At 72.5% G+C, this 56,440-nt stretch carries 54 protein-coding genes, 1 tRNA gene and 1 pseudogene (2 of these 56 cut by a window edge); 38 read left to right on the forward strand and 18 right to left on the reverse strand.

What is annotated here, in order from left to right; genetic code table 11:
- From ACQ1X7_RS18375 to era, 10 genes are all read left to right on the forward strand, one after another.
- A protein-coding gene (locus ACQ1X7_RS18375; protein ID WP_432479685.1) for a PhoH family protein crosses the window boundary here: on the forward strand, window positions 1-849 show its 3' portion. The gene continues 192 nt to the left of window position 1, outside the view; the window shows 849 of its 1,041 coding nt (coding positions 193-1,041); its start codon lies off the left edge, out of view; its stop codon occupies window positions 847-849.
- Window positions 846-1,295: an rRNA maturation RNase YbeY gene (ybeY, locus tag ACQ1X7_RS18380; RefSeq protein ID WP_432479686.1), complete on the forward strand. Its 450-nt coding sequence runs from the start codon at window positions 846-848 to the stop codon at window positions 1,293-1,295. The genes ACQ1X7_RS18375 and ybeY overlap by 4 nt, the downstream gene beginning before the upstream one ends.
- Window positions 1,292-2,596, forward strand: a complete 1,305-nt coding sequence (locus ACQ1X7_RS18385) for a hemolysin family protein (protein WP_432479687.1) — start codon at window positions 1,292-1,294, stop codon at window positions 2,594-2,596. The genes ybeY and ACQ1X7_RS18385 overlap by 4 nt, the downstream gene beginning before the upstream one ends.
- On the forward strand, window positions 2,589-2,930 hold the full coding sequence (locus ACQ1X7_RS18390; protein WP_432479688.1) for a cytidine deaminase: 342 nt from the start codon (window positions 2,589-2,591) through the stop codon (window positions 2,928-2,930). Before ACQ1X7_RS18385 ends, ACQ1X7_RS18390 begins: the two co-directional genes overlap by 8 nt.
- 210 nt (window positions 2,931-3,140) lie before the next feature.
- Entirely contained in the window at window positions 3,141-4,553 is a 1,413-nt protein-coding gene (locus ACQ1X7_RS18395; protein ID WP_432479689.1) for a helix-turn-helix domain-containing protein, read from the forward strand.
- 622 nt (window positions 4,554-5,175) lie between these two features.
- On the forward strand, window positions 5,176-6,450 hold the full coding sequence (locus ACQ1X7_RS18400; RefSeq protein ID WP_432479690.1) for a hypothetical protein: 1,275 nt from the start codon (window positions 5,176-5,178) through the stop codon (window positions 6,448-6,450).
- 10 nt (window positions 6,451-6,460) lie between these two features.
- Window positions 6,461-7,816, forward strand: coding sequence for an FAD-binding oxidoreductase (locus ACQ1X7_RS18405; protein ID WP_432479691.1), 1,356 nt, complete (start codon window positions 6,461-6,463; stop codon window positions 7,814-7,816).
- Complete coding sequence (locus tag ACQ1X7_RS18410) at window positions 7,813-9,105, forward strand: class I SAM-dependent methyltransferase (protein ID WP_432479692.1); 1,293 nt, start codon at window positions 7,813-7,815, stop codon at window positions 9,103-9,105. The genes ACQ1X7_RS18405 and ACQ1X7_RS18410 overlap by 4 nt, the downstream gene beginning before the upstream one ends.
- Before the next feature lie 13 nt (window positions 9,106-9,118).
- Window positions 9,119-9,892 (forward strand): siderophore-interacting protein, encoded by a 774-nt coding sequence (locus ACQ1X7_RS18415; RefSeq protein ID WP_432479693.1) that lies wholly within the window; start codon window positions 9,119-9,121, stop codon window positions 9,890-9,892.
- On the forward strand, window positions 9,889-10,812 hold the full coding sequence (gene era, locus ACQ1X7_RS18420) for a GTPase Era (protein ID WP_432479694.1): 924 nt from the start codon (window positions 9,889-9,891) through the stop codon (window positions 10,810-10,812). Before ACQ1X7_RS18415 ends, era begins: the two co-directional genes overlap by 4 nt.
- Window positions 10,813-10,834: 22 nt before the next feature.
- On the opposite strand, the gene ACQ1X7_RS18425 is transcribed toward era, so the two are convergent.
- From ACQ1X7_RS18425 to ACQ1X7_RS18435, 3 genes are read right to left on the reverse strand one after another with little or no spacing between them, the layout of a single operon-like run.
- Complete coding sequence (locus ACQ1X7_RS18425; protein WP_432479695.1) at window positions 10,835-11,692, reverse strand: septum formation family protein; 858 nt, start codon at window positions 11,690-11,692, stop codon at window positions 10,835-10,837.
- On the reverse strand, window positions 11,689-12,483 hold the full coding sequence (locus ACQ1X7_RS18430) for a septum formation family protein (RefSeq protein WP_432479696.1): 795 nt from the start codon (window positions 12,481-12,483) through the stop codon (window positions 11,689-11,691). Before ACQ1X7_RS18430 ends, ACQ1X7_RS18425 begins: the two co-directional genes overlap by 4 nt.
- 10 nt (window positions 12,484-12,493) lie before the next feature.
- On the reverse strand, window positions 12,494-12,979 hold the full coding sequence (locus ACQ1X7_RS18435) for a flavodoxin family protein (RefSeq protein WP_432479697.1): 486 nt from the start codon (window positions 12,977-12,979) through the stop codon (window positions 12,494-12,496).
- Window positions 12,980-13,082: 103 nt separating this feature from the next.
- Here ACQ1X7_RS18435 and ACQ1X7_RS18440 point away from each other — a divergent pair, with 103 nt between their 5' ends.
- The 6 genes from ACQ1X7_RS18440 to ACQ1X7_RS18465 all read left to right on the forward strand — a co-directional run bounded on the left by ACQ1X7_RS18440 (window position 13,083) and on the right by ACQ1X7_RS18465 (window position 19,103).
- The gene (locus ACQ1X7_RS18440) at window positions 13,083-13,574 is read left to right on the forward strand and encodes a fimbrillin family protein (RefSeq protein ID WP_432479698.1); all 492 of its coding nucleotides are present in this window, start codon (window positions 13,083-13,085) and stop codon (window positions 13,572-13,574) included.
- 177 nt (window positions 13,575-13,751) lie between these two features.
- Window positions 13,752-15,515 (forward strand): 2-isopropylmalate synthase, encoded by a 1,764-nt coding sequence (gene leuA / locus ACQ1X7_RS18445; protein WP_432479699.1) that lies wholly within the window; start codon window positions 13,752-13,754, stop codon window positions 15,513-15,515.
- A 321-nt stretch (window positions 15,516-15,836) separates the two neighbouring features.
- Complete coding sequence (gene frdA, locus ACQ1X7_RS18450; protein WP_432479700.1) at window positions 15,837-17,591, forward strand: fumarate reductase (quinol) flavoprotein subunit; 1,755 nt, start codon at window positions 15,837-15,839, stop codon at window positions 17,589-17,591.
- Window positions 17,588-18,358, forward strand: coding sequence for a succinate dehydrogenase/fumarate reductase iron-sulfur subunit (locus tag ACQ1X7_RS18455; protein ID WP_432479701.1), 771 nt, complete (start codon window positions 17,588-17,590; stop codon window positions 18,356-18,358). Before frdA ends, ACQ1X7_RS18455 begins: the two co-directional genes overlap by 4 nt.
- Entirely contained in the window at window positions 18,355-18,759 is a 405-nt protein-coding gene (locus ACQ1X7_RS18460) for a fumarate reductase subunit C (RefSeq protein ID WP_432479702.1), read from the forward strand. Before ACQ1X7_RS18455 ends, ACQ1X7_RS18460 begins: the two co-directional genes overlap by 4 nt.
- Window positions 18,756-19,103, forward strand: coding sequence for a fumarate reductase subunit FrdD (locus tag ACQ1X7_RS18465; protein WP_432479703.1), 348 nt, complete (start codon window positions 18,756-18,758; stop codon window positions 19,101-19,103). The genes ACQ1X7_RS18460 and ACQ1X7_RS18465 overlap by 4 nt, the downstream gene beginning before the upstream one ends.
- An 18-nt stretch (window positions 19,104-19,121) precedes the next feature.
- Here the strand turns inward: ACQ1X7_RS18465 and ACQ1X7_RS18470 are convergent, their stop codons facing one another.
- Window positions 19,122-21,899 (reverse strand): ATP-binding protein, encoded by a 2,778-nt coding sequence (locus tag ACQ1X7_RS18470; protein ID WP_432479704.1) that lies wholly within the window; start codon window positions 21,897-21,899, stop codon window positions 19,122-19,124.
- A gap of 70 nt (window positions 21,900-21,969) precedes the next feature.
- Between ACQ1X7_RS18470 and ACQ1X7_RS18475 the strand changes: the two genes are divergently transcribed.
- From ACQ1X7_RS18475 to ACQ1X7_RS18485, 3 genes are all read left to right on the forward strand, one after another.
- On the forward strand, window positions 21,970-22,854 hold the full coding sequence (locus ACQ1X7_RS18475) for an alpha/beta fold hydrolase (RefSeq protein ID WP_432479705.1): 885 nt from the start codon (window positions 21,970-21,972) through the stop codon (window positions 22,852-22,854).
- Window positions 22,855-22,873: 19 nt separating this feature from the next.
- Window positions 22,874-23,602, forward strand: coding sequence for a DNA repair protein RecO (gene recO / locus ACQ1X7_RS18480; RefSeq protein ID WP_432479706.1), 729 nt, complete (start codon window positions 22,874-22,876; stop codon window positions 23,600-23,602).
- Between the two features lie 208 nt (window positions 23,603-23,810).
- Window positions 23,811-24,767, forward strand: coding sequence for a hypothetical protein (locus ACQ1X7_RS18485; RefSeq protein ID WP_432479707.1), 957 nt, complete (start codon window positions 23,811-23,813; stop codon window positions 24,765-24,767).
- An 89-nt stretch (window positions 24,768-24,856) separates the two neighbouring features.
- Here the strand turns inward: ACQ1X7_RS18485 and ACQ1X7_RS18490 are convergent, their stop codons facing one another.
- A complete protein-coding gene (locus ACQ1X7_RS18490) occupies window positions 24,857-25,621 on the reverse strand; it encodes an isoprenyl transferase (protein WP_432479708.1) in 765 nt (254 codons plus the stop codon).
- Between the two features lie 113 nt (window positions 25,622-25,734).
- Between ACQ1X7_RS18490 and ACQ1X7_RS18495 the strand changes: the two genes are divergently transcribed.
- Window positions 25,735-27,408, forward strand: a complete 1,674-nt coding sequence (locus ACQ1X7_RS18495) for a sensor histidine kinase (protein ID WP_432479709.1) — start codon at window positions 25,735-25,737, stop codon at window positions 27,406-27,408.
- Window positions 27,409-27,428: 20 nt separating this feature from the next.
- Here the strand turns inward: ACQ1X7_RS18495 and ACQ1X7_RS18500 are convergent, their stop codons facing one another.
- The 4 genes from ACQ1X7_RS18500 to ACQ1X7_RS18515 are packed head-to-tail and all read right to left on the reverse strand — an operon-like array spanning window position 27,429 to window position 30,379.
- Entirely contained in the window at window positions 27,429-27,818 is a 390-nt protein-coding gene (locus tag ACQ1X7_RS18500) for a Fur family transcriptional regulator (RefSeq protein ID WP_432479710.1), read from the reverse strand.
- Window positions 27,811-28,665: a metal ABC transporter permease gene (locus ACQ1X7_RS18505; protein WP_432479711.1), complete on the reverse strand. Its 855-nt coding sequence runs from the start codon at window positions 28,663-28,665 to the stop codon at window positions 27,811-27,813. Before ACQ1X7_RS18505 ends, ACQ1X7_RS18500 begins: the two co-directional genes overlap by 8 nt.
- On the reverse strand, window positions 28,662-29,435 hold the full coding sequence (locus ACQ1X7_RS18510; RefSeq protein WP_432479712.1) for a metal ABC transporter ATP-binding protein: 774 nt from the start codon (window positions 29,433-29,435) through the stop codon (window positions 28,662-28,664). The genes ACQ1X7_RS18505 and ACQ1X7_RS18510 overlap by 4 nt, the downstream gene beginning before the upstream one ends.
- A complete protein-coding gene (locus tag ACQ1X7_RS18515; RefSeq protein WP_432479713.1) occupies window positions 29,432-30,379 on the reverse strand; it encodes a metal ABC transporter substrate-binding protein in 948 nt (315 codons plus the stop codon). Before ACQ1X7_RS18515 ends, ACQ1X7_RS18510 begins: the two co-directional genes overlap by 4 nt.
- Before the next feature lie 61 nt (window positions 30,380-30,440).
- Between ACQ1X7_RS18515 and ACQ1X7_RS18520 the strand changes: the two genes are divergently transcribed.
- From ACQ1X7_RS18520 to ACQ1X7_RS18545, 6 genes are all read left to right on the forward strand, one after another.
- The gene (locus ACQ1X7_RS18520; RefSeq protein ID WP_432479714.1) at window positions 30,441-30,761 is read left to right on the forward strand and encodes an antibiotic biosynthesis monooxygenase family protein; all 321 of its coding nucleotides are present in this window, start codon (window positions 30,441-30,443) and stop codon (window positions 30,759-30,761) included.
- Between the two features lie 65 nt (window positions 30,762-30,826).
- Entirely contained in the window at window positions 30,827-32,227 is a 1,401-nt protein-coding gene (locus ACQ1X7_RS18525; RefSeq protein ID WP_432479749.1) for a glycine--tRNA ligase, read from the forward strand.
- A 25-nt stretch (window positions 32,228-32,252) separates the two neighbouring features.
- Window positions 32,253-32,969 (forward strand): hypothetical protein, encoded by a 717-nt coding sequence (locus ACQ1X7_RS18530; RefSeq protein WP_432479715.1) that lies wholly within the window; start codon window positions 32,253-32,255, stop codon window positions 32,967-32,969.
- A gap of 47 nt (window positions 32,970-33,016) precedes the next feature.
- The gene (gene dusB / locus ACQ1X7_RS18535; RefSeq protein WP_432479716.1) at window positions 33,017-34,171 is read left to right on the forward strand and encodes a tRNA dihydrouridine synthase DusB; all 1,155 of its coding nucleotides are present in this window, start codon (window positions 33,017-33,019) and stop codon (window positions 34,169-34,171) included.
- A gap of 159 nt (window positions 34,172-34,330) precedes the next feature.
- Window positions 34,331-35,239, forward strand: a complete 909-nt coding sequence (locus ACQ1X7_RS18540; protein WP_432479717.1) for a hypothetical protein — start codon at window positions 34,331-34,333, stop codon at window positions 35,237-35,239.
- Window positions 35,240-35,388: 149 nt separating this feature from the next.
- Window positions 35,389-36,654 (forward strand): deoxyguanosinetriphosphate triphosphohydrolase, encoded by a 1,266-nt coding sequence (locus ACQ1X7_RS18545; protein ID WP_432479718.1) that lies wholly within the window; start codon window positions 35,389-35,391, stop codon window positions 36,652-36,654.
- A gap of 18 nt (window positions 36,655-36,672) precedes the next feature.
- Here ACQ1X7_RS18545 and ACQ1X7_RS18550 read toward each other — a convergent pair whose 3' ends face one another.
- The 4 genes from ACQ1X7_RS18550 to ACQ1X7_RS18565 are packed head-to-tail and all read right to left on the reverse strand — an operon-like array spanning window position 36,673 to window position 38,760.
- On the reverse strand, window positions 36,673-36,990 hold the full coding sequence (locus ACQ1X7_RS18550; RefSeq protein ID WP_432479719.1) for a hypothetical protein: 318 nt from the start codon (window positions 36,988-36,990) through the stop codon (window positions 36,673-36,675).
- Window positions 36,987-38,090 (reverse strand): YihY/virulence factor BrkB family protein, encoded by a 1,104-nt coding sequence (locus ACQ1X7_RS18555; RefSeq protein WP_432479720.1) that lies wholly within the window; start codon window positions 38,088-38,090, stop codon window positions 36,987-36,989. Before ACQ1X7_RS18555 ends, ACQ1X7_RS18550 begins: the two co-directional genes overlap by 4 nt.
- Window positions 38,087-38,344 carry a DUF3618 domain-containing protein gene (locus tag ACQ1X7_RS18560; RefSeq protein WP_432479721.1) on the reverse strand — a complete coding sequence of 86 codons (258 nt, stop codon included), beginning with the start codon at window positions 38,342-38,344 and terminating at the stop codon, window positions 38,087-38,089. Before ACQ1X7_RS18560 ends, ACQ1X7_RS18555 begins: the two co-directional genes overlap by 4 nt.
- The gene (locus ACQ1X7_RS18565; RefSeq protein ID WP_432479722.1) at window positions 38,341-38,760 is read right to left on the reverse strand and encodes a phage holin family protein; all 420 of its coding nucleotides are present in this window, start codon (window positions 38,758-38,760) and stop codon (window positions 38,341-38,343) included. Before ACQ1X7_RS18565 ends, ACQ1X7_RS18560 begins: the two co-directional genes overlap by 4 nt.
- A gap of 109 nt (window positions 38,761-38,869) precedes the next feature.
- Between ACQ1X7_RS18565 and ACQ1X7_RS18570 the strand changes: the two are divergent.
- From ACQ1X7_RS18570 to ACQ1X7_RS18595, 6 genes and pseudogenes are all read left to right on the forward strand, one after another.
- A pseudogene (locus ACQ1X7_RS18570) lies at window positions 38,870-39,055 on the forward strand (CHC2 zinc finger domain-containing protein); the annotation flags it as partial.
- Between the two features lie 417 nt (window positions 39,056-39,472).
- Window positions 39,473-41,689 carry a DNA primase gene (gene dnaG, locus ACQ1X7_RS18575; RefSeq protein WP_432479750.1) on the forward strand — a complete coding sequence of 739 codons (2,217 nt, stop codon included), beginning with the start codon at window positions 39,473-39,475 and terminating at the stop codon, window positions 41,687-41,689.
- Complete coding sequence (locus ACQ1X7_RS18580) at window positions 41,686-42,189, forward strand: hypothetical protein (RefSeq protein WP_432479723.1); 504 nt, start codon at window positions 41,686-41,688, stop codon at window positions 42,187-42,189. Before dnaG ends, ACQ1X7_RS18580 begins: the two co-directional genes overlap by 4 nt.
- Before the next feature lie 45 nt (window positions 42,190-42,234).
- Window positions 42,235-42,310 (forward strand) — tRNA-Asn (locus tag ACQ1X7_RS18585).
- A 66-nt stretch (window positions 42,311-42,376) separates the two neighbouring features.
- Window positions 42,377-43,858: a fused MFS/spermidine synthase gene (locus ACQ1X7_RS18590; RefSeq protein WP_432479724.1), complete on the forward strand. Its 1,482-nt coding sequence runs from the start codon at window positions 42,377-42,379 to the stop codon at window positions 43,856-43,858.
- A 165-nt stretch (window positions 43,859-44,023) separates the two neighbouring features.
- On the forward strand, window positions 44,024-44,191 hold the full coding sequence (locus ACQ1X7_RS18595) for a hypothetical protein (protein WP_432479725.1): 168 nt from the start codon (window positions 44,024-44,026) through the stop codon (window positions 44,189-44,191).
- A 1-nt stretch (window position 44,192) separates the two neighbouring features.
- On the opposite strand, the gene ACQ1X7_RS18600 is transcribed toward ACQ1X7_RS18595, so the two are convergent.
- The 5 genes from ACQ1X7_RS18600 to ACQ1X7_RS18620 are packed head-to-tail and all read right to left on the reverse strand — an operon-like array spanning window position 44,193 to window position 49,845.
- Window positions 44,193-44,933, reverse strand: a complete 741-nt coding sequence (locus tag ACQ1X7_RS18600) for a PIG-L deacetylase family protein (protein WP_432479726.1) — start codon at window positions 44,931-44,933, stop codon at window positions 44,193-44,195.
- 23 nt (window positions 44,934-44,956) lie between these two features.
- Entirely contained in the window at window positions 44,957-45,226 is a 270-nt protein-coding gene (locus ACQ1X7_RS18605) for a hypothetical protein (protein WP_432479727.1), read from the reverse strand.
- Window positions 45,154-47,598: a glycogen debranching protein gene (locus tag ACQ1X7_RS18610; RefSeq protein WP_432479728.1), complete on the reverse strand. Its 2,445-nt coding sequence runs from the start codon at window positions 47,596-47,598 to the stop codon at window positions 45,154-45,156. The genes ACQ1X7_RS18605 and ACQ1X7_RS18610 overlap by 73 nt, the downstream gene beginning before the upstream one ends.
- Window positions 47,599-47,650: 52 nt before the next feature.
- Window positions 47,651-48,424: a FadR/GntR family transcriptional regulator gene (locus tag ACQ1X7_RS18615; protein WP_432479729.1), complete on the reverse strand. Its 774-nt coding sequence runs from the start codon at window positions 48,422-48,424 to the stop codon at window positions 47,651-47,653.
- Complete coding sequence (locus ACQ1X7_RS18620; RefSeq protein WP_432479730.1) at window positions 48,421-49,845, reverse strand: amidase; 1,425 nt, start codon at window positions 49,843-49,845, stop codon at window positions 48,421-48,423. Before ACQ1X7_RS18620 ends, ACQ1X7_RS18615 begins: the two co-directional genes overlap by 4 nt.
- Before the next feature lie 110 nt (window positions 49,846-49,955).
- Between ACQ1X7_RS18620 and ACQ1X7_RS18625 the strand changes: the two genes are divergently transcribed.
- The 6 genes in view from ACQ1X7_RS18625 to ACQ1X7_RS18650 are tightly spaced (at most 15 nt apart) and all read left to right on the forward strand, a layout consistent with a single transcriptional unit that may run on beyond the window.
- On the forward strand, window positions 49,956-51,494 hold the full coding sequence (locus ACQ1X7_RS18625; RefSeq protein ID WP_432479731.1) for an ABC transporter substrate-binding protein: 1,539 nt from the start codon (window positions 49,956-49,958) through the stop codon (window positions 51,492-51,494).
- A 15-nt stretch (window positions 51,495-51,509) separates the two neighbouring features.
- A complete protein-coding gene (locus ACQ1X7_RS18630; RefSeq protein ID WP_432479732.1) occupies window positions 51,510-52,460 on the forward strand; it encodes an ABC transporter permease in 951 nt (316 codons plus the stop codon).
- Window positions 52,457-53,317, forward strand: a complete 861-nt coding sequence (locus ACQ1X7_RS18635; RefSeq protein ID WP_432479733.1) for an ABC transporter permease — start codon at window positions 52,457-52,459, stop codon at window positions 53,315-53,317. The genes ACQ1X7_RS18630 and ACQ1X7_RS18635 overlap by 4 nt, the downstream gene beginning before the upstream one ends.
- Entirely contained in the window at window positions 53,314-54,297 is a 984-nt protein-coding gene (locus ACQ1X7_RS18640; protein ID WP_432479734.1) for an ABC transporter ATP-binding protein, read from the forward strand. The genes ACQ1X7_RS18635 and ACQ1X7_RS18640 overlap by 4 nt, the downstream gene beginning before the upstream one ends.
- Window positions 54,290-55,174, forward strand: a complete 885-nt coding sequence (locus tag ACQ1X7_RS18645) for an ATP-binding cassette domain-containing protein (protein WP_432479735.1) — start codon at window positions 54,290-54,292, stop codon at window positions 55,172-55,174. Before ACQ1X7_RS18640 ends, ACQ1X7_RS18645 begins: the two co-directional genes overlap by 8 nt.
- Window positions 55,171-56,440: the 5' portion of an aldehyde dehydrogenase family protein gene (locus ACQ1X7_RS18650; RefSeq protein ID WP_432479736.1), read on the forward strand. 200 nt of this gene lie beyond the right edge of the window; only the first 1,270 of its 1,470 coding nucleotides appear in the window; it begins with the start codon at window positions 55,171-55,173; its stop codon lies off the right edge, out of view. Before ACQ1X7_RS18645 ends, ACQ1X7_RS18650 begins: the two co-directional genes overlap by 4 nt.

The raw sequence follows: 56,440 nt of genomic DNA on the forward strand, positions 1-56,440 counted from the left end.
CAGGGCGAGCCGGGCGAGATCGCGCTCGCCGAGCGGCTGCTCGACGAGCTGGTGACGATCCTCCGCACGGGTCAGGGGCTCTCGACCGAGACCGTCGAGCGGGTGCTGGCCATGCTCCGGGCGGAGACCACCGAGCGTCCTGCCGACGTGCTGTCGCTCAACATCCTCTCCAACCGCGGCCGCTCGATCCGCCCGAAGACCCTCAACCAGAAGCGCTACGTCGACTCCATCGACAAGCACACCATCACCTTCGGCATCGGGCCGGCCGGGACGGGCAAGACCTATCTCGCGATGGCCAAGGCCGTGCAGGCGTTGCAGGGCAAGGACGTCAACCGGATCATCCTCACCCGCCCGGCGGTCGAGGCCGGCGAGCGGCTCGGGTTCCTGCCCGGGACCCTCAGCGAGAAGATCGACCCCTACCTGCGCCCGCTGTACGACGCGCTGCACGACATGATCGACCCCGAGTCGATCCCCAAGCTGCTCGCAGCCGGCACCATCGAGGTCGCGCCCCTGGCCTACATGCGGGGCCGGACCCTCAACGACGCGTTCGTGATCCTCGACGAGGCGCAGAACACCACGCCGGAGCAGATGAAGATGTTCCTGACGCGGCTCGGCTTCGGCTCCAAGATCGTGGTGACCGGCGACGTGACCCAGATCGACCTGCCCGGCGCCACCCGCTCCGGGCTCAAGGTCGTCCAGGAGATCCTGACCGGTGTCGAGGACGTCGTGTTCAACATGCTCACCAGCCACGACGTCGTCCGCCACAAGCTGGTCGGGCGGATCGTCGCGGCGTACGACGACTGGGACGCCAAGCGCCCGCCGGTGACCGACCGGGGGTCGCGACCGTGAGCATCGAGGTCCTGGACGAGTCCGGGACCGGGCTCGACGTCCAGCGCCTCGCCTCCCTCTCCCGGTTCGTGATGGACCGGATGCGCGTCCACCCGCTGGCCGAGCTGTGCATCAAGGCGGTCGACGAGGCCACCATCGCCGAGCTCAACGAGCAGTGGATGGAGAAGGAGGGGCCGACCGACGTGCTGGCCTTCCCCATGGACGAGCTGCGCCCGGGCCTCGTCGACCAGGACCCCGAGGAGGGTGTCCTCGGCGACCTCGTGCTGTGCCCGGCGGTGGCCGAGCGCCAGGGCGAGACCGCGGGCCACGGGACCGGTGCGGAGCTGGAGCTGCTCACCGTCCACGGCATCCTGCACCTGCTCGGCTACGACCACGCGGAGCCGGACGAGCACCGCGAGATGTTCGGGCTCCAGGACCAGCTGCTGGGGGAGTGGCGACAGCGGTGACCGCGGGCGACGTGTGGTTGCTGAGCGCGGCCGCGACCCTGGTGGTGCTGGCCGGCCTCTTCTCCGCGGCCGACGCCGCGCTGTCGGCGTCGTCGCGGGCCCGGGCCGCGGAGCTCGCGGGGGAGGGGCGTGCCGGCGCCAGGCGGCTGGTCACCGTCCTCGACGACCCCGCCCGCTACCTCAACACCGCCCTGCTGTTGCGGCTGCTGTGCGAGATCGCGGCCATCGTCTTCGTCACCCAGCTGGTCCGCGACGCCTGGACCTACGCCTTCTGGCCCGCCGCGCTCACCTCGATCGCCGTGATGCTGGTCGTGTCGTTCGTGGTCATCGGCGTCGCGCCGCGCACCCTCGGCCGGCAGCACAGCGAGCGGGTCGCCCTCTGGTCGGCGGCGCCGCTCGCCGCCATCACCAGGATCCTCGGCCCGGTCCCGCGGCTGCTGATCCTGGTCGGCAACGCGATCACCCCCGGCCGCGGGTTCCGGGAGGGCCCGTTCTCGACCGAGACCGAGCTCCGCGAGCTGGTCGACCTGGCCGAGGCCTCGGCGGTGATCGAGTCCGGCGAGCGGAAGATGATCCACTCGGTGTTCGACCTCGGCGACACGATCGCCCGTGAGGTGATGGTGCCCCGCAACGACGTCGTCTACATCGAGCGCCACAAGAACCTGCGGCAGACCATGTCGCTGTTCCTGCGCAGCGGCTTCTCGCGGGTCCCGGTGATCGGCGAGAACCTCGACGACGTCCTCGGCTTCGCCTACCTCAAGGACCTGGTGCGCCGCGACTTCGAGGCGCCCGACGTCGAGTTCACCCAGCGGGTCGAGGAAGTGATGCGCCCCGCGTTCTTCGTGCCCGACTCCAAGCCGGTCGACGCGCTGCTCTCCGAGATGCAGGCCAAGCGCCAGCACGTCGCGGTCGTGGTCGACGAGTACGGCGGCACGGCGGGGCTGATCACCATCGAGGACCTGCTGGAGGAGATCGTCGGCGAGATCACCGACGAGTACGACGAGGACGAGATCGAGGTCGAGCAGCTCGACGACGGCTCGGCCCGCGTCTCCTCGCGCTACCCGGTCGACGACCTCGACGAGCTGTTCGGCTTCGACGTCGAGGAGGAGGACGTCGACAGCGTGGGCGGGCTGATGGCCAAGCACCTCGGGCTGGTCCCGATCCCGGGTTCCTCCGTGGAGGCCCACGGCCTGCGCTTCACCGCCGAGGACGCCGCCGGGCGCCGCAACAAGATCGACACGGTCCTGATCAGCAGGATCGAGCCCGCCGCGCGCCCGGCGCAGGAGGACGCGGATGCCTGACCTCGCGGGCGAGGACGGCAAGCTGGTGACCCTGGCGCGCAGCACCCGGGCCCGGACGAGCGCGGCCGAGGGGGCGGCGGTCCGGGACAGCGACGGGCGCACCTACGCCGCCGCCACCGTCGACCTGCCGTCGCTGCAGGTCTCGGCCGTCGCGGTCTGCGTGGCGATGGCGGTCTCGTCCGGTTCGCGCGGTCTCGAGGCCGTGGTGGTCCTCACCGACGCCGGCTCGCTGGCCGAGCGCGACCTCGACGTGGTCCGCGACTTCGCCGGCGCCGGCGTACCGATCCACCGCGGTGACCCGCGCGGCCGGGTCGTCGAGACGCGGGAGTCCTAGCCGGTCTAGTCCGGCGGGCGCTGTCCCCGGCCCGGAGAATGGCCTGGAGAACGGTCCGGAAATGAGTCACGCGTGTGTCAGAGACACACGCGTGACTTGCCATCCCCCGGCTCCCGCAGACTAGGGCGCGCGACGGCAAATCGGACCGGGCTGGAACGAGTTGACTGGAAACTTGACCAGATTGTCGTTCTGTCGGTCACAATTGGGCCCATGAACCTCGCTGACTCCGCCCTCCTGCAGGAGATCCGCCCCTATGAGCTGGGGTCGCGACTCCGCGCAGCCCGCCTCGCGCGGGGCTGGACGCAGACCGACCTGGCCGGCGACCTGGTGTCCGTCGGCTACGTCTCGCGACTGGAGTCCGGGCATCGACGACCCAACGCCGAGGTGCTCGAGGCGCTGGCCCAGCGACTGGGCGTCTCGATCGACATGCTGCTGCGCGGTGCGACCGCGCCCGAGCAGGACGAGCTCCGGCTGGCCCTCGACTTCGCCGAGCTCTCCCTCGAGAACGGCGAGCACGCCGAGGCCGAGGTCCGGGCCCGCGAGGCGCGCGACCGCGCCGTGGCGATCGTCCACCACGACCTCGCCGACCGGGCGACCTACCTGGTCGCCCGAGCGCTCGAGTCGCAGGGCAACGTCGACGACGCGATCCTGGAGCTCGAGACGATCGTGTCCAGCGGTGGCGCGATCCCGCTCGAGCCCGGCGCCATCCCCCGCGCGGGCGTGGTGGCGATCCCACGGATCCAGGCGGCCATCGCGCTGAGCCGGTGCTACCGCGAGTCCGGTGACCTGTCGCTGGCCATCGAGGCCGGCGAGCGCGTGCTGGCCGAGCTGGAGGGGTCCCCGCTCGACAGCAGCGACGAGGCCGTCCAGCTCTCGGTCACCATCGCGCTCGCCTACCAGTCGCGAGGCGACACGGGTCAGGCCATCCGAATCTGCCGTCGGGCGATCGCCAAGGCCGAGAAGCTGAACTCCCCGAAGGCCCGCGCCGCGGCGTACTGGAACGCGAGCCTCTTCGAGTCCGATCGCGGCTCGGTGGCGGAGGCGATCCCGCTCGCCGAGCGCGCCCTCGCGCTCCTGGCCGAGGGGCAGGACGGGCGCAACCTGGCCCGGCTGCGGACGGCGCTCGCCGACATGCAGCTGCAGCTCGACCCGCCCGACGTCGACGCGGCGCTCGCCATGCTCGACCTAGCGGCCGAGGAGCTTGCCGCCTCCAGTGGTGGGGTGCTCGACATCGCGCGCAACGACATCGCGAGGGCGCGCGCCCTGCTGCTCGCGGGCGACCTGGTGGCGGCCCACGAGCTCGGCGCCGTGGTGCACGCCAAGGTGGCCGGGCAGTCACCTCTTGCGGCGGCCGACGCCAAGCTGATCGAGGGCCAGGCAGCGGCTGCCGCCGGGCGCCCCGACGACGCGCGGGCGGCCTACCGGGACGCGGTGCTCCAGCTCACCGGAGTGGGCGCCGACCGTGACGCGGCCGACCTGTGGTTCGAGCTCGCGGGCCTGCTCGAGGCGCTGGGCGACCTCGACGCGGCGCGCGACGCCTACCGGAGCGCCGCTGCCTCGACCGGACTGCGGGCGCGGACGGCGATCCCGATGAGCGTGAACGTGTCGTCGGCGATCCCCTGACGGGGACCCAGCGGGTCTCGGGAACTCGCTGGAGGTCTCGTGAGGGTGACGCCGAGTGTGAGCGTCAGCAGCAGCCGCTGCGGTCCTTGGCCACGGCGATGCCAGTGGTGGCGGTGCCGACACCCATGGTGGTGACGGCGACGGTCATGACGGCGGCGACGGCGAGCTTGAGCTTGCGGGTCATGGCGATGAGCTCCTTGGGGAGTCGGGGGTGTGGGAGTGGTCGCGCCAAGCATGGAGCATGGGGTGGCAAATCCGGAAGTGCCCGAAGTTGCCGAACGTGTCGGTAACCCCTGGTCAGGAGGTGCCCGAATGCACTGTTTTGCCTGCTCAGAGGGGGTGGTCTGGACGACCAAAAACATGTTCCGGAAACCCTCCCCCCACGGCCGATAACGTGTAAACTCTGGTCACAGACGCGAGGCAAACCCCACGAACCGCCTCCGTCGGGAGCTCGCAACGAGTCCATCCCCCCGGACCCGACGAGCGCGTGTTCCGTAATGGGCACGAAGAGGCCTCCCGCACCCACGGTGCGGGGGGCCTCGTGTCGTGCGCGGGACCCTCCCGGAGGTGATCCTGCCGCGCCGCGGCGGCCAGGTCTAGCGTGAGATCCGGAGGTGGGGTGATGAGCCGGCAGCTGCGACCGGCCACCGATGCCGACACGGCGGCCGCGTGGGACGACTTCGTGGACCGCTACGTCGCCCGGCGGTCCGGCCCGGAGGACGCCCTGCGCCGGGTGCTCGCCGCCGACCCCGACCTCGCCGTGGCGCACGCCGCAGCCCTGCTGCTCGCGCTCTTCGACGTCGCCGGGTTCGACGCGGCGGACGAGGCAGCGGCCGCGCGGGCCGGGCACGCCGACCACGACTGGGAGCGCTCGTTCACCGAGGCCGTCCTCACCACGCACAGCCAGGGGATCTGGCCCGCGCGGCCGAGCTGGGTGCGGCACCACCGACACCACCCGGCCGACCTGGTGGGGCTGGGCGTGGCGGTGTTCCTCGCCTCGACCTCCACCGAGCCGGACGGTGACGAGCAGGCGCTCGGCCACGTCCGGGCCTCCGCCGCCGCGGTCGGCGAGCACCCGGTGCTGCTCGGCTACGAGGCGATGCACGCCCAGGACCGGGGTCGTCTCGAGGAGGCGCACCGGGACGCCGTACGAGCCCTCGAGCTGGACCCGACCGGCTTCTCCGGCGGACATCCGTTGGCCCACGTCCACTTCGAGGCGGGTGACCACGACCGTGGTCTGGCCTGGCTGGACGCCTGGTTGCCGGGCACCGACCAGGAGGCGCCGTTCGGGTCGCACCTCGTCTGGCACTCGGCCCTCCACCACCTCGCGGTCGGCGACGGTGACGGGGCGCTGGAGCGCTACCGGCACTGCGCGTCCCGCCCGGGAGCAGGGGGCCTCGTCGACGGCACCTCGATGCTCTGGCGCTGCCAGCTGCACGGCCTGGTGCCCGAGGGCACCGACCCGTCGGACACCCCGGTCGCCCCGATGGTCGCCTCCCTGGTGGGGTCGGTGCCGTCCACCTTCGTCGGTGTCCACGTGGCCCTGGGGCTCGCCACCGCCGGCGACGCGGAGGCGCTCCGGCGGTTCGCGGCAGCGGCGGCGTCGTTCGGCGCACCCGGCGCAGCCGACCTGCTTCCCGGGCTGGCCCGCGGCCTGGCGGCGTACGTCGAGGGGGACCACCCGACCGCGAGCGACCTGCTCCTGGCCGAGGAGGCCGCCGTCGTGCGCTACGGCGGGTCGCACGCCCAGCGCGAGGTCTTCGAGGACACCCTGCTCCAGGCGCTCACGCGCGCCGGGCGCCACGAGGAGGCGATGTCCCGGCTGCTCGTCCGGCTCGACCGCCGCGAGAGCCGGCTCGACGCCAACCTGCTCGCGCGCGCCCGGTCGGCTGGCTAACGTGGGGCCCGTGAGCGATCCCGTCGGGTGGGAGCGCCACGGGGAGGGCGTGGACCGGCTGGTCCGCAGCTACGTCACCATCCCGCGGGGCGCGCCGGTGCGACTGCGCACCACCACGTCCAACCTGTTCCGGCCGCGCGTGCACGCCGACGCGCGGCTCGACGCCTCCGGGCTCACCGGCGTGGTGGCGGTCGACGCCGAGGCGCGCACCGCCGACGTCCAGGGCGTGTGCACCTACGAGGACCTGGTCGACGCCACGCTGGCCCACGGGCTGATGCCGCTGGTCGTCCCGCAGCTGCGCACCATCACGCTCGGCGGTGCGGTCGCCGGTCTCGGGATCGAGGCGACGTCGTTCCGCAACGGGCTGCCCCACGAGTCTGTCCGGGAGATGGACGTGCTGACCGGTGCCGGCGAGGTGGTGACCACCCGACCCGGGGACGAGCTGTTCGACACCTTCCCCAACACCTACGGCTCGCTCGGCTACGCCACGAGGCTCCGGATCGACCTCGAGCCGGCGCCGCGCTACGTCGGGCTGCGGCACCTGCGGTTCGACGACCCCGCACTGCTCGCGAAGACGGTGGCGGAGATCGCCGCGACCGGCAGCTACGAGGGGGAGCAGGTCGACGGCCTCGACGGGGTCGCGTTCGAACCGGGCCGCCTCGTCCTCACCCTCGCCCGCTGGCAGGACACCGGTGGGCCGACCAGCGACTACACGGGTCAGCAGGTCTACTACCGCTCGGTCGCCGAGCGCGACACCGACCTGCTCACCGGGCTGGACTACCTCTGGCGCTGGGACACCGACTGGTTCTGGTGCTCGCGCGCCTTCGGCGCCCAGCACCCCCTCCTCCGACGGGTGTGGGCGCGGCGCTGGCGCCGCTCGGACGTCTACCTGCGGCTGCTGGCCCTCGACCACCGGTTCGACATCGCCGACCGGCTCGACCGTCGCGCCAACCGTCCGCAGCGCGAGCGGGTCATCCAGGACGTCGAGATCCCGGTCGACCGGCTCCCGGAGTTCCTGGCCTGGTTCGACGAGACCGTCGGCATGCGGCCGGTGTGGCTGTGCCCGGTGCGGGCGACCCGGACCTGGCCGACGTACCCGCTCGATCCCGAGGTGCTCTACGTCAACGTCGGCTTCTGGGGCACCGTCCACGTCGGCCCGGACGCCGTCGACGCCCCCCGCAACCGGGCCATCGAGCAGGAGGTCCACCGGCTCGGCGGCCACAAGAGCCTCTACTCCGAGGCGTTCTACGACCGGGCGACGTTCGACGCGCTCTACGACGGGGACCACCTGGCCCGCGTCAAGCAGCGGTTCGACCCCGACGACCGGCTCACGTCCCTCTACGACAAGGTGGTGCGACGCGCGTGACCCAGAAGACCCGACCGACCACTCCCAGCCTGACCATCGCCGAGGCCGTCGACTCGCTGATGCGCGACGGCATGCCCCTGCGGTTCACGGCGTACGACGGCAGCGCCGTCGGGCCGCCGGACTCGCCGGTCGCGCTGGAGCTGACCTCGCCCCGGGGCCTCGCCTACCTGCTGACCGCGCCCGGCGACCTCGGCATGGCCCGCGCCTACGTGACCGGCGACCTGCTGCTCCACGGCGTCCACCCGGGCGACCCCTACGACGCACTGGTGTTCCTCCAGAACAGCCTCCGCTTCCGCACCCCGACGGCGAGCGAGGGCCTCACGGTGCTGCGGTCGCTCGGTCTCGGCAGCCTGCGGCCACCGCCGCCGCCCCCGCAGGAGACGCTCCCGCGCTGGCGACGGGCGGTCGAGGGGCTGCGGCACTCGCGCGGCCGGGACGCCGAGGCGATCCACCACCACTACGACGTCTCCAACCGGTTCTACGAGCTGGTGCTCGGCCCGTCGATGACCTACACCTGCGCGGTGTTCCCGCACGCCGACGCCACCCTCGAGGAGGCACAGGCCGAGAAGTACGACCTGGTCTGCCGCAAGCTCGACCTCAAGCCCGGCCAGCGGCTGCTCGACGTCGGCTGCGGCTGGGGTGGGATGGTCCGCCACGCCGCCCGCGAGTACGGCGTGCACGCGCTCGGCGTCACCCTCTCCCGGCAGCAGGCCGAGTGGGGCAAGGAGGCGATCGACCGCGAGGGTCTCGGCGACCGCGCGGAGGTCCGCCACCTCGACTACCGGGACGTCCTGGAGTCCGACTTCGACGCGGTGAGCTCGATCGGGCTGACCGAGCACATCGGCGTCCGCAACTACCCGGCGTACTTCCGCCACCTGCGGGACCGCCTGCGACCCGAGGGCCGGCTGCTCAACCACTGCATCACCCGGCCGCACAACCGGCGGCAGGCGATCGGCGCGTTCCTGGACCGCTACGTCTTCCCCGACGGCGAGCTCACGGGGTCGGGGCGGATCATCACCGAGGCCCAGGACGCCGGGCTCGAGGTGATGCACGAGGAGAACCTGCGCCGTCACTACGCGCTCACCCTCACCGGGTGGTGCCGCAACCTCGTCGACCACTGGGACGAGGCCGTGGCGGAGGTCGGCGAGGGGACGGCGCGGGTGTGGGGGCTCTACATGGCCGGGTCCCGGCTGGCCTTCGAGCGCAACGAGATCCAGCTCCACCAGGTGCTGGCGGGCCGCACGACCGCGTCCGGTGCCGACGGATTCCCCCTACGGCCGACGTGGTGACTAGCCTCGGACGGTGACCACGCGAGCCCGGACCTTCCAGGCCACGGTGGCCGACCGGGAGGTCCTCTCGCCCCACCTGGTGCGGCTGCGGCTGGCGGGTCTCGGTGACTTCGCCTCCAGCGGGGTGCCCGACGAGTGGGTGGGACTGGTCGTGCCCGGGCAGTACCAGTCCCGCTACTACACGGTCCGCTCCTTCGACGGTGCCCTGATGGAGCTCGACGTGGTCGTCCACGACGTCGGCCTGGTCACCGAGTGGGCCTCCCGCGACTGCCGGGGCGACGTGGTCACGCTGACCGAGCCCCGCGGCTCGTTCACCCTCCCCGAGGACGCCGGCTGGCTGATGCTGGTGGGGGACCTGACCGCGATGCCGGCGATGGCGCGGATCACCGAGACGGTCACCGACCTGCCGACCAGGGTGTGGGCGGAGGTGCCCGACGACCTGGCGGGCTACCTCCCGGACGCCACCGACGTCACCTGGCTGACCCCACCCAGGGGTGGCGGCAGCCGGCTCGCCGAGGTGGTCGAGGGTCTCGACTGGCCGGAGGGCCCCGGCTACTTCTGGATGGCCGGCGAGTCGGCGCAGATGCGGGCCATCCGCAAGTTCCTGATGCGAGGGCGCCGGATGCCGGCGTCGTCGTACGACGTGATGGGCTACTGGCGCGGCGTGAAGGAACGGCAGCCGCGCGCCGTCGACCCCGGCCCGATCTGGCGTGCGGGCAAGGCCGCCGGCAAGTCCGACGAGGAGATCTGGGCCGACTACGACCGGGCCCGGGAGGAGATGCCGTGACCGACGACGGGTTCCGCAGCGGGTTCGCCTGCTTCGTCGGCCGCCCCAACGCGGGCAAGTCGACGCTGACCAACGCGCTGGTCGGCCAGAAGGTGGTCATCACCTCCGACAAGCCGCAGACGACGCGGACCGTGGTCCGCGGCATCGTGACCCGTCCCGACGCGCAGCTGGTCCTCGTCGACACCCCCGGCCTGCACCGCCCCCGCACCTTGCTCGGGGAGCGCCTCAACGACCTGGTCCGCACGACCTGGGCCGAGGTGGACGTGGTCGGGGTCTGCTTCCCGGCCGACCAGAAGGTCGGACCGGGCGACGCCTTCCTGGTCAAGGAGCTCGCGCAGGTCCGGCGGACGACCAAGCTCGCGATCGTCACCAAGACCGACCTCGCCGCCCCCGACCGGATCGCCGAGCACCTGATCGACGTCGCCGAGCTCGGCCGCGCCCACGGGATCGAGTGGGCCGAGGTGGTGCCGGTGTCCGCGGTGGCCGGCGACCAGGTCGACCTGCTGGCGGACCTGCTGGTGCAGCAGATGCCCGAGGGCCCGCAGCTGTACCCGGACGACGAGCTCTCGGACGCACCCGAGGAGCACCTGGCGGCGGAGCTGGTCCGCGAGGCCGCGCTGGAGGGCGTGCGTGACGAGCTGCCGCACTCGATCGCCGTGGTCGTCGACGAGATGCGGATGAGGGAGGACCGCCCCGAGGACAAGCCGCTGCTCGACATCCACGCCAGCCTCTACGTCGAGCGCGACTCCCAGAAGGGCATCGTGATCGGGCACCGCGGGCAGCGGCTCCAGGACGTCGGTCGCCGGGCCCGGACCCAGATCGAGTCGCTGCTCGGCGTCCCGGTCTACCTCGACCTGCGCGTCAAGGTCGCCAAGGAGTGGCAACGCGACCCGCGGCAGCTCCGCAAGCTCGGCTTCTGACGACGACGAGTGGTCATCGGGGTCAGGCCGGGACCCAGCAGATGCCGTAGGTCCGGCCGGCCCGCCACCGCTCCGCGGTGGGCCACTCGTAGCCCCACCGGAAGTCGAGGGCGCCGCCGGCGGCGGCCCGGCCGGCGGCGCGGCAGGGCTGGGTACCGGCCTCGCGCACGGCGGCGGTGCCCGGGTAGGCGTCCCCCTCGAAGGTGACGGTGCGGACGGCCCGCCACGAGTGCTCGGCGGAGCAGATCACGGTCCGGAAGTCGTCGGTGCCGGGTCCAGCCGTCGCGCACAGGCCGTAGGCGGTCCGGCCCTCCTCGGTGGCGAGCACCCCACCGAGCTGCGGGCCGAGCGGCGACAGCTCGTTGCCGCCGGCCACCGCGACCACGTCGCACCGGTACCAGGTCGCGCCGCGGTCGGACTGCTCGACGGTCGGGGTGAACCCGACCGGGCGGAGCAGGCTGAGCCGCTGCTGCTCGACGGTCCCTCCGACGAACCTCCCGAAGGCCTCCGGGCAGGCCGCGGCGACCTGGTCGCGGACGCGCGGGGAGTCGACGGTGACCAGGTGGCCGCCGACGACGGTGTCGAGCTCGCCGACCTCGAAGGTGACCGCGGTGTGCTGCCGGTCGCACGGGACGTCGCGCAGGGACGTCGTCGGCGCCACCGCCTGGGCGTACGTCAGCCGGTAGCAGGCACCCACGCGCGGGACCGGTGGCGGCTTCGCGGGCGTGGGGGAGGCGGACGGCGACGCGCTCGGCGCCGAGCTGGACGGGGTGGTCGGGTCCGGCTCGGCGTCCGGCTGCCGCTCGTAGGTGCGCCACCCGACCACGACCGCGGCCAGCGTCACGGCGAGCGCGGCGAGCAGCGAGAGACGCTTGGTCATCGGTCGGTCTTGGCCCAGCAGATCGACCTGCGGTTGCCGACCTCCCACTCGGCCTCGTGGAACCACGTGTAGGCGAAGTCGTAGCGCACCGGGTAGCCGAGCACCGCCCCGACCGACTTGTCGCAGAAGTCGCGCGTCCGGACCTCGACGAGCCTGTCACCGGGGTAGGGGTCCTCGGGCTCCCCGAGCTTGATCGTCGTCACCGCGCGCCAGGTGTGGCTCTCCGAGCAGGGGACCCGCGCCGCGGCGGCGACCGTCGGGCCCTCGGCGCAGACCAGCCACCGGTCGTCGATGCGGCCCTGCAGCAGACCCTTGGCGTCGGCCGGCAGCGACACGTAGGCGGAGCTCTGGTCGCCGCCCCCCACGATGTCACACCGGTACCAGCGTGCTCCCTGTCGCCAGGCCTCCTCCGACGGCCGGAACCAGGCCCAGCTGACGACGGTCCGCATCGCCAGGCTCTCGTCGGCGCCGAGGAACTTCTCGAAGCGGGTGCTGCACTCGTCGTAGGCGAAGGCCCCGAGGTCCGGGTGGTGGTAGTCGGCGTCGTCGAACTCCGCCGGGAGCTGCCCGACGGCGAAGGTCTGGGCGGTGTGCTGCTCGGAGCAGGCCACGGTGCGGGTCGCGTTGCTGGGCTCGGCGACGTCCTGGGGGCCCAGCAGCCGGCACGCCCCGAGCTCGGGGGCCTCGACCGCGTCGACCTGGTCGGGGTCGACGTCGGAGCCCTGTCCGGAGGCCGAGCAGCCGACCAGCAGCAGGGCGCCCAGCAGGGCGCCCGGCAGCCTCAGCGGCACGCGGTCCTCCTCAGTCGGCCAGCAGTGCCGCGATGGTACCTCCGAGCTCGTACGCCGCCTCGAGCTGCTCCTCGCCCACGTCGCCGAGCACCTCGAGCACCTCGCTGGCCTGTCGCCAGGGCAGCGCGCCGGCGATGGCCTGCACCGACCGTACGGCCCCGGTCGTGTCGTACCGTCCGTGCACCCACAGCCCGTAGGGCTTCCGGCCGCCCGTCACCGGGGCGCCCGAGCCGTCGTCGGCGAGGGCCCCTCCGAGGGCCAGGAAGTGCCGGTCGAAGAAGTGCTTGAGCGCCCCGCTCATGTAGCCGAAGTTGGCGGAGGTCCCGAGCAGGAACCCGTCGGCGTCCGCGGGGTCGGCCCGGTCCGCCTCGAGGGCGGGGAGGACCTCGACCTCGACACCGGTGATCGCGTCGTCGTGGGCACCGGCCACCACCCGGTCGGTGAGCTGCCGGGTCGCGCGGGTGGGGGAGTGGTGGACGACGAGGAGCCGGGCCATGGCCTCAGGCTAGGGCGGCGCGCCCGCGACCGGGCGGGCGTCTCCCGGCCACGGGCCGCAGGCTAGGGTCGTGCTGTCTCGTCTCCAGGGAGGAACCCACCGCATGAAGCTCCGCACCATCGGCGTCGCCGTCCTGCTCGCGCTGTCCCTGACGGCGTGCGGTCAGGACGAGGAGGCGGCCTCCCAGGCCATCTCGGACTCCATCATGGAGAGCAACGACCAGACCTTCGAGGTCACCCAGGAGGAGGCCGACTGCGTCGGTGACGGCATGGTCGAGGAGATCGGCGTCGACCAGCTCACCGAGTACGGCATCATCACCGAGGACCTCGAGGCGAACGACGGCATCGAGAACGTCAAGATGTCCGAGGGCGACGCCGGGTCGGCGGCCGACGTGATGGCCGGGTGCGCCGACATCAAGGAGCTGTTCACCTCCGCGATGGGCGAGCTGCCCGAGGAGGCGCAGCAGTGCGTCGAGGAGAACCTCAGCGACGAGGTGCTCCACAACTTCCTGACCGCGGTCTTCATGAACGACCAGGAGGCGGGCAACCAGGAGCTGATGGGCGCGCTGCAGGAGTGCCTGGGCCCCCAGGGCTGAGCGGATCCGCCCCGTGGACCGCCGGGCGACCGACGGGCCCGGGGCGGTTATGCTGACCGGGTCATGACGCGCGCACTGCTGCTCCTTCGCCGCCGCAGCGAGGCCTGAGAGCCGGTCTCCTCGCTGCGGAGGGCTCGTGCCGCCGGCACACTCCACCCGATCTGCGAAGGCCGCACCATGACTGACTCCGGGACCCACCCCGACGTACGACCCCCGTTCCGCTCCACCCACGCCCAGCGGGCCAGCAGCATGCCGATCGAGCGCTACCGTGCGTTCGAGCCGATCGACCTGCCGGACCGCACCTGGCCGACCCGGACGATCACCGAGGCACCGCGGTGGCTCTCGACCGACCTGCGGGACGGCAACCAGGCGCTGATCGACCCGATGACGCCGGCCCGCAAGATGGCGATGTTCGACCTGCTGGTCTCGATGGGCTACAAGGAGATCGAGGTCGGCTTCCCCAGCGCCAGCCAGACCGACTTCGACTTCGTCCGCCAGCTCGTCGAGCAGGACCGGGTGCCCGAGGACGTCACGATCTCGGTGCTGACCCAGGCGCGGGAGGACCTCATCGAGCGCACGGTCCACAGCCTCGTCGGGATCCACCACGCCAACATCCACCTCTACAACGCGCTGGCCCCGCTGTTCCGCCGGGTCGTCTTCCACGCGAGCCCGGACGAGGTCAAGGACATCGCGGTGCGCGGCACCGAGCTGGTGATGAAGCACAGCGAGAACATCCTCGGCGCCACGGTGATCGGCTACGAGTACAGCCCCGAGATCTTCACCGGCACCGAGCTGCCGTTCAGCGTCGAGGTGTGCGAGGCGGTGACCGACGTCTGGCAGCCCGACGACGACCGCGAGATCATCCTCAACCTGCCGGCCACCGTCGAGATGGCCACCCCCAACGTGTACGCCGACCAGATCGAGTGGTTCTGCCGGCAGCTGACCCGCCGCGACCGGACCACGGTCTCGCTGCACCCCCACAACGACCGTGGCACGGCGGTCGCCGCGACCGAGCTCGCGATGATGGCCGGCGCCGACCGGGTCGAGGGGTGCCTCTTCGGCCACGGCGAGCGCACCGGCAACGTCTGCCTGGTCACCCTCGGCATGAACCTGTTCAGCCAGGGGATCGACCCCCAGGTCGACTTCTCCGACATCGACGAGATCCGCCGGACCGTCGAGTACTGCACCCAGCTGCCCGTCCACCCGCGGCACCCGTACGCCGGCGACCTCGTCTACACCGCATTCTCCGGGTCCCACCAGGACGCGATCAAGAAGGGTCTCGAGGACCTCGAGCGGAAGGCCCGCGACCAGGGCGTCCCGGTCGAGCAGGTGGCCTGGGAGGCGCCGTACCTCCCCATCGACCCGAAGGACGTGGGCCGCAGCTACGAGGCCGTGATCCGGGTCAACAGCCAGTCGGGCAAGGGCGGCGTGGCCTACATCCTCAAGGCCGAGCACAAGCTCGACCTGCCGCGACGGGCCCAGATCGAGTTCAGCCGGGTGGTGCAGCAGCGCACCGACACCGACGGCGGCGAGATGTCGTCGGCCCGGATCTGGGAGGTCTTCTCCTCCGAGTACCTCACCCGGGAGGAGCCGCTCCGGCTCAACTCGGTGCACACCTCGAGCGCGGCCGGGGAGCGGGACGCCCTCACCGTCAACGTGTATGTCGAGGGCGAGCTGCGGACGCTCGAGGGCTCCGGCAACGGACCCATCGCGGCGTTCGTCGACGCGCTCAACGGACTGCCGCAGGCGTGGGACGTCCGGGTGCTCGACTACGCCGAGCACGCCCTCTCGTCCGGTGGCGACGCCGTTGCTGCGGCGTACGTGGAGTGTGCTCTCACCACCGCGGCGGGGGAGACCGAGGTCCTCTGGGGTGTCGGCATCGACGCGAACATCGTGACCGCCTCCCTCAAGGCCGTCGTGAGCGCGGTCAACCGGGCCTGACGGCGCCCCGCCCCGCCCCTTCACAAGGGGCGCCCGATGCGGGACCGTGGGTGGAGGGTGCCCGCCGGGGGGGGGCACCGCTCACCCGAGGAGGTGCGCCGTGACCGCGACCGTCACCCGCTTTCGACCCGGTCGCCGCGCCGTGCGGTAGCCAGCGCGGCGGCGAACGGATCCTGACCGAGGACCAGCAGGGGCTGGTCACCGAGGACGTCGTGTACTCCTGCGGCTGCCAGGTCCACCGTGAGGAGTTCCACGACGGCAGCCTGCACCACATGGTGGTGCACCACCGGGGCAGGGTCCTCGTCGACGAGGAGTTCCGGGGTGAGTGAGGACCTCACCGCCGGCGCGCACGACGTGCTCCTGATCGGTGGCGGCGCCGCCGGTCTGAGAGCCACCATCGCGATCGCGGAGGCCAGCCCGGACCTCGACGTGGCCGTGGTGTCGAAGGTCTACCCGATGCGCAGCCACACGGTGTCGGCGGAGGGCGGCGCCGCCGGCGTGATCGCGCAGGACGACACCGTCGAGGAGCACATCTACGACACCATCTCCGGCAGCGACTGGATCGCCGACCAGGACGCCGTGGAGATGTTCGTCCACGAGGCGCCGCGCGAGCTGCTCCGGCTCGAGCACTGGGGCTGCCCCTGGAGCCGCGAGCCGGACGGGCACGTCGCGGTCCGGGCCTTCGGTGGGATGAAGAACATGCGCACCTGGTTCGCCGCCGACAAGACGGGGTTCCACATGCTGCACGCCCTGTTCCAGACCTCGCTGAAGTACGGCGCCGTGCACCGGTACGACGAGTGGTTCGTGACCCGGCTGCTGGTCGACGACGGCCGGGTGCACGGCGTGGTGGCGGTCGAGCTCGCGACCGGCCGGATCCGCGCGATCACCGCCAAGGCTGTCGTGCTGGCCGCGGGTGGGTGCGGCAAGGTCTTCCCGTTCACCACGAACGCCAACATCAACACCGGCGACGGGATGGCCCTGGCCTACCGGGCCGGGGCGCCGCTCAAGGACATGGAGTTCGTGCAGTACCACCCGACGGGGCTGCCGTTCACGGGGATCCTGATCACCGAGGCGGCGCGCGCGGAGGGCGGCTGGCTGGTGAACAAGGACGGCTACCGGTTCCTGCAGGACTACGACCTCGGCACCCCGTCGCCCACGCCCGTCCTGCGGAGCATGGAGCTCGGCCCGCGCGACCGCATCTCCCAGGCGATCGTCCACGAGATCGAGCGCGGGCGGGCGGTTGCGACGCCGTACGGCGAGGTGGTGCACCTCGACCTCAGGCACCTGGGTGCGAAGCTGATCGACGCCAAGCTCCCGTTCGTGCGTGAGCTGTGCAGGAAGTACGAGCGCATCGACCCGGTCAGCGAGCTGATCCCGGTGCGCCCCGTCGTCCACTACATGATGGGCGGAGTGAGCACCGACCTCGACGGTGCCACCCCGCTCGACGGCCTGTACGCCGCCGGCGAGACCGCCTGCGTCAGCATCAACGGCGCCAACCGGCTCGGCTCCAACTCGCTGCCCGAGTGCCTGGTGTTCGGGGCGCGCGCCGGCCGCGCCGCGGCCGAGTACGCCGCACGCGCAGAGGCCCCTCCACCCGCGATCGCTGCCCAGGCCGCCGACGAGGTGCGCCGGCTGGAGCAGGAGGTGCTCGGTCGGAACGCCCGCGACGACGCGGTGTCCTCGATCCGCACCGAGATGCAGCTGGTGATGGAGGAGGCTGCGGGCATCTACCGCGACGCGGAGTCGATGGCGGAGGGCGCCGACCTGCTGCACAAGCTCCAGGACCGGATCGGGAGCGTCGGCGTCGTCGACACCTGCCGGACGTTCAACACCGAGCTGGTGGCGCGCCTGGAGGTGGCCAACATGCTCGACGTGGCCGAGTGCATCCTCGCCGCGGGGATCAGGCGCGAGGAGTCACGCGGCGCCCACCAGCGCACCGACCACACCGCGCGGGACGACGAGCAGTGGCTGGTCCACCAGCTGGTCGGCCGGGGTGACGACGGCAGCCCGTACGTCGAGCGGGTGCCCGTGACCGTCACCGGCTGGCCACCGGGAGAGAGGGTGTACGGCAGGTGAGCGGGACGACGGACCGGATCGGGCTGAGGGTGGCGCGGTACCGCCCCGACAGGGACCACGAGCCCGGCTGGCAGGAGTACGAGGTCCCGATGCGGGAGGAGTGGACGGTCCTCGACGGGCTGACCCACGTCAAGGACGAGGTCGACCCCACGCTGGTGTTCCGCTGGTCGTGCCGGATGGGCATCTGCGGCAGCTGCGGCATGAACGTCGACGATGAGCCGCGGCTGACCTGCGGGACGTTCCTCTCCGACTACGCGCCCGGACCGGTCACGGTCGAGCCGCTCGCGCACTTCCCGGTCGTCCGGGACCTGGTCGTCGACCTCTCCGACTTCATGGAGAAGCTGCCGACGGTCAAGCCGTGGATCATCCGGGACGACGACGCCGTGCCGGACCAGGAGGGCGAGGGCGACGGGGAGTACCTCCAGACCCCCGAGGAGCTCGACGCCTACAAGCAGTTCAGCATGTGCATCAACTGCATGCTCTGCTACGCCGCGTGCCCGGTCTACGGGCTCGACCCCGACTTCGTCGGGCCGGCCGCGATCGCGCTCGCGGAGCGCTACGACCTCGACTCCCGCGACCACGGCGCCCGGGAGCGGCTGGACGTCCTCATCGAGCACGAGGGGGTCTACGGGTGCACGTTCGTGGGCGAGTGCACCCGCGTCTGCCCCAAGCACGTCGACCCGGCGGGGGCGATCCAGCGCTACAAGCTGAAGGCGGCCCAGGAGTCGGTCAAGGCCTTCCTCCTCCCGCGGGCGCTGCGGCGATGACCCAGCCCGCGGTCCAGCCCGACCTGCGCCACCACCGGGAGGTGCCGGTGCTGTGGTGGCTCCGCAAGCGGAGCTACTTCGTGTTCGTGATGCGCGAGCTGAGCAGCATCTTCGTGGCCTGGCTGGTCCTCTACCTGTGCCTCTTCGTGCGCGCGGTCGGCCGCGGGGAGGCGGCGTACGAGGCGCACCTGGAGTGGGCGGCCTCGCCGTGGCTGGTCGCGCTCCACGTCGTCGCGTTCGGCTTCGTGGTGCTGCACACGATCACCTGGTTCGCCCTCACGCCGCAGGCGATGGTCCTCACGGTGCGCGGTCGCCGGGTGCCCGGCGTCGTCGTCATCGGGGCCCAGTACGCCGGCCTGGCCGTGGTGTCCGGATTCGTGTTCTGGCTGGTGACGCGATGAAGCTCCGGATCGAGCCGTTCCTGTGGCTGGCCTTCAGCGGCGGCGGGGTGATGGCCGCGATCTTCCTGCCCGTGCTGGCGTTCCTGTTCGCCCTCGCGTTCCCGCTCGGCTGGATCGACCCCCCCGACCACGCGCAGCTGGCCGCCGTGGTCGGGAACCCGATCACGTTCCTGGTCCTGCTGGGCCTGTTCACGATGATGCTGGTCCACGCCGCGCACCGGTTCCGGTTCACGCTGTACGACGGCCTGCAGGTCAAGCACCGGGGGCTGGTCGCGGCCGTGTGCTACGGCGGTGCGCTGGCCGGCGTGTTCGTGGCCCTGCACATGCTGGGCAGCGCCACCTAGCCGCCCCGCTCCCAGGGCTCAGGGCCGGGCCGTGGCGAGCGGCAGCCGCACCGAGAACGTGGTGCCGGAACCGGACTCCGACTCCACGCCGATCCGCCCGCCGTGCACGGCGACGATCCCGGCCACGATGGACAGGCCGAGCCCGGTGCCCTGGATGGCGAGGTCCTGCGCCGTCGAGGCGCGGAAGAACCTCTGGAACAGCTCGTCCTGCTCCTCGCGGGGGATGCCGATGCCGGTGTCGGTGACCGCGACGCAGGCCTCGCCGTCCTCGGTGTGCAGCCGGGTGGTGACCGAGCCGCCGTCGGGGGTGAACTTCACCGCGTTGGAGAGCAGGTTGAGCAGCACCCGTTCCAGCTGGATGGCGTCGCCGAGCACGGTCACCGGCTCCGACGGTATGTCGAAGGTGAGGGCCAGGTCGCGCTCGCGCACGGTCGGGCGGAGGGAGTCCTCGGCCTGGTCGACCAGCATCCGCAGGTCGACCGCCGTCCGGGTCCACGCCGGCCCCTCGGAGTCGAGCCCGGCGAGGGTGAGCAGGTCGTTGCACAGCGAGATGAGGCGGGCGCCGTTGCGGGCGATGGTGTCGAGCAGCGGCAGCTGCTCGGGATCCGGCTCGACGGGCGAGCCGTCGGCGAGCAGCTCGGCGTACCCCACGATGCTGGTCACGGGGGTGCGCAGCTCGTGGCTCACCGTGGACACGAACTCGTTCTTGGCGGTGTCGAGCTGGCGCAGCCGGTCGGCCGCCATCCGCTCCTTCTCCAGCGCCGCCATCAGCAGCACCTGCGAGTGCCGCTGCTCGGTCACGTCGCGGCCCACGACGAGGTAGCCGGTCTGCGCGCCGAACTGGCTGCCGCCGCCGCTCAGCGTCATCGCGACGGTACGCCGACCGCCGGTGGCGGTCCGCCAGGTCCAGTCGGTCAGCTGGGACTCGTGCCCGTCGCCGACCAGTGCGGTGAGGGCGCTCCACCCGGCGCCCGGCCGGCCGGTGCGCTCGGCGAGCTCCTCCGGCTCCAGCAGGTCGGTGAACAGGGTGCCCCGGACCTCCTCGGCGGTCCACCCCACGAGCGACTCGGCGCCGGAGTTGAACAGGGTGATCCGGCCGCCGCTGTCGATGCCGATGATCGCGGTGGAGATGCCGGCCTGGAACAGGTTGGTCATCAGGCCCGCGGTCGTCCGCTCGGCGGTGACGTCGACGCCGGTCATGACGGCGTGCTGCGGGGTGCCGTCGGCGTCACGCACCAGGTCGTTGGTCCACACCACCCGCAGCGTCTCGCCGGCGGCGGTGCAGACGTCGGCCTCCCCGGTGCCGGGGATGCCTGACCCGTCCGGCTCGGCGAACATCGCCTGCACCACCGGCACCCGGTAGGTCGGCACGATCGACTCCCAGACCGGCCGGCCGAGGAGCTGCTCCTCCGGGAACCCGGTGATCGCGGTGGTGGCGTGGTTGACGCGGACCACGGTGCCGGACATGTCGGCGACGAGGATGATGCACCGGGTGGTGTCGAGCGTCGCGCTGGTGAGTCGTTCGGCGGCGGCGGTGCGGGCCAGGGCGTCGTACTCCGCGCTGACGTCGAGCAGCTGGGCGGCGTACGTCGGCTCCTCGCCGCTGGTCAGCGGGGAGATCGCCACCTTGACGTTGCTGCCCGGGCGGTGGGCCAGGCCCACGTGTCCCCGCCACCCCTCGAGCTCGCCCGAGCCGCGGTCGAGGTTCACGCTGCGCAGGGTGGACGCCCCGGTGAGCACCCGGTCGAGGTAGCGACCGAGGACGCCGTGGCGCCCGTCGTCGAGCATCTCCAGTGCGGCGTCGTTGGCGTCGACGATCTCGAGCCGGTCGCCGCGCCGGGCCAGCAGCACCATCCCGGTCATCGACTCGGTGAAGTTGCGGCGGAACAGTCGCTCCCGCTCCGAGAGCGCCTCCAGGGCGCGGGCGCGCTGGGTGACCGCCAGCGTCAGGGGCAGGGCGACGAGCGTGGTGGCGAAGATGTAGGCCTGCACCAGCGGGGCGGCCTGCTCGAGGGAGATGTAGGTCTCCGCCACGTCGCCGAACGGACCGCGACCTCGGGCGGTCAGCAGCACCGCCGCCAGGCACGACAGCAGCAGCTCGAGGGTGACGGTCCGCGGGTCGAGGCGGAGCGCGGCCCACACGAGGAACGGCAGGGGGACGAACGACAGGGGTAGCGAGTGGAACGGGACGAACACCACCGCGATCACCAGCGACAGCGCGACGACCTGGGCGACGTACTCGGAGCGGCCCGCCAGGCCGGAGCGGTGGTCCCAGGACATCACGACCGAGACGATGACCATGGTCGCCGCGGTGTGGGAGGCGACCACGTTGCGCATCGTCGGCAGGAACGCCCCGTCCTCGAGCACCGCCGCAGCGGCACCGGCCAGGACCCCGACGACGAGGGCGCCGGCCAGCGCGGCGGCCAACAGCCGCAGGAAGTGGGAGAGCTGGGTCAGCCGGACCATGCGGCCGGAGCGGTCCTTGAGGGCGAGCCCCGCCACCAGCGCCTCCAGCGCGTTCGCGACGCCGTACGCCGCGGACAGCTCCGGGGTCTGGCCTCCCGCCAGGTTGGCCGCCCCGGAGACCACGGCCACGGCGACCGCCAGCCCGGGCGCCCATGCGCGCGGCAGGCTCGCGACCATGGCGACCGCGAGGCCCGCGGCCGGCCACCAGAACGCGACGCTGCTGCCCTCCGGGCGGTAGTAGGCGGCACCGACACCGGCCAGGAAGACGCCGGTCAGGTAGGCAGCAGCGGCGACAGCCGGCGGGGCCCAGCCCCTGCCCGCGTGGCTCATGGAGGCAGTCTCGTCCATGCCAGGTGGGTTTGGCAGGCATTCGTGCGCTCCCCGGACATAGTGTGCAGGGATGCTGGTCTCCGAACGCATCGGGCAGTTCTTCGTCGACGACGAGGCCGGGCGGGACCGGCTCGAGTACACCGAGTACGGCTCGGGCGAGCGCTGGGTGGTGCTGCTGCACGGCCAGCTGATGCCGCGGCGGATGCACGAGCCGCTCGCGCGCACGCTGGCGGCCGAGGGGCTGCACGTGGTCACGCTCGACCTGCTCGGGCACGGCCGCTCCGACCGGCCGGAGGACCCCACCGTCTACTCCATGACCGCGTTCGCCCACCAGGTGCAGGCCCTGCTCGACCACCTCGGCGTCGAGCAGGCCGTCGTCGGAGGCACCTCGTTGGGCGCCAACGTCTCGCTCGAGCTCGCGGTCCTGGCGCCGGAGCGGGTCGCCGGCCTGCTGCTGGAGATGCCGGTGCTCGACAACGCGGTCGAGGCGGGGATCATCGCCTTCTCCCCGCTCATGTTCGCGGCGCGGTTCCTGCCGCTGAGCGTCTCGGCGCTCCGGTGGGTCACCCGTCCGGTGCCGCGCGGACTGGTGCCGTTCTGGGCCGGGATCGCCCTCGACACCTGTGACCAGCGGCCGGCGTCGGTCGCCGCGGTGATCCACGGGCTGTTCTTCGGCCGCGTCGCGCCGTCGTCCCGGGAACGGCGGGAGATCAGCGCCCCCGCGATGGTCGTGGGCCACCCGGCGGATCCGATCCATCCGGCGGCGGACGCCGCGATGCTGGCGCGCGAGCTGCCGAACGCCGAGTTCGTGCGGGCACGGAGCATCCTGGAGTGGCGGGTCCGCCCCGAGCGGCTCGACCAGTTGGCCATCGGGTTCGCGACCTCCTGCTGGGAGGACGAGCGGTCCGGCGTCCGGACCCGGGCGCGCCGACGGCGTACCGGCGGGAGCACCTGAGGCGCGGCACAATGGGCGGGTGCCGCTCTACCGCGACGAGGCGGTCGTCCTGCGCACCCACAAGCTGGGGGAGGCCGACCGGATCATCACCCTGCTGACCCGTCAGCACGGGCGGGTCCGCGCGGTCGCCAAGGGCGTGCGTCGCACCACCTCCCGCTGGGGTTCCCGGCTCGAGCCGTTCACCCACGTCGACCTCCAGCTCGCCGAGGGGCGCAACCTCGACGTGGTGACCCAGGCCGAGTCGCTGGACCCGTTCGCGTCCCGGCTGGGCGGTGACTACGACCGCTACACCGCCGGCACCGTGATGCTGGAGACCGCCGAGCGGCTGGTCACCGAGGAGAAGCAGCCGGCGGTGCAGCAGTTCCTGCTGCTCGTCGGCGGGCTGCGGGCCATGGCCGCCGGGGAGCACCCGCCCGGCCAGGTCCTCGACTCCTACCTGCTCCGCTCGCTCGCGGTGGCCGGCTACGCCCCGTCGTTCGAGCACTGCGCCCGCTGCGGCGACGCCGGCCCGCACCGCTGGTTCAGCCCGTCCGCCGGCGGGGTCCTGTGCGCCGACTGCCGGGTCCCCGGGTCGGCCGGCCCCGCGCCCGGGACGATCGCGGTGCTCGGCGCGCTGCTGGCCGGCGACTGGCCGGTGGTCCACGCCGCCGACCCGCGTCACCTCCGGGAGGCCAGCGGCCTGGTCGCGGCGTACCTCGCCTGGCACCTCGAGCGCGGCCTGCGCTCGCTGGAGTACGTCGAGCGCTGAGCAGGAGATCGTTTCCGCCGTGGTGTCGGTTTCCCCGCCTGAGCGGGGAAACCGACGCCTGGCGGAGGTAACTTGCTCCGCCAGGCGCACGACTCGCCCACCAGGCTCGGACAAGCGCCGTGCGCGGGTGGGTGTGGCCCTGACGCGTTGTCCACAGGCCGCGGATGAACCCGTTCCGCGATGCCGAGGCGGAGGGCAGGCTTCGCGCATGTCCATCTCAGAGCGGGTCGACCTCCGGGACGTCGTGATCCTCCGACGCGAGCTCCTGGCGGAGGGCTACACCGACCGACAGATCCGGACGCGCGTGAAGTGCGGTGACCTGCATCGCGTACGCCACGGGGCGTACGTGGCCGGCGATCTGTGGCGTTCGCTGGGGGCGGCTGATCGTCATCGGGTCCTGATTCGCGCGGTGCTCAGGCGCGCTCACCCCTCGTCAGTGGTGACCCACCTCTCCGCTGCCGTCGAGCACGGCGCACCGGTGTGGGGCGTGAGCCTCGAGGAGGTCCACCTCACCCGCACCGACGGCGTACCGGGGCGGCGCGAGGCGGGGGTCGTTCACCATCGCGGCGTCCTCACGGAGGCGGACGTCGAGGAGATCGACGGGATCCGGGTTGCCCGGCCGTCGCGGTGCGCGATCGAGGTCTGCTCGATCACCGAGGTGGAGTCGGCCCTCGTCACGGTCAACGGCCTGCTTCACTCACGCGCCTGCACGGCGGCCGAGCTCGCCGCCACGGCCGGTGCGCTCAAGCACTGGCCGGACTCGCTGACGACCACGATCGTGCTGCGGCTCTGCGATGCCCGCATCGAGTCCGCGGGCGAGTCCCGCACCAGCTTTCTCTGCTGGGCGCAGCACCTCCCGCGGCCGACACCGCAGGTGCCGGTCGTGGACGAGCGCGGCCTGGTCTTCGCGTACGCCGACTTCGGCTGGCCCGAACGAGGAGTGTTCCTCGAGTTCGACGGCCGCGAGAAGTACCTGAGGTTCCGCCGCGCGAACGAGTCGCTCGAGGACTTCCTCCTCCGGGAGAAGCGCCGCGAAGAGCGCATCTGTCAGCTCACCGGGTGGGTCTGCATCCGGATCACCTGGGCCGATCTCGAACGCCCTGTCCACACCGCCCGCCGGATCCACCGGATCCTCGAGAGTCGTCGGAGCTTCCTCGGCGCCTGACCCGGTGGGCGAGTCTTGCGGTTGGCAGGGGAAGCATCCTCCGCCAACCGTCGGTTTCCCCGCCTGAGCGGGGAAACCGACAACCCCGATCACGCCCCGCCGTAGCGGCGGTTGCGGCGGGCGTAGGTCTCGATGGCCTGCCAGAGGTGGGTGCGGTCGACGTCGGGCCAGAGGACGTCGGTGAACACCAGCTCGGAGTAGGCCGCCTGCCAGAGCAGGAAGTTGGAGAGCCGCTGCTCCCCCGAGGTGCGCCAGACCAGGTCGGCGTCGGAGACCTCGGGGACGTAGAGGTGTCGCGCGAAGGTCCACTCGTCGACGCGGTCGGCGCGCAGGCGGCCCGCGGCCACCTCCTGGGCGATGCTGCGGGCGGCGTCGGCGAGCTCGGCGCGTCCGCCGTAGTTCACGCACATCGTCAGGGTCAGCACGTCGTTGTGCCGGGTCAGCTCCTCGGCGACCTGCAGCTCCTTGATGACCGACTTCCACAGGCGGGGGGCCCGGCCCGCCCACCGGACCCGCACCCCCATGGCGTGCATCTCGTCGCGGCGGCGACGGATCACGTCGCGGTTGAACCCCATCAGGAACCGGACCTCGTCGGGGGAGCGGGACCAGTTCTCGGTGGAGAAGGCGTACGCCGAGATCGCCTGCACCCCGATCTCGATCGCCCCCTCCACGACGTCGAACAGGGCGTGCTCGCCGCGCTCGTGCCCGGCGGTGCGAGGCAGCCCGCGCTGCTTCGCCCAGCGTCCGTTCCCGTCCATCACGATCGCGACGTGGCGCGGGACCAGCTCCCGCGGGACCGAGGGCGGCACCGCGCCGGACGGGTGCGGTGTGGGAGGACGGACGCTGCGTCTCACCCCGGCAGGATGTCAGAGCAGACCCGGGAGGGGCGGCGCGGTCCGGTCCAGGGCTCCCCAAACGGTTCGGGTTTTGGGATCATCACGGCGACGGGGGTAGGGAAGGGGGGCACGTGGCTGCCACGACTCCGCCTGCCGCCGTGCCGGCCTCGGGTGAGTCACCCCTGCTGGGTGAGCATCCCCCCACGGCGCTGATGCAGGGCGTGTTCACCGCCCTGGTCGCCGTCGACTTCCTGGTGCGGAGCCTCGTGCGTGGTCTGGAGGCGATGGGGCCCTACCCCTTGGTGGCCCTGGGCATGGCCGCCCTGGCCCTGGTGCTGTCGGTGGCCGTGCCGTGGGACCGGCTTCCGCTGCTCGCCCTGGCCGTGCTGCCGGTGATCGACATCGCCGTGGTCGGGATCTCGCGGCTCGGCACGCTCGGGGCCGGCGCCGGGGTGCTGGTCCTGCTCCCGGCGTACTGGCTGGGGCGCACTCTCGGGCGGCGCGGGGTGTGGATCACCCTGGTCGCCGGGCTCGCGACGGTGAGCGTCCCCGGGCTCCTGGTCCTCGAGTCGACCGGCGACAACATCTCCCGCGCCCTGCTGATCCCCCTCGTCGGCACCTTCGGGGCGTGGGCCGCCCAGGCGATCGGCGGCACCCTCGCCCAGCTCCGTCGGGAGCGGGCGGTGGCCGAGGCCGACCGGGACCGCCTCGCCGGTGCGCTGGAGTTCATCGAGCACCAGGGGAGGGTCTCCGACGCGATCATCGACACCGTCGACGTCGGCCTGCTGCTGCTCGACGCCGACGGCAACTACCAGTCGATGAACCGTCGGCACCGCAACTTCATGCGGGTGGCCTTCCCGGACGGCCACCGCGGACGGGTCGGACAGCTGGGCCTGGTGTTCGACGAGAACGGCGACCGGCGGCTGACCAGCGAGGAGATGCCGACGACGCGCGCGGTCAAGGGCGAGGAGTTCGACGACGTCCGGATCTGGGTCGGCGACGACCCCCTGACCTGGCGGGCGATGTCGGTGTCCGCCCGCGCCGTGCGCGACGAGGACGGCACCTTCCGGGGCGCGGCCCTCGCCTACAACGACGTCACCGACTACATGCGCGCCCTGCGCGTGAAGGACGAGTTCGTGGCGTCGGTCTCCCACGAGCTCCGCACCCCGCTCACCTCGATCCGCGGCTACGTCGACCTGCTCATGGAGGAGGACGACCTCTCCCCGGCCGCCCGGCAGAAGCTGGAGGTGGTGGCCCGCAACTCCGAGCGGCTCGGCAGGCTCGTCGCCGACCTCCTCCAGACCGCCCAGATCGACGGCGGCCCGCTGCGGGTGGTCCGGACCCGTGGCGACCTCGCTGCGATCGTGCGGGAGACCGTGGCGGCCGCCGGGCCGGTGGCCACGACGTCCGGGGTCGAGCTGGTCTCGGAGGTCCCGCCGTCGCTGGAGATGCTGCTCGACCGCGACCGGATGCGGCAGGTGGCCGACAACCTGCTCTCCAACGCGCTGAAGTACACGCCGCGGGGCGGGCGGGTGCGGGTCGCGCTGGGGGTCGACGGCGAGCGCGCCGAGCTGTCCGTCGAGGACACCGGGATGGGCATCGACTCCCACGACCGGGACCACCTGTTCACCCGGTTCTACCGGGCCCGTCACGCCGAGGAGCAGAGCATCCAGGGCGTCGGCCTGGGGCTCTCGATCGCCAAGTCGATCGTCGAGAGCCACGGCGGGCGGATCGAGGTCGACAGCGAGGTGGGTCGCGGCAGCCTGTTCCGGGTGCGGCTGCCGCTGGGCGTCACCGCGATCTGACGGACGCCGCGGACGCCCGCTCAGCGGCAGCGCGGGCAGTCGCCGAAGATCTCGAGGGTGTGGCTGACGTCGGCGTACCCGTGCTGGTCCGCGACCGTCCGGGTCCACTGCTCGACCGCCGGGCCCTCCACCTCGACCGTGGCGCCGCAGGAACGGCACACCAGGTGGTGGTGGTGGGTCGCGGAGCAGCGCCGGTAGCTCGCCTCGCCGTCGCGGCCGCGGAGCACGTCGACCTCGTCGTGGTCGGCCAGCAGCTGGAGGGTGCGGTAGACGGTCGCGAGCCCCACCGCCTGGCCCTGACCGGCCAGCAGCTCGTGGATCTCCTGGGCCGACCGGAAGTCGTCGAGCGTCGCGAGCACGTCGGCGACCGCCTGGCGCTGCCGGGTCAGTCGGAGCGGCTGCTCAGCCATGGACCACCTCCGCGACCCGGCGCTGCCGGGTGCGCTGCCACACCCCGAGCGGCCAGGCGAGGGCGAAGCCGGCCAGCGAGAGCAGGACGATGGTCGGCCCGGGGGCGACGTCCAGCCCCCACGTGGAGAGGTACGCCGCCAGCGCCAGCCCGCCGAGCGACGCGGCGAGCCCGAGCACCATCGACGTCCCCATCGTCGAGCGGAACGAGCGGGTCAGCTGCTGGGCGGTCGCGACAGGCACCACCATCAGCGCGGACACCAGCAGCAGCCCCACGGTCCGCATCGCGACGGTCACCGTGACGGCGGCGAGCACGGCGACCAGCAGGTTGTAGAGGCGGACCCGGACGCCCGCCACGCGGGCGAAGTCCTGGTCCTGGGAGACGGCGAAGAGCTGGGGCAGGAACCCCAGGCACGCGGTCACCACGACGGCGGCGAGCACGACGGTGACGAGGACGTCGGCGGCCGAGACGCTGGTGACCGACCCGAACAGGTACTCCTGCAGCCGGGACGCGCTCTGCCCGGCGAGGCCGGTGATCAGCACGCCGGCGGCCAGGCCGCCGTAGAACAGCAGGGCCAGGGCGACGTCACCGCTGGTGCGGCCGCGCTCCCGGATGACCTCGATCGCGACGGCGCCGACGACCGCCACCGCGACGGCGAACCAGGTGGGCGAGGTACCGGTGAGCAGACCGAGCGCGACCCCGGTCACCGCGACGTGGCCGAGCCCGTCACCGAGCAGGGCGAGCCGCCGCTGCACGAGGTAGGTGCCGATCGTCGGGGCCGCGAGCCCGGTGACCGCGGCGGCCAGCAGGGCCCGGACCATGAACGGGAGCGCCAGGAGCTCGATCACGACGGCTCCTGGAGGGTGTCGAGCGGGGATCCGACGTGGGGGGTGTGATCGTGGCGCGCCTGCTGTGCGTGGTGGTGGACGTGCACGTCGGTGTCGGCCAGCGGCGCACCGTCGTAGGTCACGTCGCCGTGGGACAGCACCACCGCCCGGTCGACGAGGGGTGCGAGCGGCCCGAGCTCGTGCGCGACGAGCACGATGGTCGCGCCCCGCTCCTTGAGCACGCCGAGCGAGTCGGCGAGGGCCTGCTGGTGGGGGAGGTCGACGCCGGCCGTGGGCTCGTCGAGGAAGAACACCTCCGGCTCGCCGGCCAGGGCGCGTGCGATCAGCACCCGCTGCTGCTGCCCGCCGGAGAGGGTCGCCACGCTGTCGGCCGCGCGGTCGGTGAGCCCCACGACCGCGAGCGCGTCGGCGACGGCCCGGCGGTCGGCACCGGACAGGGGGGTGAGCAGCCGCCGGCGGCCGAGGCGACCCGACGCCACGACCTCCCGCACCGAGGCCGGTACGCCGGACGCGGCGCCCGTGCGCTGCGGGACGTAGCCGACCCGGTGCCACGCCCGGAACCGTGACAGGGGCGTCCCGAACAGCTCGACCTCACCGGCGGCGACCGGCCGCAGACCGGTCACCGCACGGACCAGGGTGGACTTGCCGGACCCGTTGGCGCCCATCAGCGCGACGAACTGGCCGGCGGGGACCGCCAGGTCGACGTCGTGCAGCACCGGCCGGCCGGCGATGACCACCCGCAGCCCGCGTACGTCGACGACCCCGCTCAACAGCCGTTCGCCTCCTCCAGTGCTGCGAGGTTGGCCCGCATCAGCGACAGATAGTCCTCGTCGGCCGTCTGGTCGGTCAACCCCTCGATCGGGTCGAGCACGCCGGTCCCGACCCCGAGGTCGGAGGCCAGGGTCTCGGCCATGGCGGGGCTGGCCAACCGCTCGGAGAACACCCTGGTGACGCCCTCCTCGCGGATCAGGTCGCCGAGGTCGGCCAGGGCCGCCGGCGTGGGCTCGGCGTCGGGGGACAGGCCGGCGATCGGCTCGAGGTGCAGCCCGTACCTGCCGAGGTAGCCGAAGGCGTCGTGGCTCACCACGACCACGTCGCGCTCGCAGTCGCGCAGTCCCTCGGCGTACTCCCGGTCGAGCGCCTCGAGGTCGGACACCACCTGCTCCGCCCGGGCGGTGTAGTCGTCGGCGTGGGCCTCGTCGAGCCGGCCGAGCTCCTCGGCCACGGCCACGGCGAGCAGGGCCATCCGGTCGGGGTCCTGCCAGAAGTGCGGGTCGAGGTCGCCGTGGTCGTGGTCGTCGTGGTCCTCCGGCTCGGACTCCGCGTGGTCGTGGGCGTCGTGGTCCGTGAGCGGCTGGAGGCCCACCACCTCGCCCGCGTCGAGGACGGCTCCGGAGGCGTTGGCCTCGATGCCGTCGTCCACCGCGGGCTGGAAGCCGTCGAGGTGAACGACCAGGTCGGCGTCGGAGAGTCGCGCGGTCGCGTCGATGGACAGCTCGAGGTCGTGGGGCTCGCCGCCCGGGGCCGTCAGGTTGGAGACGATCCAGTCGCCGCCCGCCACCCGCTCGGTGACCCACGCCAGCGGGTAGAAGGCCGCGACGACCTCACGGCCCTCCGATCCCTCGTCCGCACCCAGCGAGCCGCAGCCGGCAAGGAGGACCGCCGACGGCAGCAGGGCGGCGAGCAGGGTCCGCGAACGGGTGACGAGCGACATGAGAATGATTCTCAGCGTCGTTGAGAACCATTGTCAAACACGGGTCGTGGATACTGCTGCCGTGCTGGTCGTGAACAGGTTCCGGGTCCCCGAGGCCGAGGCCCCCGTCTTCCGTGACGACCTCGAGCGTGCGCGGACCGCACTCGCCGAGCGGCCCGGTCACCTCGCCAGCCACGTCGGGCGCAACGTCGACGACCCCACGCTCTGGACCCTGGTCAGCCGCTGGGAGCACGTCGGCGCCTACCGCCGCGCGCTGTCGGCGTACGACGTGAAGCTGCACGCCGTACCGGTGCTCGGTCGAGCGATCGAGGAGCCGAGTGCCTACGAGTCCGTCGAGCCGGGCACCGACCTGAACGTCGCAGACAGCCGATCGTTAGGCTGATCCCTCGCCCGTCACACGTCAGCCCGGCAGCCAGCCGGCCCGACACCCAGGAAGTGAGCTCCACCGTGGCCAAGCCACCCGCATCGACCCTCGACCTCGTCGTCTCCCTCTGCAAGCGCCGGGGCTTCGTCTACCCGTGCGGCGAGATCTACGGTGGCACCCGCTCGGCCTGGGACTACGGTCCGCTCGGCGTGGAGCTGAAGGAGAACATCAAGCGGCAGTGGTGGCGCTCGATGGTCACCGCCCGCGAGGACGTCGTCGGCCTCGACTCCAGCGTCATCCTGCCGACCCGGACGTGGGAGGCCAGCGGCCACCTGAGCACCTTCAGCGACCCGCTGACCGAGTGCCAGTCGTGCCACAAGCGGTTCCGCGAGGACCACCTGCAGGAGGACTACGCGCAGAAGAAGGGGATCGACGATCCCGATTCGGTCGACATCAACGAGTCGGTCGCCTGCCCCAACTGCGGCACCCGCGGCGCGTGGACCCCGCCGCGCGAGTTCAACATGATGCTCAAGACCTACCTCGGGGTGCTCGAGGACGAGTCCGGCCTCCACTACCTGCGCCCCGAGACCGCCCAGGGCATCTTCCTCAACTTCGCCAACGTGGTGACCTCGAGCCGGAAGAAGCCGCCGTTCGGCATCGCCCAGATGGGCAAGAGCTTCCGCAACGAGATCACGCCCGGCAACTTCATCTTCCGCACCCGCGAGTTCGAGCAGATGGAGATGGAGTACTTCGTCAAGCCCGGCGAGGACGAGGAGCTCCACCAGTACTGGATCGACGAGCGGACCCGCTGGTACACCGACCTGGGCCTCAGCAAGGACAACCTGCGCCACTACGAGCACCCCCGGGAGAAGCTGTCCCACTACTCGAAGCGGACCGTCGACATCGAGTACCGGTTCGGCTTCTCCGGGCGCGACTTCGAGGAGCTCGAGGGCGTCGCCAACCGGACCGACTTCGACCTGACCCAGCACAGCACGTTCTCCGGCCAGGACCTGTCCTACTTCGACCAGGCGAGCAACGAGCGCTACGTGCCCTACGTCATCGAGCCCGCCGCCGGCCTGACCCGGAGCCTGATGGCCTTCCTCATCGACGCCTACACCGAGGACGAGGCCCCCAACACCAAGGGCGGCGTCGACAAGCGGACCCTGCTGCGGCTCGACCCGCGGCTGGCGCCGGTCAAGGTCGCGGTGCTGCCGCTGTCGCGCAACGCCGACCTCTCGCCCAAGGCCCGTGACCTCGCCGCCGAGCTGCGGCAGAGCTGGAACGTCGAGTTCGACGACTCCGGTGCCATCGGCCGGCGCTACCGCCGGCAGGACGAGATCGGGACGCCGTACTGCGTCACCGTGGACTTCGAGACCCTCGACGACCACGCGGTGACGGTGCGCGAGCGCGACACCATGTCGCAGGAGCGGATCGGGCTGGACCAGGTGAGCTCGTTCTTCGCCCAGCGATTCGTCGGGTGCTGAGGTGACCGCCGTGCAGAATGACCGCATGCGCCTTCCCACCCGGCTGGTCGGGGTCCCGCTCGCCCTCTGCCTGGCCGCGACGACGGTCCTGTCCGGCTGCTCGGGCGACGACGGTGGCGGCGAGGGCTCCGGCGACAGCGACAGCAGCCCGGCGGCCGCGGAGACGCCGTACCTCGACGTGCCGGAGGGGGTCGAGCTGACCGCGCAGGGCTCCGAGCTCGAGCTCGGCGAGTCGGCCACCGTCGCCTACGAGCCGCGGCAGAACGCCGTCGGCGCGCTCGACGTCACGGTCACGGCGACCGAGCGGGCCTCGTTCTCGATGTTCGAGGGCTGGGAGCTCACCAAGGAGACCCGCTCGACCTCGCCGTACTTCGTGCGGGCGACGGTCGAGAACGTCGGCGACACCGACCTGGGCGGGCGTCCGGTGCCGCTCTACGTCGTCGACGGCGAGAACCGGCTGATCGAGTCCTCGGTCTTCACCGGGACCTTCGAGCCCTGCGAGGGATCGACCTTCCCGAAGAAGTTCCGGAACGGCGACCGGGTGAAGGCCTGCCTGGTCTACCTGGTGCCCGACAAGGGTGACCTGACGGCCGTGAGCTTCCGGCCCGACCAGGAGTTCGACCCGATCACCTGGACCGGTGAGCTCACCAAGGCGGGCGCGGGCCAGGGCGCGAAGCAGGGCTCCGGCGGGAAGCAGGGCGACGACAAGAAGAAGAAGAAGTCGAACCAGGGCGGCGGCTGACGACCGGAAATTCGTGCGGCGGCCGGGTGCTGCCGGACAATGGCGGCATGCCCGCCCTGCCCACCGAGCTGCGCCTCGGCGACCTCGTCGTCGACACCCCGGTGGTGCTCGCGCCGATGGCGGGCATCACCAACGCGGCCTACCGGCGGCTGTGCCTCGAACAAGCACGCGTGCAGGGTGGCGACGGCCTCTTCGTGTGCGAGATGATCACCAGCCGCGGTCTGGTCGAGGGCGACGAGACGACCCGGCGGATGCTGGTCTTCGACGACGCCGAGCAGGTCCGGTCGGTGCAGCTCTACGGCACCGACCCGGCCTACGTCGGCAAGGCGACCGAGATCCTGTGCGCGGAGTTCGGGGTCGCCCACGTCGACCTCAACTTCGGCTGCCCGGTGCCGAAGGTGACGCGCAAGGGCGGCGGTGGCGCCCTGCCCTGGAAGCGCGGCCTGCTGGCGGACATCCTCGAGCAGGCGGTCGCGGCCGCGGCGCCGTACGGCGTGCCGGTGACGATGAAGACCCGCAAGGGCCTCGACGACGACCACCTGACCTACCTCGACGCGGGCCGGATCGCCCAGGAGTCCGGCGTCGCCGCGATCGCCCTCCACGGGCGCACGGTGGCGCAGTCCTACTCGGGGGAGGCCGACTGGGAGGCGATCGCCGGCCTGGTCGAGCACGTCGACATCCCCGTGCTCGGCAACGGCGACATCTGGGAGGCGGCCGACGCGCTGCGCATGGTCGAGCAGACCGGCGCGGCCGGCGTGGTCGTCGGACGCGGCTGCCTCGGTCGGCCGTGGCTGTTCCGCGACCTGGCCGACGCGTTCGCCGGTCGCCCCACCCGGACCCTGCCGACGCTCGGCGAGGTGGCTGCGATGATGCGCCGCCACGCCGAGCTGCTGGCCGAGCACCTGGGGGAGGAGCGGGGCTGCAAGGAGTTCCGCAAGCACGTGTCGTGGTACCTCAAGGGGTTCTCCGCGGGTGGGAGGCTGCGCCACTCGCTGGCGCTGGTCGACTCGCTCACCGCGCTCGACGACCTGCTCGCGGGGCTCGACGCCGACGAACCGTTCCCCGTGACGGAGCTCGGGACCCCGCGCGGCCGGCAGGGTTCGCCCCGCTCGCGCGTGGTGCTGCCCGAGGGGTGGCTGGACGACACCGACGGCCGCGACACCTGCCTCCGTGAAGATTCTGTGGAGATCACGGGCGGATAACGGCCCGGCGACGGTAGGGTGACGGGGATTACCCTGCGAAACGCACCCCCAGATTGGCCCCCCGTTTCGGGAGTGTGCTTCACTCGGTGACTTCGTCTCGGGCGTCGGTGGCCACAAGCCGCGGCGTACCCCCGTCAGCAACAGCAAAGGATCAGCGCTGTGGCCCACAGCCACAAGCGGGACACCGATGCCCGCCGTACCTTCCGCATGCCCCGAGCCCCCTATCTCGCTGGTGGCCTGGCCGTGGCGGCGACCCTGTCGACCGTCGGCCTCGGCGTGGTGGCAGCAGACCCCGGGACCCGGGACCTGCTCGTCGCCAGCAGCTCCACCAGCCTCTCCTCGGCCACCCAGGACGCCGCCGACACCACGAGCGAGGCGCTCGAGCGGCCCCAGATCGTCTCGCGCTCGCAGAGCCGGATCGTCCGCGAGGAGCCCTGGGAGGACCTGCTCGAGAAGAAGGCCGTCACCCAGGCGGTCCGCAACGCCGATACCAAGCTCTGGACGACCGCCCCGCTCAACCTCTGGGCCACGCCGGGTCAGGACGCCGGCAAGCAGGGCGTCCTCGACGAGTCCAAGAAGGTGCTGGTCACCGGCCGCGAGGCCGCCGGCCGGGTCGAGGTCGTCGTCGACGGGACGGCTCGCTGGGTGACCAGCGGCTACCTGACCGACGAGAACCCCGACGCGGGCTCCGGCTCCGGCTCCGGCTCCGGCGCCCCGAGCCTGGGCGGCTCCTGCACCAACGGCACGTCCGTCGACGGCCAGCCGAACATCATCGCGGTCCACGAGGCAGTGTGCGCGGCGTTCCCCGAGATCACCACCTACGGCACCTACCGCAGCGACGGCGAGCACGCCCAGGGCCTGGCCATCGACATCATGGTGAGCGGCGACGCCGGCTGGGAGGTCGCGGAGTTCGTCCGCGCCCACTACCAGGAGCTGGGCGTCAACTACATCATGTACTCGCAGCGCATCTGGTCGGTCGACCGCTCCGGCGAGGGCTGGCGGTACGTGGAGGACCGGGGCTCGGCCACGGCCAACCACTACGACCACGTCCACGTCACCACGTACTGATGTGCGAGCAGGAGTCGGCGACGTCAGTCGCCGGCTCCGTCGCGAGCCAGGTTGAGCAAGCACCGCGGCTGAGCCTGCGAAGCCGCGACGTGCGCGTCGAAACCCGGTGACGGGTCGCGGCCAGCGTGACCACGGCTAGGGTCGCCCCGATGAACACCGAGGGCTACGACGACGCGGATCGCGAGCGGTACGTCGCCGAGCCGCCCAAGCGCGTCGCCGCCCCGGAGCGGACGCCGTTCGAGCGTGACCGGGCGCGCGTGGTCCACGCGGCGGCGTCGCGCCGGCTCGCGGCCAAGACCCAGGTGATGGGGCCGCAGAGCGACGACTTCGTCCGGAACCGGCTCACCCACAGCCTCGAGGTGGCCCAGGTCGCCCGCGACCTCGCCCGCGCCCTCGGCTGCCACCCGGACATCGCCGAGACGGCCGCGCTCGCCCACGACCTGGGGCACCCGCCGTTCGGCCACAACGGCGAGCGGCTGCTCGCGGACTGGGCGACCGAGTGCGGCGGGTTCGAGGGCAACGCGCAGACGCTGCGGATCCTGACCCGGCTGGAGGCCAAGACGGTCGGCGCCGACGGTGCCTCGGCGGGCCTCAACCTGACCCGCGCGACGCTCGACGCCTGCACGAAGTACCCGTGGCGCCGGACCGACGCTGCGCCGCCGTCCGGCGTGCACGCCGACGGCACCGCCGCCGTCGTCAAGTTCGGCGTCTACGACGACGACGTGCCGGTGTTCCGCTGGCTGCGCGAGGGCCACGACGACACGGGGCGCTGCTTCGAGGCCCAGGTGATGGACCTCGCCGACGACGTCGCGTACTCCGTCCACGACGTCGAGGACGGCGTCGTCGCGGGCCGCATCGACCTGAGCCGGCTGGACCGGCCGGCGCTGTTCGAGACGGTCCGCGGGTGGTACCTGCCGGGGGTGGCCGACGACGTCCTCGGCCCGGCGCTCGACGGGCTGGAGGCGGTCCAGGGCTGGCCGAGCGGAGCGTACGACGGCAGCCGCCGCGCCCTCGCGCGGCTGAAGAACCTCACCAGCGACCTGATCGGCCGGTTCTGCGGGGCGGTGCAGGACGCGACGTTCGACTCCGCCCCGGGACCGTTCGTGCGCCACCGCGCCGACCTGGTGGTCCCGGAGCGGGCGCGCCTGGAGATCGGGCTGCTCAAGGGCGTGGCCGCCCACTACGTCATGCAGGCCGACGACCGGGTGGCCGCGCGCGCACGCGAGCGCGAGCTGCTCGGCGGGCTGGTCGAGGTGCTGCTGGACCGGGCGCCCGACGAGCTCGAGACGGCGTACGCCGACGACTGGCGCCGGGCGCCCGACGACGCGGCCCGGCGCCGCGCGGTCCTCGACCAGGTCGCCTCGCTCACCGACGCCAGCGCGGTGGCGTGGCACCAGCGGCTGGTCGGCCGGTGACGCGGGACGATCGGTGGCTCAGGGCAGGTCGCCCTTCGGGTAGGGGTCGTCCTGCCGGGTCGTGCTGTCGGGGTGGAGCTGGTCCTCCAGCGAGTCGTCGCTGGTGGCGTCCTTGACCTTGGCAGAGGCCGCACTCGCGGCGTCCTGCACCTTGTCCTTGACCACGGGCGCCTTCTCCTTGGCCAGGTCGGCGGCCTGGTGGGCCTTCTCCTGCACCCGGGGGTCGTCCTTCACCTTGTTCGCGAGGCCCTTGATCTGCTCGTAGCGCTCGCGCCCGGCACGGGTCCCGAGCACGTAGCCCACGGCACCGGCGATCAGGATGGTCAGCTTCCTCATGTCGAACTCTCCTTGTCGTGTCGATGGTCGGCGTCATTGGCCGGGCGCTGTGCGGCGGCTCGCTCGCGGAGCTCGCGCCCGCGCTCGATGTCCTGTGCCTCCTTGGCGTCCGCCTTCTCGATGTTGCGAGTGTCCCGAGCCGGAAGCTGGAGCTCTGCCTCGGCGGCGATACCGGCCTCCAGCTCGCGTCCCCGCTCGAGCTCTGAGTCGAGCTCGGCGCCCAGGAGCAGGGCGAGGTTGGTGATCCACAGAAAGAGCAGCGCCACGATCGCTCCAGCGACCGAGCCGTAGGTCTTGTCGAAGCTGGCGAAGGTGGCGAGGTAGAGCGCGAAGGCGCCGGACGCGAGCAGCCACGCGCCGATGGCGACCGCCGCTCCCACCGAGATCCAGCGGAACCTCGGCTGCTTCACGTTGGGTGTCGCGTAGTACAGCATCGCCACGACGGCCATGACAGCCAAGGCGATGACGGGCCACTTGGCGATGTTCCAGGTCAGGACAGCCGCGTCGCCAAGGCCCAGGACATCGCCGATCGACCGCGCGACCGGGCCCGAGACAACGAGCATCACGAGCACGACCGCGCTCAGCACGACGGCCACCAGGGTGATCAGCAGCATCACCGGGCGCAGCTTCCAGAACGGCCGACCCTCGCCGATCTCGTAGATCCGGTTCATCGCCCGGCCAAAGGCACCCACGTACCCGGAGGCGGACCAGAGCGCACCTCCCACGCCGATGAGCAGCGCGACGCCTGCCATGTTCGAGGTGGCAAGGTCGCGCAGGGGCTGCTCGATGATCGTGAGCAGCTCAGGCGAGACCAGCGGGCCCAGAACGTCGAGCGCGGTGTCAATCGCCCTCGTGGGTTCGACCACCAGCCCGAGCAGGGAGAGCAGGGCCAGCAGGGCGGGGAACACTGCCAAGACGGCGTAGTAGGTCAGTGCCGCCGCGAGGTCCAAGCACTCGTCGTCGATGAACTCGCGGATCGTCTTGCGCACGACGTAGACCCACGAGCGCGTGTGCAGGTCGCCCGGGCTCTCCGGCTTGGACGCTGCATCGGGCGGTGGGGTGGTCGCCTCGTCACGACGGCGATCGGCGCGCAGGCTCACGAGCGCCGACGCCACCACACCAGGAACACTGCGGTCACCACGAGGGACCCAGCGGCCGCGAGGACCTCGGGGCGGGGCTTGCCCGTGGCGGTCGTGGCGCGCTCCTTGAGCTCAGCCAGCTTCTGCTGGGCCTGCGACTTCACGTCGAGCTTGGCCGTCAGCTGGTCAACCGTGTCCGCCAGGTGCTCGCGCTGGGCCTCGATGTCGGCCTGGATCTGCTCGGGCGTCCCGTTCCTGTCGCTCGGGGTGCTCATCGGTGCTGTCCCTTCACCGTCGCGATGTCCTCCTTGACCCCTTCGACCGCCCTCTCGGGTGCGGGCGGGGTCGCCTCCTGGACCTGCTTCTTCCCGCCCAGACCGAGCACGGCGGCGACCCCGAACAGGACCACGGCCACGATGAGGGCGGACAGCCAGGCGTCGAGGACCAGGCTCAGCGCAAGGATCACGGCCGCGATCGTCGTGGCGAGGCCGAAGAAGGCCAGCAGGCCCGCGCCGCTGAACAGCCCGATGCCGATCCCCGCGCGCTTGCCCTTCTCGGCCATCTCGGCCTGGGCGAGCCGGATCTCGGACCGGATCAGCTCGGGGATCTGCCTCGTCAGGTCGTGGACGATGGCGCCCAGCGACTGGTCTCCGTCGGGCGGCCGTGCCGGCGTGGTGTCGGGATGGCTCATGGCCTTTACGTTGCCGGTTTCGCCCAGACCATGCCAACCCCCGGGAGGGTGAGTGACCCGTGTGGAGGGGCGACCCGCAGAGGGGGCGGGGCGCCGTAGACTCCGCCACGTGGCAGGCCGGATCCGTGACGAGGACATCGCCGAGGTGCGCGAGAAGGCCCGGATCGACGAGGTCGTGTCGTCCTACGTCACGCTCCGCAACGCCGGCGGCGGCTCCCAGAAGGGCCTGTGCCCCTTCCACGACGAGAAGTCGCCGTCGTTCCACGTGACGCCCTCGCGTGGGTTCTACCATTGCCTTGCCGGGGAGACCCGGGTTCTCACCTGGGAGGGTGCCAAGGCCATCTCTGACTTGGCCGGCGGGATCCATCGCGTGCTGGGTGCGGACGGACGCTGGGTGGACGCGCCGTTCAAGAGCTACGGCGTGCAGCAGCTCCATCGGATCACGATGACGCGCAACCGGCAGACGAAGGAGCTGTTCGCCACGGACGGCCACCGGTGGTTCGTCCGGAGCGGCACGGGCCAGAGCAAGCGTCGCGAGGTGTTGACCAGCGAGCTGAAGGCCGGCGACCGGCTCGCTCCGAAGTTCCCGGGCACGCGGCTGGCGCGGAGCACGCCGTCCCCGTTCGGGATCGCTCACGGCTTCACGTACGGGGACGGCACCCGGAGCGGTACCGGCAGCATGGCTCTGCTGTGTCCGCCCAAGGATCTGGCGATGCTCAAGTGGTTCCCGAACAGCCACACGTCGGCATCTGGCGACGATCTCCTCGTTCACCACCTTCCGCGCTTCTTCAAGGAGCTGCCGGACCGTCACGAATCCGTGTCCTACCTGTACGGCTGGCTGGCGGGGTACTTCGCCGCGGACGGTTGCGTGGCCACGGACGGCACCGTGATCCTGAACTCCGCCGATCGAGCCGCTCTCGAGTTCGTGCGCGACGTGTGCACGCGGCTCGGCATCGGGACTTACGGCATCACCACGCAGCTGCGGACGGGCTACGGCGAGTCCCCCTCGGAGCTGCACCGGGTCCACCTGATCAACGAGGACCTGCCGAAGGACTTCTTCGTCATCGACGAGCACCGACGGCGCTTCGAGGAGGCTGACAAGCAGCTCTCCCGGAGGGGCTGGGTCGTGCGATCGGTGGAGGAGACCGATCGGGTCGAGGAGGTCTACTGCGCCGAGGTTCCCGAGGGACACGCGTTCACCTTGGAGGACAACATCCTCACGGGGAACTGCTTCGGCTGCCAGGAAGGCGGCGACGTCATCACCTTCCTGATGAAGATCGACGGGCTCGGGTTCACCGAGGCGGTCGAGCGGCTCGCCGAGAAGTACGGCGTCCGGCTGCGGCGCGAGGAGGGCGACGGGCCACGCGACGACCGGCCGCGCGGGCCGCAGCGCAGCCGGCTGGTCGAGGCCAACCGGGTCGCCCAGGAGTTCTACGCCGACCAGCTCCGCGGGCCCGAGGCCCAGGTCGCGCGCACCTTCCTGCTCGAGCGCGGCTTCGACGAGTCGGCGGCCGACACGTTCGGCAACGGCTACGCCCCCCGCGACGGCGAGGCACTGCTGCGGCACCTGCGGCAGCGGGGGTTCAGCGACGAGGAGAGCGTCGCGGCCGGGCTCGTGGCGATCGGGCGGTCGGCGTACGACCGGTTCCGCGGGCGGCTGCTGTGGCCGATCCGCGACGCGTCCGGCGACACCATCGGCTTCGGGGCGCGGCGGATCCACGACGACGACAAGATCGAGGCCAAGTACCTCAACACCCCCGAGACCTCGATCTACAAGAAGAGCCAGGTGCTCTACGGGATCGACCTCGCCCGCCGCGAGATGGGCCGCAGCTCCCAGGCGGTGGTGGTCGAGGGCTACACCGACGTGATGGCCTGCCACCTCGCCGGCGTCGGCACCGCCGTCGCCACGTGCGGCACCGCGTTCGGCGACGACCACGCGCGGGTGCTGCGGCGTTTCCTCCACGACCACGAGGAGTTCCGCGGCGAGGTGATCTTCACCTTCGACGGCGACGCGGCGGGCCAGAAGGCCGCGCTGCGGGCCTTCGACGGCGACCAGAACTTCGTCTCCCAGACCTACGTCGCCGTCGAGCCGTCGGGGCTCGACCCGTGCGACCTGCGGATCAAGGAGGGCGACGGCGCGGTCCGCGAGCTGGTCGCCCGGCGGGTGCCGCTCTACCGCTTCGTGCTCGGCAACGTCGTGGGCAAGTACGACCTCGACCGGGCCGACGGGCGGGTCGACGCCGTCCGCGAGGGCGCGCGCCTGGTGTCGAGCATCCGGGACCGCTCGAAGGTCGACGCCTTCGCCCGCGAGCTGGCCGGCATGGTCGGCGTCGACGTCGAGCAGGCGCGCGAGGAGGTCCGCCGCGCCCAGAACCGGCGCCCCCAGCCGCAGCCGCAGCGACCGTCGGCCGAGCCGCCGTCGGCCGAGCGACCGCGCCAGCAGCTGCCCGACCTGCGCGACCCGCGGTTCGCGATCGAGCGCGAGACGCTCAAGCTGGTCCTCCAGCACCCCGCCGCCGTCGGCCACGCCGCCCGCGGGGTCGACGACAACGACTTCACCCACCCCACCTACCGGGCGGTGTGGGCGCTCGTCGCCGCCGCGGGTGGCCCGCCCGCCGGGGCGCAGGACCCGGGCTGGGCGGCTCGGCTGCGTGACGGGGCGACCGACCCGGCCGTGTCCTCGGCGGTGAGCGCGCTCGGTGTCGAGCCGTTGAAGACGGCCAAGGAGCCCGACGCCGATTACGTCGCCGCCCACGTCTACCGGCTCCAGGAGCTCACCGCGATGCGCCGCATCGCCGACCTGAAGTCGAAGCTGCAGCGCACCAACCCGGTCGACCACCCGACCGACTACAACCGGATGTTCGGCGAGCTGGTCGCGCTCGAGCAGCACCGCCGCACCCTCCGCGAGCGCGCGGTCGGCGCCCCGTGAGGCTGCGACGCGACCCACGCCCCGACGTGCAGGTCGGGGCGGGCGAGAAGGTGCTGGCCTGGGCCGAGTCCGGCGAGGGAGACCTGCTGGCCGGCACCCGGGACGCGGTCTACCTCGACGGCACCCGACTGCCGTGGGAGCAGGTCGAGGCCGCCGACTGGGACCGCGACTCCGAGGTGTTCCGGCTGAGCGAGGTCGGCTCCTGGGGTGAGCAGCGCCGCGAGCACTCCTTCACCGTCGGCGAGCCCGGCAGGTTCCTCGAGCTGGTGCGCGAGCGGGTGACCGCCAGCGTCGTGCTGCAGCGGCACGTCCCCGTCCGCGGCACGGCCGGGCTGCGGGTGATCGCACGCCGCGCCCCCCGCGGCGACCGGCCGCTCGCCTGGTACGTCGAGTACGACGTGGGCATCGATCCCGACGACCCGGAGGTCCGGTCGCTCGCCGACACGGCGCTCGCGGCCGCCCGGGGTGAGGTCGGCGAGGGCGACGCGGCCGATTTCTGAGCTGGTCGGGTGCCTTGCTAACCTGTGCGGCGCAACCCGGCACGATCCCCTGTAGCTCAACTGGCAGAGCATTCGGCTGTTAACCGGAGGGTTGTTGGTTCGAGTCCAACCGGGGGAGCCACCCGCAGCGAGCACGTCCGACAGGGCGTGCTCGTTGCTCATTTCCCGGCTCTGAGAGGGTGACGGCATGGCCGAGCCCGCCCCCACCTCGCCGCTGGGCCCGTGGGCGGCGGGGGCGCTCGTGTTCGGGTCGTCCGGTGCGGTGCTGGTCGTCGAGCTCGCCTCGCTGCGGCTGCTGGCGCCGTACCTCGGGCTGACCCTGGAGACCAGCACCCTGGTGATCGGGCTCGCGCTGGCCGCGATCGCCACCGGCGCGTGGCTCGGCGGGCAGGCCGCCGACACCCGGCCGCCGCGACGACTGCTCGGCCCGGCGCTGGGGGTGGCGGGGGCCGCGGTCGCGCTCATGCCGGCGGCGGTGCGATGGGCCGCGGAGGCGGGCGACGGCACCCTGCTCCTCACCGTGGCCACGCTCGCCATCGTGGTGCCGGCGGCGCTGCTCTCGGCGGTGACCCCGATGGTGGTCAAGCTCCGGCTCACCGACCTCCACGAGACCGGCTCGGTGGTGGGGCGGCTGTCCGGGATCGGGACCGTCGGCGCGATCGCCGGCACCGTGGTCACCGGCTTCGTGCTGGTGAGCCTGCTGCCGGTCAGCACGATCCTGGTCGGCCTCGGGGTGCTGCTCGTCGCCGGCGCCGCGGTCGTCGACCTCGCGGTCCGTGGCTGGCGCTCGCTCGGCGGAGCCGCTGCGGTGGTCGTGGTCGGGGCCCTCGCGGTGGGCGTGGCCCCGGGCGGCTGCGACGTGGAGACCACCTACCACTGCGTGGTCGTCGAGGCCGACCCGGTGCGGCCCGACGGGCGGGTGCTGGTGATGGACGGCGTGCGGCACTCCTACGTCGACCTGCACGACCCGACCCACCTCGAGTTCCGCTACATCCGCGCGATGGCGGCCGCCGTCGACGCGTCGTACGCCGCGGGGGAGCCGCTGCGGGCGCACCACCTCGGGGGCGGGGGACTGACCTTGCCCCGCTGGCTCGCCGAGGCCCGGCCCGGCACCCGGAGCACCGTCTCGGAGATCGACCCCGGCGTGGTCGCCGTCGACGTGGAGCGGCTCGGGCTGCGCACCGGCGACGACCTCGTCGTGCGGGTCGAGGACGGCCGCACCGGCCTGCGCAGGCTCCCCGACGACGGCCGTGACCTCGTGGTCGGCGACGCGTTCGGCGGGGTGAGCATCCCCTTCCACCTGACCACCGTCGAGGCGCTGGACGACGTACGACGGGTGCTGGCGCCCGACGGCCTCTACGTCGCCAACCTCATCGACCACCCGCCGCTCGCCTTCGCCCGCGCCGAGGTCGCCACCCTGCAGACGGTCTTCGGGAACGTCGCGCTCGCGGCGTACCCGGACACGCTGGCCGGTCGGGAGGGCGGCAACCTGGTGGTCCTCGCCGGCGACCGGGCGCTGGACCCGGAGGCCTGGCAGGAGGCGCTGGACGCCCGCGAGACCGGCTGGGAGGTCCTCGCCGGCGCCCGGCTCGACGCCTGGGCCGAGGACGCGGAGGTGCTGACCGACGACCACGCGCCCGTCGACCAGCTGCTGACGCCGTACGAGTGAGGGAGGGGCCGGTCAGTCGGGAGGTCGGTCGACCTCGTCCCGGGAGAGCGGGGCGATCGAGTCGAGCGCGCCGAGGTTGCCGACGATCCCGGCGGCGGTGGACCAGAACCGAGCAGCGGCGCAGCGCCACGATCGTGTGGTTCAATTCCCGTCAGGAGGTGGCCCATGGTCTACGTGGCGCTCGTTCTGTTCACCCTCGCGGTGGTGGCGCTCGGGGCCTGGGCCGTGCGGCGGCAGGCGTGTCCGGACGACACGCTCCTGCCGTGCTCCACCGAACGGCTCGGCATCCGCGACATCCGCGACGTGCCCTTCGGGCCGCCGAGCAGCCTGTGACCTACTCGCCCCAGCCCATCGGGTAGACCTCGAACGGCGCGGCGAGCGCGACGCCGAGCCGCTGCCCGGTCTGCCGGCCCATCCCCTCGAGGAACTCCCTCGGGTCGAAGTGCTCCCAGCCCAGGCCGTCGATGTAGGCACGGTGGGCCTCCAGCGAGGCGACCCCCGCATCGAAGGTGTCGGTCGTGTCGACGGCGTGGCCGGACCCCGGCGAGCCGAAGGCCCACACCGCGCGTACGCCGCCCCACGGCTCGAGACCGTCCTCGAGCTGGTCGGGGAACACCCAGCGGTTGCCGGAGTCGCGGACCGCGTCGACCACGGCCCTCCCGACCGCGATGTGGTCGGCCTGGTTGAGGTTGCGCCCGCCCCAGGTGTCGCGGAAGTTGCCGGTCACCACGACCTCGGGCCGGTGCCGCCGGACGACCTCGGCGATGGCCCGGCGCAGGGGGACGCCGTACTCGAGGATCCCGTCGGGCAGGCCGAGGAACTCCACGGCCTCGACGCCGACGATCCGCGCCGACTCGACCTGCTCGGCCTCGCGCACCCGCCGGCACTCGTCGGGATGCATGCCGTCGATCCCGGCCTCGCCGCTGGTGACCATGCAGTAGACGACGTCCTTGCCCTGCCCGGTCCACCGCGCGACGGCCGCGGCGGCGCCGAACTCCATGTCGTCGGGATGGGCGACGACGCAGAGCATCCGTTCCCAGTCCTCGGGCAGCTGCTCGAGAGGCTCGATGTCCATGGGAGGAGCATGGCACTCCCGGCTCAGGTGTACGAGACCACCAGCACCCTGGTGCCGCTCCCGGCGCCGGCGTCGACCACCACCTCCTGGCCGCGGGCGGTGTCGCGGACGTCGTACGTCGCGGGCTCGCCGTCGAGGGTGACGGCCGAGACCTCGGCCCCCTCGGGCAGCACGTGCCCGATCGTCAGCTCGGCGGACAGGTCGCGGGTCACCGTGGTGGTCAGCGTCGAGGCGGTCCGCTCCGCGGAGACGTCGACCGATCCGTCGCCCAGCACGATGTTGCTGCCGGCCACCCGCTCCTGCCCCTCCGGAACCTCCGGGACGACGGCGAGGGCGCCGCGGCCGAGGTCGGGGCTGACGCCCAGCTGGTGGTGGACCACGGGGTAGAGCGTCCCGTAGGTGCCCCACGCCTGCAGCACCATCGAGCGGTCGTAGAGGGGCCGGTCGATGTTCGGCTCGAAGTCCGGGCTCGGGGCGATCTCGGGCATCGCGCCCGGCATCTCCCACACCGAGCGGTCGACTGGATCCGGGCATTGCCGGTGGTGTACCGCTGCTGCTCGTCCTCGCCGAGCCGGCCGAAGTTGCCCTCGGCGACCGCCATGATCCCGGTGTTGAGCGAGAACACCGACCGCTCGCTCTGCACGGTCGAGACCACGGAGTCGCAGCTCGGGCCGCGGTTGCCTCCCTCCGCCGAGGTCGGGCCGGTGCCGGTGTGGAAGAGCCCGAACTCCCCGGAGTAGCAGTCCTCCTGCCGCTGCTCGAGCGCCACCGGCCCGTGCTCGTCGGTGGCGAGCGGACGGGTCGGCTGGCCCGGACGCACCAGCTCGGCGTCCATCGGCGTGACGCCGATCCAGTGCCGCTGGAGGATCCTGGTGTTGTCGTTCCCCGGGTCGTCGGGGTCGTCCAGCGAGTCGGCGTACTGGTCGGCGTCGCCGCCGTACCACCAGGCCTGCTCGAAGTCGGCCTCCATCGCCGCGGCCCGCTCGGACGCCCAGGTCGCGGTGTCGTCGTCGCCCTTGCTGCGGGCGAGGTCGGCGAGGTCGCGCAGGCCGCGGATGGTGTAGACGGTGTTGTCGAGCTTCTCCTCGCCCATGCCGGGCCGCTCGACGTTGCCGAGGCCCTCGGGCCAGCCGTCGCCGTCCTCGTCGAGCTGCTCGACGACGTAGCGCATGTTGCGCACGGTGAACGGGTAGAGGTCGTCGCGGAAGGCGTCGTCGCCGGTCCACCGCCAGATCAGGGCGACCGCGCTCGGGAACTTCGACGTCTCGTCGGTGTTGCCGGCGGAGTCGAGCGTCCCGTAGTAGGCCGAGCCGTCCGGCGTCACCTCGTGGATCACCTTGCCGCTGTCACCGTTGAGGACGACGCTGACGTCGCGCAGGGCGCGCAGATGGGCCTGGATGTCGTCGAACTGGCCCATCGCCACGCTCGCGAACGCGGTGTACTCGCCGTCGGTGCCGAACAGCCACGGGTAGTCGGGCCAGCCGGCGCCCAGCCAGCGTGCCCGGTCGAGCTCGTCCGCGGGCGCCGGGTACTGCGTGCCCTCCTCGACGGCCCGCAGCTCGAGGTCGTGCGCCTCCTGCACGGAGTCGACGAGGTTCTGCTTGCTCCAGGCGATGCTCTGCTCGAGCAACGGGTCGCCGGGCAGGTCGACCCGGCTGTGGGAGTCCCATTCCTTCCTCGACGCGACCTTGCTCTCCAGGGCGGCCGCGGGCCGGTCGAGGGCGTCGGCGAGCTCGGCACGCGCGTCCCGCAGGCCGTGGTCGGAGCCGGCGACGGCGAACCAGATGGTCCGGGGCCGGTCGGCCTTCAGCTTCAGCTGCCACCGGAGCCGGCCGCCCGTTCCCTTGCCGGCCTCGCTGTCGTCGCAGGTCGGCGGCGCGTCTCCCTCCAGGGGGCAGACCACGGCGGGGTCCTGCGGCCCGCGGTGGTCGGGTCCGAGCGCGTGGGACCGTGGCCGCACGGTGCTGCCGACGACGGCCGCCCAGTCGTGCCGCTCGGCGTTCGCGACCGGCGGCGTGCCCTGCTCGCGGAAGACGAGGCTGCCGCGGGAGAAGGAGCCGGTGTCGCGCAGGTTGAACCTCTTCGCGTTCGGGGTGGTCCCGCCCCACGGGTAGGAGCTCATCAGCTCGGAGTGGGCGTCGAGGCCGACCGGCATCCTCGTCCGGACCGGCGAGGTGAGGGTGAGGCCGACGAGGGTGGCGCGGGTGCCGTCGGGCACGAAGTCGGTGCGCTCCACCCGCACCCGGCCGACCCGTTCGTACGCCGTCCGGGTGTAGCCCCATCCGGCGGTGGTCCGGGTCGCCGCCGCGCCGCGTCGCCGGTCGCCCAGCCACTCGTCGCCGAGCCGGATCCAGACGCCGTCGACCATCTTCATCGGCGGGGTCCACATCCCGCCCATCTCGCCGCGGACGTGCCATCCTGCCGCCGGGTAGAGCCCGTCGGCGGTGCCCATGGCGTAGGCGCGGTCGCCCGTCACCAGGGAACGGCGGTCCGCCAGCCGGGTGGTCTCGCTCAGCTCGGGGCTGCGCGCACCGGTCGTGGACGGCTCCGGTGGCGCGGACGGCCCGGACGGACTGCCGGAAGCCTGCACGCCCAGGGACGTGGTCCCGAGGACGAGGGCCGTGGTGGCGGCGAGGAGGGCAGGCTGGCCGAGGATCCGAGACATGGCTCTCCTGACGGAGGCAGAGGATGCATGTGACGTGCATTACACCACGCCGTCAGGACTGGCCGGGCTCGCCCTCCAGCAGCGCACGCAGCGGCTCCCGGTCCTTCCGGGGCACGTAGCCGGCGTAGTAGTCGTAGAGGTTCTGCCGGGAGATCCGGGCGGCGCCGGGGCCATCGCCGGCGCGGATCGCGTCGAGCACCTCCCGGTGGTGTCGCAGCGACTCCCTCATCAGGGCCTTGCTGTTGCGGGCGCGGGCGACCTTGTCGGAGATCAGCGACAGCACGACGCCGCGGACCACGCTGTTGCAGACCTGGATCAGGGTGTTGCGGCTGGCCAGCGCGACGGCGTCGTGGAAGGCGACGTCGGCCTCGCCGAACTCGTCGAAGCCGCGGTCGATGGCGTCCCCCATCACCGTGATGGTCTCCTCCATGGCGGCGAGCTCGGCCTCCGACCTGAGCCGGGCGGCCAGGAGGCTGGCCGAGCCGTCGAGGATCATCCGGAACGCCACCAGGTCGGCGATCGACATCTGGTCGATCCGGGTGAGCCGGGTCATCTGCTTGGCGAGGCCGTGCGGGGAGAACGGGAGGATCTCCGGGCCTCGCGGGTCACCGGGCCGGGACCGGACGAGTCCGTTGCTCTCCAGCACCCGGAGCGCCTCGCGCACCGTCGGCCGGCTGGCGCCGAACTGGGCGACCAGCTCCCGCTCGCTCGGCAGCCGCTCGCCGGGGGACAGGGTGCCGGCCGCGATCGCGTCCTCGATCTGCTCGACGATCCGCTGGTAGAGCCGCACCGGCTCGACCTGCTGGAACCGTGCTCGGTCGGTCATGCCGTCCCCCCGGCGATCGCGGCCCCGTCGGGCCAGTCGGGCACCGCGTCGGCCGGCCGGTGCCGCTCGTACCAGGCCGCGGCGCGCAGCACGCCGAGGTCGTCGAACCGGCGACCGGCCAGCTGCACGCCCAGTGGTCGCCCGTCGCCGGTGAAGCCGGCGTTGATGCTGACCGCGGGCTGTCCCGACATGTTGTACGGCGCAGTGAACCCGATGTGCGACATCGTGACGCCCGGGTCGGGGACCGGCATCGGCTGCTCGGCCGCGAACGCCGGCGCGGGGCTGACGGGGGAGAGGACCAGGTCGTAGGGCAGGGTCGCGGCGACGGTGCGCGCCTGCATCACCGCGACCTGGTGGTAGGCGTCGAGCACGTCCCGCCCCGAGACGTCGGCGCCACCTCGCGCCCACTCGGCGATGTAGGGCAGCACCCGGTGCTGTGCGTCGGCCGGCAGCCGGCTGTAGTCCGCCCACGAGCGGACCCGCCAGAACCGGTCGAGCGCGTCGAGAAGCTCCTGCTCGACGAAGGGCCCGAGCTCCTCCACGACCGCGCCGGCCTGCTCGAGGCACGTGGCCGCCCGGCGTACGGCGTCGGCGACCGCGGGGTCGACCGCGGCTCCGCACCCGGCATCGAGGTGCAGCGCGACCCGCAGCCCGGCCACGTCGCGGTCGAGGCCGAGCCAGTCGAGCTCGGTCGGAGGGAGGGCGGTCCAGTCGCGGGGGTCGGGGCGGCTGATCTCCCGCATCAGCAGCGCGGCGTCGGTCACGGTCCGGGTCATCGGCCCGGCGACCCGGCCGAGGTAGGGCGTGTCGAGCGGCACCCGGCCGGCGCTGGGCTTGAGCGCGACCAGCCCCAGCCACGAGCCCGGGAGACGGATCGAACCGCCGATGTCGGTGCCGACGTGGAGCGGACCGTAGCCACCTGCCGCGGCCGCTCCCGCGCCGGAGCTCGAGCCACCCGTCGTCCAGGCGGGGTTCCAGGGGCTCCGGGTGGTCCCGTGGCGGCTGGAGACGCCGGAGGAGAGCATGCCCCAGTCGGGCATCACCGTGGACCCGAGGACCACGCCGCCGGCCTCGACGACCCGCGCGGTCACGGGGGCGTCGTGCGCCGGCACGACCGGTTCGACCCCGGCGCTGCCGGCCGGCATCGGGACACCGCGGCGGGCGAGGTTCTCCTTGAGGGTGACCGGGACGCCGTCGAGCGCCCCGACCGGCGCACCGGCTGCCCAGCGGGCCTCGCTGGCCACGGCCGCCTCGCGCGCGGCCGCCGGGTCCCGGTGCCAGAACGCGTTGAGCACCGGCTCCCGCGCCTCGATGACCGACTCCACCGCGGCGAGCACCTCGACCGGCGACAGCTCGCGGGCGGCGTACGCGCGCACCAGCTCCACCGCCGGGAGCGTGTGGGGGGAGTCGTGGCCGGGCATGTGCCTCCCTCGTCGGGTGGAACCGGACCCTTGACATCCGGCGCCGTGGTCGTGAGGGTAACGGAGATCGAGACGTAGATCACTGGTCAGACCAGTTCGGGAGGACTGACGTGAAGATTCCCAGCCTGTCGCGGGCCCGCACCCTGACGGCCGTGGCCGCAGCCGCCTCCCTCGTGCTGGCGGCCTGCTCGGCCGGATCGGGCACCAGCCCGAGCGGCGACGACAGCGGTGGTGGCGGGACCAGTGACGAGCAGCTGACGGTCGGGCTCGTCGCCGAGCCCGTCAACCTCGACTTCACGACCACCGACGGCGCCGCGATCCCGCAGGCCCTCCTCTACAACGTCTACGAGAACCTGGTCGAGGTCGACCAGGAGGGGGAGATCGTACCGTCGCTCGCCGAGTCCTGGGAGGTCTCGGAGGACGGGACGACCTACACCTTCCAGCTGGTCGACGGCGCCACGTTCGCCAACGGCGAGCCCTTCACGGCCCAGGACGCCACGTTCTCGATCGAGCGGGTCTCCTCGGACTGGACGATCTCGCTCAAGGCGGCGATGGACGTCGTGAAGTCGGTCGAGGCCCCGTCGGACACCGAGCTCGTGGTGACCCTGAAGCAGCCCAGCAACGACTGGCTCTACCGGATGACCACGCGCGTCGGCGCCATGTTCGACGAGCAGGGCGTCTCCGACCTGGCCAACGACCCGGTCGGCACCGGCCCCTACGACGTCGGCGACTGGACCCGCGGCGACTCGATCACGCTGACCCGCAACGACGACTACTGGGGCGAGGCGCCGTACTTCGAGACCGTGACCCTCCAGTACTTCAAGGACGCCACGGCGCTCAACAACGCCTTCCTGAGCGACACCATCGACGTCATCGGCACCGTGCAGACGCCGGAGTCGCTCGAGCAGTTCGAGGGCAATGACGCCTACCAGGTCATCGAGGGCACCACCAACGGCGAGGTGGTGCTGTCGATGAACAACGAGTCGGGGCCGATGAGCGACCTGAAGGCCCGGCAGGCGGCCCGCCACGCCATCGACCACCAGGCGCTCGTCGACACCTGCTGGGCCGGGCGCGGCGAGCTGATCGGCAGCATGGTGCCGCCGACCGACCCGTGGTTCGAGGACCGCACCGGCGACTACCCCTACGACCCCGACCGGGCCGAGCAGCTGCTCCAGCAGAGTGAGGCCGCCGACGAGACCGTCCGGCTGCGGCTGCCGACGCTGCCGTACGCCGACGCGTGCGGCCAGGTGGTGAAGAGCCAGCTGGAGGAGGTCGGCTTCACCGTCGAGCTGGACCAGCTGGAGTTCCCGGCGGCGTGGCTCAACACGGTGTTCACCAACGCCGACTACGACCTGTCGATCATCGCCCACGTGGAGCCCCGCGACATGGGCGCGGTGTTCGGCGACCCGACGTACTACACCCGCTACGGCGACCCCGAGTTCCAGGACCTGCTCGCGCAGGCCGACCGCGGCACCCCGGACGAGCAGGTCGACCACATGCGGCAGGCCGCCCAGAAGCTGTCGGACGACGCCGCGGCCGACTGGCTGTTCCTGCTGCCCAACCTGGTCGTGGCCGACGCCGACGTCACCGGACTCCCGCAGAACGCCATCTCGGAGTCCTTCGACGTCACCGGGCTCGGCCGCGAGTGACCTGACCCGAGACCCATGCTGCTCCGCGTCCTGCAACGCCTCGCGATCCTGCTGGGCAGCCTGCTGGTGAGCTCGGTCGTCGTGTTCACGTTCATGGCGGTGCTGCCCGGGAACCCCGCACGCGTCGCGCTGGGCGTCAACGCCTCCGACGAGGCGGTCGCCCAGATGGAGCAGCAGTTCGGGCTCGACCGGTCCTACGTGGTGCAGTACCTCGACTGGCTGCAGGGGCTGCTGACCCTCGACCTCGGGCAGTCCTACATCTCGCGCACCGACATCGGTCCGCAGATCACCGACCGGTTCCTGGTCACGCTGTGGCTGGTCGGCGCCGCCATGGTGATCGCGCTCGCGATCGCGGTGCCGGTCGGCACGCTGATGGCGGTCCGGCACCGCCGGTGGTCCGGGCTGGTGCTGTCGGCGGGGTCACAGGTCGGGGTCGCGGTGCCGGCGTTCCTCGCCGGGATCCTGCTGATCACCCTGTTCTCGGTGAAGCTAGGGTGGCTGCCGGCCAACGGCTGGACGCCGCCGGCCGAGGACCCGGTCATGTTCCTCCAGCAGCTCGTGCTGCCGGCGCTGTCGCTCGGGCTGGTGCAGGGAGCCGTGCTGACCCGCTACGTCCGCAGCGCCGTCCTCGACGTGCTCCGGGAGGACTACCTCCGTACGGCCCGCGCCAAGGGGCTGCGCCCCGGCCAGGCGCTCCGGCGGCACGGCCTGCGCAACGCGGCCGTGCCGGTCGTGACCGTGCTCGCCCTGCAGCTCGCGACGCTGCTGGTGGGTGCGGTGGTGGTCGAGAGGGTCTTCGTGATCCCCGGGCTCGGCAGCCTGCTGCTCGACAGCGTGTCCAACCGCGACCTGATCATGGTCCAGGACGTGGTGATGATCCTGGTCCTCGCGGTGCTCCTGGTGAACTTCGTGGTCGACCTGCTCTACGTCGTGATCGACCCGCGGCTGCGGACGGCAACCGCATGAGCGCCCTCGAGACCGGCCGGCCGGCCGGTGGCCGGCGCGGACGACGGATCGAAGCGGGCCTCGTCGTCGGTGGCGTGATCGTGCTCGGGATCATCGCGATGGCGCTGGTGTCGTTCGTCTGGACACCCCACGACCCCACCCTCGTCGACCCGAAGGCGCGGCTGCTGGAGCCGTCGGCGGAGTACTGGTTCGGCACCGACAAGTTCGGTCGCGACGTCTTCAGCCGGATCATGGTCGGGTCGCGGACCACCCTCTTCGTCGGGTTCGTCGCGGTCGGGGTGGCGGCGCTGGTGGGCGTCCCGCTCGGCATCCTCGCAGCGATGGGGTCACGGTGGTTCGGGGAGCTGGTGATGCGCGGCAACGACCTGCTGCTCGCCTTCCCGGCCCTGCTCCTGGCCATCATGTTCGCGACGGTCTACGGCGGCGGCACCCTGGTCGCCATGGTGGCGATCGGGATCGCCACCATCCCGAGCTTCGCCCGGCTGGTGCGCAGCGGCACCCTCCAGGTGCTCCGGACCGAGTACGCGATGGCGGCCCGCGCGGCCGGCCGGACGCCGTTCGCGATCGGCGTGCGGCACGTCCTGCCCAACGTCAGCAGCCTGGTCATCGTGCAGGCCTCGGTCGGCTTCGCGATCGCGGTGCTGGCGGAGGCGGCGCTGTCGTTCCTCGGGTACGGCACGCCGCCGCCCACGCCGTCGTGGGGCCGGATGCTGCAGGAGAGCCAGGAGCTGCTGTTCTCGGCGCCCCGGCTCGCGGTCTTCCCGGGTGCCGCGATCGCCCTCGCCGTGCTCGGCTTCAACCTGCTCGGCGACGGGCTGCGGGACCGCTTCGACCCCAAGCTCGAGGACCGCCGGTGAACGGCGTCGTGACCGTCGAGGGCCTCGGGGTCGAGACCGGCCACCACCGGCTGGTCGACGACGTGGGCTTCGAGATCCGGGCGGGGGAGCGGGTCGGCCTGATCGGCGAGTCCGGCTCCGGGAAGTCCCTCACGGCGCTGGCCATGATGGGCCTGCTCCCCGAGGGCCTCCGGGCGCGCGGCTCGGTGCGGGTGGCGGGGGTCGGGGCCGACCTGGTCGGTGCCGACGAACGGACCCTGTCCGGCGTCCGCGGCCGGGAGGTCGCGATGGTGTTCCAGGAGCCGATGACCGCGCTCAACCCGACGATGCGGGTCGGCCGCCAGGTCGCCGAGGTGCTGCTGGTGCACGGCACCCGGCCCGACCGCCGCTCGGCGCACGCCGCGGCCGTCGGGCTGCTCGACCAGGTGGGCCTGCCCGACCCGGCCGACGCCGCGAGGGCCTACCCCCACCAGTTCTCCGGCGGCCAGCGGCAGCGGATCGTGCTCGCCCTGGCGCTCGCCAACGACCCGGCCCTGCTGATCTGCGACGAGCCCACCACGGCGCTCGACGTCACGGTCCAGGCGCGGGTCCTGGACCTGATCGTGCGCGGTGTGGAGGAGCGCCGGTCGGCGATGCTGTTCATCACCCACGACCTCGCGGTCGTCGCGACCGCGTGCGAACGCGTCCTGGTGATGTACGGCGGCCGGATCGTCGAGGCCGGGCCGGTGGACCAGGTGCTCACCCGTCCGCGGCACCGCTACACCCAGGGACTCGTGGGCGCCTCCGACCTCACCGCGGTCGACGAGCGGGGCCGGCTGGTGACCATCCCCGGGACGGTGCCGCCTGCCGGTGAGTTCCCGAGCGGCTGCGTCTTCCGCAGCCGCTGCGGCCACGCGGACGCCGCCTGCGCGGAGCTGCCGCCCTGGGCCGGCACCGGCCCGGACGCCGGCCACGCGTGCGTCCACCCGGTCACCGACGACGAGGAGCTGGCCCGTGCCTGAGCCGACGTACGGCGCCGCCGACCCGGCCGCCGCGATCAGCGTGCGCGGCCTGGTCCGCGACTACCGGCGACCGCGCACCTCGCTGCGCCGACCGGCACCCGTGGTGCACGCGCTGCGGGGCGTCGGCTTCGACGTGGCCCACGGCGAGCACTTCGGGATCGTCGGGGAGTCCGGCTGCGGCAAGTCGACGCTGCTGCGTATCGTCGCGGGCCTCGACCGGGCCACGTCGGGGACGGTGATGGTCGACGGCCACGACATCACCGACCTCCCGGACCGGCGCCTCGGCTTCCTCCGCGAGCACCTCCAGGTCGTGTTCCAGGACCCGATGGGCTCGCTCGACCCGCGGATGCGGGTGCGCGACATCGTGGCCGAGCCGCTGGTCGCGCAGGGGCACGCCGACCACGAGGCGCGGGTCGTCGAGCTGCTCGAGGCGGTGGGGTTGACCCGGGATGCCGCCGACCGGTTCCCGCACCAGTTCTCGGGCGGCCAGCGCCAGCGGATCTCGATCGCCCGGGCGCTCGCCCCCCGACCCCGCGTGATCGTGGCGGACGAGCCGGTCAGCGCGCTCGACGTCTCGGTCCGCGCCCAGGTGCTGAACCTGATCAGCGAGCTGGTCGAGGAGCTCGACCTCACCCTCGTGTTCGTCTCCCACGACCTGTCGGTCGTGCGCCACGTGTGCGACCGGGTCGCCGTCGTGCACGACGGCCGGATCGTGGAGTCCGGGCCCACCGAGCAGCTCTACGAGGACCCGCAGCACCCCTACACGCAGACCCTGATCAACGCGGTCCCCACGCTGGACAAGGCGCTCGCGGGGGTCACCGCCGCCGACCTCGCCGGTCGGCACGACACCCTGCCGGACGGGCAGGAGGAGGGATGACGCGCTCCGTGCACACCCAGCACTTCCCCGAGGGGCTCCCGGTCGGCGACCGGTGGGAGCCCGCACCCGACACCGCCGAGGTGCGGTTCCCCCACGACGGCGCGGTGGTGGCGACCGCACCGGTCGGCGACGCCGACCTCGCGCGGCGTGCGGTCGACGAGGCGGTCGCGGTCCGGGAGCAGGTGGGCCGGCTCCCGTCACGGGTCCGCCGACAGGCCCTGCTCGCCACCCACGACGCGGTCGCCGCGCGGCGTACGGCGTTCGAGGAGCTGCTGGTCCTCGAGACCGGCAAGCCGCTGGTCGACTGCCGGGTCGAGGTCGACCGGACCCTGCTGACGCTGCAGACCGCCGCTGAGGAGGTCGCGCGGCTGCACGGGGAGACGGTGCCGCTCGACCTGCTGCCGAGCGGCGACGGGCTGCAGGGCTTCTGGGTGCGCAAGCCGATCGGGGTCGTGGTCGGCATCGCGGGGTTCAACTACCCGTTGCTGCTCGCCACCCACAAGATCGCCCCGGCGCTCGCCGCCGGCTGTCCCGTCGTCGCCAAGCCGGCGCCACAGACGCCCGTCGCGACCCTGTGGCTCGTGCACCTCGTCCGGGAGGCGCTCGCCGAGGCCGGCGGACCGCGGACGGCGGTGCAGCTGGTGACGGGGGGTCCCGAGGTCGGAGCGGCGCTCACCACCGACCCGCGGCTGGGCGCCGTGTCGTTCACCGGCTCCGCCGCCGTCGGCCACCGGATCGCCCGCGACGCGGCGCCGACCAAGGTGCTGCTCGAGCTGGGCTCCAACGCCGCCCTCGTGGTGGCGGCCGACGCCGACCTCGACGCCGCCGCCGACGCCGTGGTGCGCGGTGGCTACTACGCGTCCGGCCAGGCCTGCATCAGCGTGCAGCGGGTGGTGGTCGTCGACCCGGTCCGCGACGCCTTCCTCGACCGGCTCGCCGCACGGATGGCGGACGTCGTCGTCGGCGACCCCCGCGACGAGCGGACCCGGGTCTCCGCACTCATCGACCGGCGGTCCGCCGATCGCGTCCAGGAGTGGCTGGCGGCGGCGGTCGCCGCCGGGGCCGAGGTGGTCGCGGGCGGCGAGGTCGACGGTGCCGTGGTGGCACCGACCGTGCTGCTCGACGTGCCCGACGGCCTCCCCGCCTGGGACGAGGAGGTGTTCGCCCCGGTGGTCGCGGTGCGGTCGGTGCCCGACCTCGCCACTGCGTACGACGTGGTCAACGCCTCGCGCTACGGGCTCCACGCGAGCGTGTTCACCGCGTCGC

It is taken from the genome of Nocardioides sp. GXQ0305, assembly GCF_050880345.1.
Classification (GTDB): domain Bacteria; phylum Actinomycetota; class Actinomycetes; order Propionibacteriales; family Nocardioidaceae; genus Nocardioides.

Bases quoted from the DNA above. Each gene is read 5' to 3' on its own strand.
- ACQ1X7_RS18390 (WP_432479688.1), top strand. From the start codon at position 2,589: ATGCCTGACCTCGCGGGCGAGGACGGCAAGCTGGTGACCCTGGCGCGC.
- ACQ1X7_RS18395 (WP_432479689.1), top strand. From the start codon at position 3,141: ATGAACCTCGCTGACTCCGCCCTCCTGCAGGAGATCCGCCCCTATGAG.
- ACQ1X7_RS18400 (WP_432479690.1), top strand. From the start codon at position 5,176: ATGAGCCGGCAGCTGCGACCGGCCACCGATGCCGACACGGCGGCCGCG.
- ACQ1X7_RS18425 (WP_432479695.1), bottom strand. From the start codon at position 11,692: ATGACCAAGCGTCTCTCGCTGCTCGCCGCGCTCGCCGTGACGCTGGCC.
- ACQ1X7_RS18435 (WP_432479697.1), bottom strand. From the start codon at position 12,979: ATGGCCCGGCTCCTCGTCGTCCACCACTCCCCCACCCGCGCGACCCGG.
- ACQ1X7_RS18440 (WP_432479698.1), top strand. From the start codon at position 13,083: ATGAAGCTCCGCACCATCGGCGTCGCCGTCCTGCTCGCGCTGTCCCTG.
- leuA (WP_432479699.1), top strand. From the start codon at position 13,752: ATGACTGACTCCGGGACCCACCCCGACGTACGACCCCCGTTCCGCTCC.
- ACQ1X7_RS18460 (WP_432479702.1), top strand. From the start codon at position 18,355: ATGACCCAGCCCGCGGTCCAGCCCGACCTGCGCCACCACCGGGAGGTG.
- ACQ1X7_RS18465 (WP_432479703.1), top strand. From the start codon at position 18,756: ATGAAGCTCCGGATCGAGCCGTTCCTGTGGCTGGCCTTCAGCGGCGGC.
- ACQ1X7_RS18470 (WP_432479704.1), bottom strand. From the start codon at position 21,899: ATGAGCCACGCGGGCAGGGGCTGGGCCCCGCCGGCTGTCGCCGCTGCT.
- ACQ1X7_RS18475 (WP_432479705.1), top strand. From the start codon at position 21,970: ATGCTGGTCTCCGAACGCATCGGGCAGTTCTTCGTCGACGACGAGGCC.
- ACQ1X7_RS18485 (WP_432479707.1), top strand. From the start codon at position 23,811: ATGTCCATCTCAGAGCGGGTCGACCTCCGGGACGTCGTGATCCTCCGA.
- ACQ1X7_RS18500 (WP_432479710.1), bottom strand. From the start codon at position 27,818: ATGGCTGAGCAGCCGCTCCGACTGACCCGGCAGCGCCAGGCGGTCGCC.
- ACQ1X7_RS18515 (WP_432479713.1), bottom strand. From the start codon at position 30,379: ATGTCGCTCGTCACCCGTTCGCGGACCCTGCTCGCCGCCCTGCTGCCG.
- ACQ1X7_RS18530 (WP_432479715.1), top strand. From the start codon at position 32,253: ATGCGCCTTCCCACCCGGCTGGTCGGGGTCCCGCTCGCCCTCTGCCTG.
- dusB (WP_432479716.1), top strand. From the start codon at position 33,017: ATGCCCGCCCTGCCCACCGAGCTGCGCCTCGGCGACCTCGTCGTCGAC.
- ACQ1X7_RS18545 (WP_432479718.1), top strand. From the start codon at position 35,389: ATGAACACCGAGGGCTACGACGACGCGGATCGCGAGCGGTACGTCGCC.
- ACQ1X7_RS18550 (WP_432479719.1), bottom strand. From the start codon at position 36,990: ATGAGGAAGCTGACCATCCTGATCGCCGGTGCCGTGGGCTACGTGCTC.
- ACQ1X7_RS18560 (WP_432479721.1), bottom strand. From the start codon at position 38,344: ATGAGCACCCCGAGCGACAGGAACGGGACGCCCGAGCAGATCCAGGCC.
- ACQ1X7_RS18565 (WP_432479722.1), bottom strand. From the start codon at position 38,760: ATGAGCCATCCCGACACCACGCCGGCACGGCCGCCCGACGGAGACCAG.
- dnaG (WP_432479750.1), top strand. From the start codon at position 39,473: ATGCTCAAGTGGTTCCCGAACAGCCACACGTCGGCATCTGGCGACGAT.
- ACQ1X7_RS18590 (WP_432479724.1), top strand. From the start codon at position 42,377: ATGGCCGAGCCCGCCCCCACCTCGCCGCTGGGCCCGTGGGCGGCGGGG.
- ACQ1X7_RS18595 (WP_432479725.1), top strand. From the start codon at position 44,024: ATGGTCTACGTGGCGCTCGTTCTGTTCACCCTCGCGGTGGTGGCGCTC.
- ACQ1X7_RS18600 (WP_432479726.1), bottom strand. From the start codon at position 44,933: ATGGACATCGAGCCTCTCGAGCAGCTGCCCGAGGACTGGGAACGGATG.
- ACQ1X7_RS18610 (WP_432479728.1), bottom strand. From the start codon at position 47,598: ATGTCTCGGATCCTCGGCCAGCCTGCCCTCCTCGCCGCCACCACGGCC.
- ACQ1X7_RS18615 (WP_432479729.1), bottom strand. From the start codon at position 48,424: ATGACCGACCGAGCACGGTTCCAGCAGGTCGAGCCGGTGCGGCTCTAC.
- ACQ1X7_RS18620 (WP_432479730.1), bottom strand. From the start codon at position 49,845: ATGCCCGGCCACGACTCCCCCCACACGCTCCCGGCGGTGGAGCTGGTG.
- ACQ1X7_RS18630 (WP_432479732.1), top strand. From the start codon at position 51,510: ATGCTGCTCCGCGTCCTGCAACGCCTCGCGATCCTGCTGGGCAGCCTG.
- ACQ1X7_RS18635 (WP_432479733.1), top strand. From the start codon at position 52,457: ATGAGCGCCCTCGAGACCGGCCGGCCGGCCGGTGGCCGGCGCGGACGA.